This window comes from Roseibium suaedae (assembly GCF_900142725.1).
Lineage (GTDB): Bacteria > Pseudomonadota > Alphaproteobacteria > Rhizobiales > Stappiaceae > Roseibium > Roseibium suaedae.
This window is the reverse complement of the sequence record NZ_FRBW01000001.1, coordinates 1207771-1262962: the sequence shown is the minus strand read 5'-3', so window position 1 is coordinate 1262962 and position 55192 is coordinate 1207771. Positions and strand designations below refer to the sequence as shown.

Below are 55192 nucleotides of genomic sequence, written 5' to 3'. Positions count from 1 at the left end.
TTCGCCCCCCTCGACCCGGCCATGACTTTCGGCCACATGCGCCTCCACCCAGGGCAGAAGCCGCTCGACCACCACTTCCGCCAGACGCGCCAGCGCATGGCCCACCCGGTCGGCGCTCAGCGTGTCGGAGATGAGACGCAGGCCGATCAGGAACTGTTGCTCCTGGGCAAAGATCCGCGCCCGGTCCAGTGCTTCCTCATAAAAGCGCGCCTGAGCCAGGGTCCGGTCAAGACCGGTCCGGAATTCCGCCGCGCTCGGCATGGCGCCGAAGAAAGCCGGATCCAGCACGGAATCCAGAACATGGATGCGGCGGGACACGGTCTCGGCCATGCGGGGCGCAGCCCCCATCACCGTCGCCAGCAGATTGAGCAGTTCCGGATTAGAGCGCAGCAGAGAGAAGAGCTGAACCCCGGCAGGCAACTTGGCGAGGAAACTGTCGAAGCTTCGTAGCGCCGCATCCGCGTTATCGGTCGCCGCCAATGCCGACAACAGCACTGGATGCAACTCGGTCAGGCGCTCCCGCGCCTTGGTCGACCGGGTCGCAGCGTACCGGCCGAAGTGCCAGGACTTGATGATATTGGCCGCATCCGAGGGCTGCTTGTAGCCAAGTCGCGACAGGGTCTCCAGCGTATCCGGATCATGATCATCGCCGGTGAAGACCAGATTTCCCAGTTCAGACGCCAGCTCCGGCTCATCCTCGAAGAGACCGGCATAATGTTTCTGCACCCGCTTCAGGCGGCAGAGAAAGGCGTCTTCAAAGGCCTCAAGGCTGTCAAAGCCCATCAGATAGGCGACGCGGCAGAGCCCCTCCTCCTCCTTGGGCAGAAGCTGGGTCTGCTCGTCATTGAGCATCTGGATCCGGTGTTCGACCGCCCGAAGGAAGACATAGGCTTCGTTGAGCTCGTCGCGGGCATCGACCGCGATCCAGCCAGCGTCAAGCAAGCCATCCAGCATATCCAGGGTGCGCCGCCCGCGCAGGGCCGGGTTCCGCCCGCCCGCAATCAGTTGCTGGGTCTGGACGAAGAACTCGACCTCGCGAATGCCACCCCGGCCGAGTTTCACATTGTGGCCCGCAACCGCGATCTTCGCGTGGCCCTTGTGCATGTGAATCTGGCGCTTGATCGATTGCACATCGGCAATGGCCGCGAAGTCCAGATACTTGCGCCAGATGAAGGGCACGATTTCTTTCAGGAAGGCTTCGCCTGCCGGGATGTCGCCCGCGCAAGGGCGTGCCTTGATCAAGGCCGCCCGCTCCCAATTCTGGCCAAGCGCCTCGTAATAGGACAAGGCTCCGGACACGGACATGGCAAGCGGCGTTGCGCCCGGATCGGGACGCAGACGCAGATCCGTGCGGAACACATAACCGTCCGCCGTGCGGTCCTGCATGATCTTGACCATGCGGCGGGTCAGCCGGACGAACTCGACCGGCGCCTCCGCCTTCGCCGACATCGGAGCCTTCTCGCCATCGTAGAGAACGATCAGGTCGATATCGGAGGAGTAGTTCAACTCACGGGCGCCATGCTTGCCCATGGCCAGGAGAATGAGACCGGACCCCACTTCCGGCTGCTCGGGATCCTGTGGCTCGAACTTGCCCTTGGCCGCCAGATCGGCAAGGCAGAAGCGCACGGTGGCGGTCAGCGCGGCATCGGCGAAATCCGCCAGCGCGCCAGTCACCTGATCCAGCGTCAGGGCACCGGCGATGTCCCCAAGGCCGAGCGTCAGGGCAAGGTCCTGCTTCAGCACGCGCAAGTCCCGCATGATACCGGCTTCATCTGCAGCACGGGCAGTCCGGGCAGACGAAATCAGGCCGGCAATCCGCTCTTCGGGCACAGCCGCCAGAGCACCGACAAGGCGCTTCACGTCACGCACAGCCAGATCGCGCAGATAGGCGCTGTTACTCAGAAAGCCCGTCAGAAACGGTTCAAGGCGCGGCTCCTTCACCATGAGCGCCTTGAGCTCTGCGCCCTCTGCAGCCTCTGTTGCGTCCTTGAGGAAGAGCTGTCCCCGGCCCTCATCAACCGGCTTCGGGCAGACCGACAAACGGTCCAGCAGGCAACCCTTGCCGTTTTCAGCCGGGCTTGCGGTCGCTGGCTTGTCCGTCATCTGTATTCCCCCCACTCGTTTCCGCCCGCTTCAGATCAAAACAGGCCATCAGTCCGGGGGCCGCGTCCTTCAGGACCAGATTCCCCCCATGCAACCGGGCAATTGCTTTCACAAGGCTGAGACCAAGTCCATAGCCCGGTCTCGTCCGGCTTGCATCCAGACGCACGAACCGCCCGGAAACCCTGTCCCTGTCCTCTTCCGCAATCCCCAGACCATTGTCGGCGACGGAGAGGACTGCCCGGCCGTTCTCCGTCCCGGCCCTGACCGTGATCACCAGCGGACCTTCGGCCGGGCGGCCATATTTCAGGCTGTTCTCGATCAGGTTAACCAGCCCTTGCGCAACCAGATCCCGGTTGCACAGCGCCATGATCGGCTGATCGGGCAGGATCGTGACGAGTTCCCCGTCCTCGTCTTCCAGAACCGGGCCGTAAAGGTCCGCCATTTCTGCAGCCAGCCGTGCGATATCCGTCTCGGGCATGTCCGCATCCGGCGCCATGGCCTCTACTCTGGCAATCCTGAGCAGCGCGTCGAAGATCCGGATCAGCTGCTCGGATTCCTCGATGGTCGAAAGCAAGGCTTCCCGGTAGTCCTCGGTGGTTTTGGCTTCCCGCAGGGCGTTCTCCACCCGGGTGCGCAGGCGCGTCAGCGGCGTCTTGAGGTCATGGGCGATGTTGTCGGTCACATCCTTCATGCCCTGCATCAAGAGCTCGATCCGCTCCAGCATCTCGTTGAGATTGGTTGCAAGACGGTCGAATTCATCGCCATTTCCGGCGACAGGCAGACGGCCCGACAGGTTGCCATGCATGATGGTCTGGCTGGTTGCGGCAATGGCATCGATCCGCTTCATCACCCGGCGGCTGACGAAGAACCACGTTGCGGCCGCCATGATGATCACTGCGGCAAGCCAGAGCCGGAGCGCTCCGGCAAGGATGGTCGAGAAGCGGGACTGTTCACCGAGATCGCGGCCGACCAGCAGGCGGAAGCCGCCGCGCAGATCAAAGATCCGCACCAGGGCCTCCCGCTCCACCTCCCCGGTCGCATCCACGCGGGAATAGCGCATGCGCCGCAAGCCGCCATCGGTCTCATCCAGCACGACGGTCGGCAGACGCGAAATGTTGCCGACGATGGTGTTGCCGGAAAAATCCATCAGCAGATAGAGGCTGGCATCCGGCCGCCGGGACCGCCGGTCGATGCTTTCCGCAACCGCCCGGATTCCCCCGCGCACATATTCCTCGACCAGCCCGGAAATTTCCGCATCCACCGTCTGGCTCACCTGCGTGTCCATCAGCTGGCGGGTGGATTGCGAGATATAGAGCAGCAGAAAACCGGAGAGGCCGGTAAAGACCGCGATATAGAGCAGCGCCAGCTTGAAGGCCGTCGTGCGCAGGATCCTAGTCAGACGTGTCACGGACCGTGTACCCCGCGCCGCGGATGGTGTGCAGCAACGGCTTGTCGAAGTCCTTGTCGATCTTCGACCGCAGCCGGGAGATATGCACGTCGATCACATTGGTCTGCGGGTCGAAGTGATATTCCCAGACATTCTCCAGAAGCATGGTCCGGGTCACGACCTGACCGGCATGCTGCATCAGATACTCCAGAAGACGGAACTCGCGCGGCTGCAGCGGAATGTCCTGATCCCCGCGCCGGCAGGTGTGGGTCAACCGGTCCAGCTCGAGATCACCGACCCGGTAGGAAGTCACCACCTCGCCGCCCGCCTTCGGACGGCGGGCAAGCGCTTCGATACGGGCTAAAAGCTCGGTGAAGGCATAGGGCTTGGGCAGATAGTCGTCCCCGCCGGCCTTCAGCCCCATGACCCGGTCATCGACCTGGCCGAGAGCAGACAGGATCAGCACAGGGGTCTGATCCCCGGCCTTGCGCAAGGCTTCGATCACCGACAGGCCATCGCGCTTGGGCAGCATCCGGTCGACGATCAGAACATCGTAGGAAGCCGACTGGGCCATATGCAGGCCCGTGTCGCCATCGGCGGCCTGATCGGCCAGATGCCCCAGCTCCTTGAGCCCTTTTGCCAGATAGGCCGAAGCCTCGGCGTCGTCTTCGATAATGAGAATCCGCAACATGAACTCCTTTTACAGAAGAAGAAGGCCGAGAAGAAGAACCGACTTCGAGGGTTGAAAGATCGCTGGCGGCGGAACCGGGGAGGTTCCGCCGCCAGACGTCACGGCAGGCCGGGAGGGGATGGGGGGCGATGCGTCCGGCCCGCCGGATGGGGTTGGATCAGCCAGCCTTGACCGGCAGGGCGACGAAGCGGGATCCGTTTTCGCCTTCGATCCGGAACAGGACTGCCTTGCGGCCATCCTTTTCAGCGGTGGTCAGAGCCTTGGAGACATCTGCCGGTTCATGCACGGCCATACCGTTGGCTTCCACGATCCGGTCGCCCTGGCGCAGTCCCTTTTCGGCAGCCGGACCATCCGGATCGATGTCGGCAACCACGACGCCGTCGCCGTCTTCACCGGCCTGGTCGGCGGGAACAAGAGCCAGGCCCAGGTCATCAAGACTGGTCTTCTGGTCACCGGTCTCCGCAGAGGCCACCTTGTCCGGATCGTTCAGCTTGCCAAGGGTCACTTCGATGTCCTTGGTCTTGCCGTCACGCCAGACGGTCACGTCCACCTTGGTGTCCGGCGCATAATGCGCAATCAGCTTGGACAGTTCGCGCGGTCCGTCGATCTTGGTGCCATCCACGGCCAGGATCGTGTCGCCAGCCTTGAGGCCAGCCTTTGCGGCCGGACTGCCATCCTGCGCTTCCGCAACGATTGCACCCTTCGGCTCTTCAAGGCCGAGGCTTTCGGCAATGTCCTTGCCAACCGCCTGGATCTGGACGCCCAGCCAGCCGCGGACAACCGAGCCATCGTCCTTCAGATCCTTGACGACACCTTCTGCTGTCGAGGCGGGAATTGCAAAGGCGATGCCGACGTTGCCGCCGGAAGGTGAGTAGATCGCGGCATTGATGCCGATAACTTCACCCTTCATGTTGAAGGCTGGTCCACCCGAGTTGCCGTGGTTGATCGGCGCATCGATCTGGATGAAGTCATCATAAGGTCCGGCCCCGATGTCGCGGCCACGGGCGGAGACGATGCCCGCCGTCACGGAACCACCGAGACCGAAGGGGTTGCCGATCGCCAGAACCCATTCACCGACCACCGGCGCATCTTCGGCGAACTTCACATAGGTGAACTTCTTGTTTGCATCGACCTTGAGCAAGGCGAGATCCGTGCGCTTGTCTGCGCCCACCAGCTTAGCATCATACTCGGTGCCATCGTCGGTAACGACCGTGAACTGGGTGCCTTTGTCGACCACATGCTGGTTGGTGACGAGATAGCCGTCATCGGTGATGAAGAAACCTGAGCCCTGGGCCATGCCATAGCGGTGCGGCTGCGGCTTGCCCTGCCAGCCGTTGCCATTGCCTTGCCCCTGGCCATCTTCACCAAAGCGGCGGAAGAAGCGTTTCAGAGGGTGGCCATCCGGCAGATCGTTGAAGAAGTCCGGAGCGTCATTGCCGAAGGCCATCGCCTTGGGTTCCAGCTCCTGCTTGACCTTGACGCTGACTACCGCCGGCTGCACGGCCTTGACGACCGGAGAGAAATCCGCCGGGCCGGTGGTCTGAACCTGAACCGGATCAGCAAAGGCAAGCTGGTTCGGAATGATGGTCTGGACAGACAGGGCACCGGCCATGCCCAGAGCCATGACGCCAGCCAGAAGCTGGGTCTTGCGGCGGCGGAAGAAACCCTTCTTGGCGGTGGTGCTGGAAGAAACTTCAGATGCGCTCATGTTCGTCAACCTCGATGACTGTTTGTCTGGAGGCGGCTTTTTGGATCGCGGGGATGATCCCTTGCCGCTGTGTCGAGATTGAATATGGAACCGGCTGCCTTACAGCCGCCTGTCGGGAGGATTAAGCTTTTGTAATCTTCAAAGGATTTGAGAGGGTCCCGCAGAAGGTCCGCCAAAGAACACGGGCGCGTCCCCTGCCTGCCAGACCTTCAGCTTCGCCATGACCTCAGCGAATGCAGCGCTTGCCTCGAAGTCTCGCAGCCAGCGCGCAAGAGATGGCCAGTTCTCACGGTCAAACCAGTCCCGGTCGACATTGGCAAACTGCCGGACGAAGGGCAGGATCGCAAAGTCAGCAAGGCTTGCCCTCTGGCCATAAAGCCAGGGCGCCTTCGCAAGGTGGTCATTCAGCTCAAGGAGTATGCCCGCCGCAGCGGCCCTCTCCTGCCCGCAATTCGCCTCCGGATAGCGCGTGTCGTATTTGTAGCGGTCAAGATGCCGCTTGAACCGGCCATCTATCCGGGCGACCAGCCCCAGCATTTCATCCAGAGTTCCAAATTCTGGAGTGAGCCAGCCATCAGGATCACGTTCGCCGAGGGCCCAGAGCATCACGTCCAGGCTTTCATCGATAATCGAGCCTTCAGGCGTGCGCAGACAGGGCACGGTGCCGCTCGGCGAGGTTTCCAGGAACTCCGGCGCCTTGTCGCGCAATAGGATTTCCCTAATTTCCACCTGAAGCCCGGAAGCGCGGATGGCGAGCCTTGCCCGCATCGCATAGGGGCATCGACGGAACGAATAAAGGATGGGGAGCTCGGACATGTCTCCCGTTTCCGGCAAAATCCAAGCCTCGTCAAGCAGTTCGATCCGGCGAGCAACCTGTGGAAGACAATCCTGCCCGCCCGTTCCCTTCAGGACCGTCATCGGCTTCTGACGGAAAACCTTATACAATTGTGAAGAATTCCCGTGTTAGGAATTTGGTATCTAACTGGAAGTGCTTGCATGCTGGATTCATTGGTTGAGCTCGCGAGAGACAGTTCCGACGCCAAGCGGCATCAACTGGTCGATCACGTAACAGACCTCTATTCCTCCCGCGCTCACACACAGCGCGAGGAAGAGCTGACCGTCTACAACGGTCTGCTGGAAGGCGTTTACGACCGGCTCAGCGTGGAAGACCGCAAGACAATTTCCGAGCGGCTCGCCTCCATCGACAGCACCTCCCCCAGCCTTGCCATGAAGCTCGCCATGGATGATCTGGAGATCGCCCGGCCGATCCTGGAAAAGTCCTACGCCTTGAAGGAACCTCATCTCCTAGAGGTCGCCTCGACCATGGACAAGGGCCACCTTCAGTCACTTGCCAAGCGCAACTATCTCAGCAGCCGTCTGGCCAAAAAACTGGTCGAACGCGGCAGCCGCGAGGTCAAGGGCACAGTGGCCATGAACATCGGCGCCGAGATTTCCCAGGAAGATCTCGAGCGCATCATCGCCGAACTGCCCAAGCAGATGGGCGACAAGATCCGCCACCTGCGCAAGTCCACCGACGATTTGCTGAAGGAACTCTACCGGGATCCGTCAGAGGCCATGGTTGGCGACCCGCTGCCAAAGCGCCCCCGGCGCATGGAACCGGCTCAGTGGATCGCGGGCATCCGCGACGGCCATGTGTCTCTCGTCAAGGCCATCTCACAGCTCGCCTTCGAGAAGAACCTGCTCGACATCAGCCATCTGATTGCCGCAGCGCTTGGCATGACCCAGCCGCAGGTCGCCCATTACATGATGCGCTACGATGCCACCGGCACATCGGTTCTGTGCCGCGCCATCGGCATTCCGGACAGCGAATATGCAGCCATCTGCAAGGCACGCTGCGCTCATCTGAAGTTCCCGGCGTCGACCGGCAACAAGTGGCTGACAAATTATCACGTGCTGACGCCGGAAGACGCCCGGCGGATGACCAGCCTGCTGAAAGCCAAGCTGCGCTTCATGGGAACGCTTCAGGCCGCCTGACCGGCAATGCCGGGCCCCGAGGCCCGCTCATCGATCCAATTTCGACGCAGCCAGAGCCCGGAATCCGGTCTCAGGAGCCGCTCTTGTCGAGAAGCTTGATCAGCCGCTCTTCTTCTTCCTCGGTCAACGGCACTTCACGCACCCCTTCCGCGGTTTTGGCAGACCGCTTGCGGATCGCCAAAAACAGCCCAACCAGACCGCCGATCAAGGCTACCAGCGGCGCAAACCACAAGATCGCCGTATGCCAGGCAAACCGGGGCTTGAGCAGAACGAATTCGCCATAGCGCGAGACGAGATAGTCGACCACCTCCTCATCGCTGTCCCCAGCCACCAGCCGCTCACGGACAAGGATTCGCAGATCCTTGGCGAGAGGCGCATCGCTGTCGTCGATCGACTGGTTCTGGCAGACCATGCAGCGCAGATGAGCCGACAGCTCGCGGGCCCGGCCTTCCAGAACGGGATCCTTCAACACCTCATCGGGCGCAACGGCAAGCACAGGCGCAAGGCTGGCCAGAAGAAGTCCGAAAGCAGCGGTTAAGGTTCTGAGTTGTCTCATGCCCCTCACTCCGCAGGCTGGGCAGCAGGTGCTGCTGCCTTGGACTTGCGGGCAGGTTTGGGAGCCCCGACACGCAGACGCCTGTCGGCAATCGACACCAGTCCGCCGAACGCCATGATCACGCAGCCGATCCAGATCAGGGTGATCAACGGCTTGTAATAGACGCGAACATCGACCGCACCATCGCCCCGGCTCTCGCCCAGCGACAGATAAAGCTGAGACACACCCAGGGTCAGAATTGCCGCTTCCGTTGTCGGCATCTGGCGAGCGGTATAGACGCGCTTGGACGGATCCAGCCGGGCAATTTCAACGCCGCCCTGCCGAACGGTGAAATGGGCAACCTCTTCGGTGTAGTTCGGTCCCTTACGCGGAACAGCGCCCTCGAAGGTCATGTCGAAACCTTCCAGCGAGACAATATCCTGAGGCTTCATGGTCCGGATCTGTTCGACCTGGAAGGCTGAAGCCGTCACGATGCCGAGAAGGGTCACGCCAACGCCGAAATGGGCAATTGCCGTGCCCCAGACGGATCCCGGAAGACCGGTCAGGCGCGAGATGCCCCGGGCAAGCCCGACGTCCCGCAAACGGATACGGCCTAGAATTTCAGCGGCTGCCCCAACCATCACCCAGACCGCCAGGCCGACACCCAGAGGCGCCAGAACCATCTTCATGCCCCAAAGCCAGAAGCAGAAGAGACAGGCGGCAAGCGCAATGCCGAAGGCCGCGTAAAGCCGCTGGCTTGCCGCCAGCAGATCGCCGCGCTTCCAGGCCAGAACCGGACCGAAGGGAATGGCCATCAGCAGCGGCACGAGGATCGGGCCGAAGGTCAGGTTGAAGAATGGTGCCCCGACCGAGATCTTCTCGCCGGTGACAATATCAAGCGCCAGCGGATAAAGCGTGCCGACAAAAACAGCCACGGTCGCCGCCGTCAGGAACAGGTTGTTCAGCACCAGAGAACCTTCACGGCTGATCGGCGCAAACAATCCGCCCTGCTTCAGCATCGGCGCACGCCAGGCATAAAGGGTCAATGACCCGCCGATGAACAGGCACAGAAGCACGAGAATGAAGATGCCGCGTGCCGGATCCGTCGCAAAGGCATGAACCGAGGTCAGCACGCCGGAGCGCACCAGGAAGGTGCCGAGCAGCGACAGGGAGAAGGTGAAGATCGCAAGCAGGATCGTCCAGACCTTCAGCGCCTCGCGCTTTTCCATGACCAGTGCCGAATGGAGCAGCGCAGTCCCGGCCAGCCAGGGCATCAGCGATGCGTTTTCAACCGGATCCCAGAACCACCAGCCGCCCCAGCCGAGCTCGTAATAGGCCCAATAGGAGCCCATGGAGATGCCAAGGGTCAGGAACACCCAGGCCAGCAGCGTCCACGGCCGCACCCAGCGCGCCCAGGCGGCATCAATGCGCCCCAGCATCAGCGCGGCAACGGCAAAAGAGAAGGTGATCGAGAAGCCGACATAGCCGACGTAAAGCAGCGGCGGATGGATCGCCAACCCGATGTCCTGCAGGATCGGGTTAAGGTCATTGCCTTCGATCGGCGCCTGCGCGATGCGCGCAAAGGGATTGCTTGTCGCCAGAATGAACAGGAGGAACCCGGCTGTGATCCAGGCCTGAACGCTCAAGGTGGCAGAGCGCAAGGGAGCCGGAATGTTGCTGCCGAATGCGCCGACCAGCGCCCCGAAGAACACCAGGATCAGCACCCACAGCAGCACAGAGCCCTCGTGATTGCCCCAGACGCCGGAGATCTTGTAGATCAGCGGCTTGGTCGAATGGGAATTCTCCCAGACATTCACCACCGAAAAGTCCGAGGTCACATAGGCCATGGTCAGAGCGGCAAAGGACAGGCCAACCAGCAGGAACAGCATGACCGACACAGGCGGAGCGACCGCCATCAGCCGGTTGTCGCCCTTGAGCGCTCCCGTCACTGGCAGAACGGACTGGACCAGCGACAGCACCAGGGCCAGCACCAGTGCGAAATGTCCGAGTTCAACGATCATTGGCTCTCCCGCCCTCCTGCCGACCGGCTTTCGCCCGGCTTGCAGGTTTGTTGGACACCACGCTGGCGGATGGGTGGTCTCACCTCATCCCGGCCGGCATGCCGTCAGTTATCACCCTTCCAGACGCCTTGCTTCTTCAGCGCTTCGGCGACTTCCTTGGGAACATAATTCTCATCATGCTTGGCCAGCACGTTGTCGGCAACGAAAACACCATCGGGGCCAACCATGCCTTCGGTCACAACACCCTGCCCTTCCCGGAAAAGATCCGGCAGGATCCCGGTGTAGGTGACCTTCACGGTGTTGCTGGTATCGGTCACGCTGAAGGTGACATGCGCATCATCGGCCCGGACAACCGAGCCTTCCTCCACCAGACCGCCCAGCCGGATGCGCTGGCCGGGGCCAATGCCTTTCTCGACCACATCCGTGGGGCTCTGAAAGAAGACGATCTGATCATTCAGCGCATAAAGGATGAGACCGACTGCGGCCGCCAGAACAGCTCCGGCAGCGCCGATCATGGTCAAGCGCCTTTGTTTACGTGTCATGGTTTCGCGTCCATCATTTCACCTTCAAGGATCCGCCCCTCAGGAACCCTTAAAGGCCTGCTTCGCTCGCAAATGCATTGATCTGGCTCAGCGCCCCGGCATCATCCGCCAGGTTTTGCCGCGCTGAGGCCAGAGCCTCCTCCGCCTTGCCCTTGTCATCCAGAACCACATAGGCCCGGATCAGGCGCAGCCATTCATCCACCGTTCCGCCGCCATCTGCCAGACGTCCGGCCAGGTTCTCGACCATGCCCCGGATCATCGCCGTGCGATCATCGGCATTCATCGACTGGGCAGCAGTCACATCGGCCGCCGAAGGTCCCGGAAGAGCCTCGCCCTGCCCGCCAGCGGCACCTGGCGCTGCAACCGGCCCGCCCTTCAGCTCGGCCAGCTGTCTTTGAGCTGCCGGAACCCAGGGCTCGTTCGGATCAGCACCATCAAGCAGAGCATTCCAGGCAGCAACCGCGGCGTCCGTCTTGCCTTCCTGACCAAGGGCCAGCGCAAGGAAAAACCGGGCCTTGGCCATTTTCGGGTCCAACTCGACGGATTTTTCAAAGGCTGCATTGGCATCCGCGCTGACTATGCCATTGTTGGCCATGGTCAGCGCTTCACCATAGTCAGCTTGCCGCTTGGCAGTCGGCCCGAGAAGCCGGATCGTATTGAAATAGGCTTGAGCCGCCGACTGCGCATTGCCCATCCGCAGATAGACCGGAGCCAGCACGGCCCAGCCTTCGCCGTCATTGGGATTGTCAGCCAGGTGACGCTCCACCCGGGCCACGAGCATCTGAACCGACTGGGTCTCGGCCGGCGCGGAAAGACGGGCAATCAGGGGCTGGTCCGGCTGATCCGGCTCGCCGATGGCCGTGTAGATCCCGAAGGCACCGGCCGGCAGGAGCATCGCGGCCACCACGAAGACCAGCTTGCGCGGCCAGTTCGCCAGAACAGGACTTCCAGCCTCGGCGGTCTCAGCATCAGCAGCAGACAAAAGGCGCCGGGCGATCTCTGCCCGGGCCGCTCTTGCAGCTTCCGCGTCGATCACACCCCGCTCGAGATCCTTGTCAACCTCGGCAAGCTGCTGGCGGTAGACCGCCGCATCTGCGGCAGCCCCGGTCAGGGAAGCACCAGAGCGCCCGGCATTGGCACGGGCGAACGGCACGAGAACGGTGAGCGCAGCAGCAGCCGTCAAGGCCGCAATCAGGATCCAGAATATCATGGAAGCATATAGACCCAGCACCCCTGTAGAAGGCAAGTCTGGCCATCTGTGACCTGCGGTCGCGGTAGGAGTTTTCCTAAGTCTATGAGGATTTTCCGGTCACATTCCCGCGAGCAGGCCCAGCAATGGCACCACGCGCTGACGAACCCATTGGTCATCCAGCCTGTTTTCCGGACGTGAGCAGCTATTCGGCGACGGAAATCTGCAGCGTTTCCGGCTTGAACGGAAACTCGGGGCCCTTGGGAGCCGTGCGCTGCTTCTCCAGCGCCGTCTGGCGGCTACGCTTGAGCTGGGCGGAATAGTCCCCGCCGAAATAGATGTCGGACAGCATGATCGCCGTATCGACAGCGGAAAGATGCGCCGCCACATCCTGATCCGGCTGCTTGCTGAGATCGGAAATAAGCGACCGGGTCACGATTTCCAGCGTCTGCTCAATGACCTGGCGGGTGCGCTTGCCCACATCATTGACCGCGAACGTCTCCGACCCGTTGCGCACCATCACAGCGGTCCTCAGAGCGCGAACCGCCTCATCGATCGACGCACTGTCGATCTTGAGATTGCCAGCGGCATCCGTCTTCGGCACCTGCAGGGAGCGGCGCACCGCAGCCATGGCGTTCTGCAGTTCGCTGGTAACGGACGCAGAAATCTCGCGTTTGGTCTCGGAAAGCCGCTTGTGCCAGGTGCTGCTGTGGGAGAATTCCAGATCCTGCTCCAGCCCCTTCACCAGGTTATGGTAGTCAGACAGGGCCGTGGAGAAGGCAACCGGGTCCGGATTATGCTTGCGATGCTCCTGCGCCAGCATGTTGAGCCGCTCGGCCTCGCTTAGAACCACGTCGATAAACGGAGCAAAGCGGGAAGCGCTGATCAGCTTTGCGTCGGTCGTGTTTGCCAGCCGACCGGCAAAGCAGGCGAGATCCGATGGCGAATCCGCGCGCTCCATCAGCGCAACGGCCACCACCGGCACATGATCCGGAAAGCGCTCGGAACAACGCTGCACGATCCGCAGAATGCTGGTGTCTGCGCGGAACTTCTTCTCATTGAGCGTTTCAGGCACGACTTGAAGCAGGGGCATCAGCCAGTCTTCAGCCCCGAAGATCTTGTTGATGTCCTTGAGATCGGCAATGCCGCGTTCCCCGCCCACCTCGATGCTCAGCCGCCGGCGCTCCTTGTCGGAGCGGTCAATCTGATGCAGCGCATTGCTCATGGCATCAAGGGCGGTCCGGCGCAGGTTGGAAACCAGCAGATCCAGCTTGTCATCGCTGACTTTCGGCCGCAGCGCCAGATCCAGAACCTTTTTCACATCGGACGGCAAGAGGTCACGGCCAAGCCAGGTCCACACCCGGTCCAGCACATCCCGGTGAATACGCCCTTCCTGCTTGTTGGGCAGGAACTCGGTCACGAGAAATTCGTCAAGCGGTTGAAAAAACTTGCGCTGAACCTGCCCCTGACGAAGCCGCCAGGCCCGGCTTTCTGCTTCGCTCGGCTGGAACTGCCGGAGCATTTGCGCAGAGACCGTAAGAATCAGTTCGAAATGCGGATCATTCGAGCCTTCGGCCCGCGCGCGCTCGAGGCTCCGAACCAGCCCCTCGACAGCCTTGGGGCTAAGATCCTGCAAATAGCTCCTGATTTTATTCGAAACCAGTTCGGGGTTCGTCATGGCCTGTTAGCGTTCCAAAGGCATTCCAACACGGAACCTTAGGTCGAGAACGCTTAAGCAATGGTTGAGGAGAAGTATCCCACTTTCAAGACTTTCGACAGAAAGCCTTTAACGCCCAAGGCCTTAATCGTTTTGAGCAGAGCTGGACATGCACTTCAAGGTCGTTCCAACCGTGCTTCAGACTTGATCTGAAGCGAAAAAACCTCTTCCGCAACCCATTATAAGTAAAAGTACTTTCCGGATGCAGCTTAACCCAGGGTTTTCCAGGATCCATCGTCCTGACGGCAGGCTGTGCCACGCGAGACCAGATGCCGGGTCGACAGATTCATTTCGTGAACGAATTCACGGCAAGTGGTGTCATTGACCTGATAAATCGGCCCTGGGCGCACCTGTCCGCTGCGGCCAGTGGTGCTGTTCTGCCAGGCAACTGCGTTGCCTACACCCTGGGAGCGCAATGCCTGTCTCTGCGCTTCTGCGACCGCCTTGTGGTCGGAAACGTCGAGTGCCTGGCCAAACTCATTGTTCAAAAGAACCGAGATAGCAGTGCTTGCCTCTGCTTCAGCCACACCGGAAGAGCCGGCCCAGGAACTCGCCTGGCCGTTTCCAGAGACGGTCGAACAGCCGGCAAGTGCTGCCGACACGATCAAAACTGTTGCTGCCGCGGGAAGAAACCGCATCTATCGCTCCGGTCAAAGGATCCGGGCATGACCGGACCCTGTCAGAAATAGGGGTACTTTATGGCCGGAGTAGGCCAGTCGTTGCATTTTTTTTGTGATGCCGGTCACACTTGAGAGGAATGCAAACCAGCTGATCGATCTTACCCTACGTCCAGCACTTGTCAAATGGCCGGCAACACCAGACTTGCCTTCAAACCGCCCATTACCGAGCGGTCCAGATCCAGCCTGCCGCCATAGAGCGCGGCCAGATCTGCAACGATGGAAAGCCCCAGACCCGTGCCCGGAACCGTCTCGTCCAGACGGCGGCCACGCTTCACCGCTTCCCGCCGCTCCTCCTGGCTCAAGCCCGGCCCGTCATCCTCCACGACCAGTTCGAACAGCTCGCGTCCCACCCCGCTCTGGGCCAGGGGCTGAACGCTCACAGTCACCCTGCCCTTCGCCCACTTGCAGGCGTTGTCGATCAGGTTACCGGAGAGTTCTTCAAGATCCTGCTGCTCACCGCGGAATCTTAAGCCGGCCGGAACCGATTGAGACAACTGAATGCCCCTGTCCTGATAGATCTTGCCCATGGCCCGGCACAGCCTGCCAAGCACCGGATCGACATCGCAAGAGACGCCGATCACCCGCCGTTGCGCCGCCATGCGGGCCCGCTCCAGGTGATGCTGGATTTGCGTCGACATGATCGCCGCCTGCTCGCTCACCTTGTCTGCAAGCGGTCCCTGTGCAGCTCTGGCCTCGTTGGAAATCACGCTCAAGGGTGTCTTCAAGCCATGGGCCAGATTGCCCACATGGGTCCGGGCCCGCTCGACAATTTCCCGGTTGGAATGGATCAGCGCGTTGAGTTCGACGGCCAGCGGCGCAATCTCCACCGGCAGGTCCTCGTCGATCGTTTCCTCATCCCCCCGGCGCACGGCGGCCAGCGACGCTTGCAGCCGGACCAGAGGCTTCAGACCGATCCGGACCTGCAGGAACACCGCGCCGGTCAGCCCGGCTCCGATGACGGCCAGCGTCAAGGCGGCCATCTGCGTGAACTGGGCAAGATCCGCCCGGAACCCTGCAGTCCCGGCAGCAACCGCAATGATATAGGTGGCATTGCCGAACCGGACCCTCTGCTGGCGGACCCGAAGTTCTTCTCCTCCCGGGCCCGTTCCAAAGGCGCTCTGCGCCTCCTCACCCTCTAGGCTAGCAACGGTCAGCGGATCTCCGACCAATGACGGCGAAGCAAAGAGAATGCGTCCGGTCTCGCCGCTGCGCACGGTCCAGTACCAGCCGGAAAGCGGCAGGGAAAAGCGCGGTTCGATGATCCCCTTCGGTGCCTGAACCGCAAGCATCGCCTGGGTTTCCCTGGGCACATCCGCCGAGGTTGCATCCGGCACCATCTCTGAAAGGATCGTCTTGGCATAGACTTCGAGCTGGGCATCAAAGGCCCGCTCGCTGGCCGTCCGGTAAAGGCCGACCAGGATCACCCAGGCAATCGCCAATGCGAGCACCGACCATCCGGCAGCCACCAGTACGAGCCGGCGCGACAGGGACCGGCGGCGCCAGCCAGAGGCAAGCTTCAGCCGTTCTGCCAGGGGAGCGGCAGGCTTTCCTGACGGTTCGGAGGCGGTCTTATTCGTCAACCGGATCCCCCAGACGGTAGCCAAGCCCGCGCACGGTCTCGATCATGTCCGAGCCGATCTTCTTGCGCAGGCGGCCGACGAAAACCTCCACGGTGTTCGAATCCCGGTCGAAGTCCTGCTCATAAAGATGTTCGGTCAGCTCGGTGCGGGAAATCACCTTGCCCCGGTGATGCAGAAGATAGGAAAGCAGCCGGTATTCGTGGGAGGTCAGCTTGATCGGACCACCATCCACCGTCACGCGGCCTGCCCTGAGATCCAGACGGATCGGACCGCAGATGATCTCGTTGGAGGCATGACCTGCCGCCCGGCGCACCAGCGCCCGCACCCGTGCCAGCACTTCTTCCATGTGAAAGGGCTTGGCCACATAGTCGTCGGCGCCTGCGTCAATACCAGCTACCTTGTCAGACCAGCGGTCACGGGCTGTCAGGATCAGGACCGGCATGGTCTTGCCATCCCGGCGCCAGTTTTCCAGCACGGACAGGCCATCGAGCTTTGGCAGCCCCAGATCCAGGATCACCGCATCATAAGGCTCCGTATCGCCCAGGAAATGGCCTTCCTCGCCGTCAAACGCCTTGTCGACGGCATAGCCAGCCTCTCCCAAGGCGGTCACGAGCTGGCGGTTCAGATCGGCATCATCTTCAACGACGAGCAAACGCATGCGGTTCTTCCCAAAAATGATATCCGGCTCATGGGAGCCCAAAAGAAATGAAAAGGCTCAGCGGCCTGCAGGCAGCACGACCGTCTTGACCTGCCCACCAATCAGAACAGACAGCCGGTAGACATATTGCCCGCCCTCGACACACAGCTGGGCCTTGACGATCTCTCCGCCCGCAGCCCCCTTCAGCGATCCGAGAGAGGCTGCCTTGCCGCTCGCCACCGCATCACGGGCCTCTGCCTGCGAAAGGCATTGAGCCTGCGCAGCAGCCTGCATCTGGCCCAGCGCCAGAAATGTCAGCATGATCACGGCAAGAAAATGTTTCACCTGTCTGTCCCACACGCCTGCGGCAAGCGCCGCGGTTCCATTTCAGGCAGAACGGCCACACCCTTCCGCCACCGGTTTGTCCCGATTGCGTAACTTGGCAGTCCTGCCTTGCCCGTCAACCGGAATATGACCTTTGAAATACGGGATGACACCTGAATGGAACCTGAACCGGGTCTTCAGGGACAGGATTGAGGCAATAAATTCGAATGGAAAAATCGAAGCGCCGCTCCCCCCGCTCTCGGGACGCTGCACTCAACAGTCCGCGGATTTTCTCCGCGCTTCCATGCTCCGGTAAAAATCCTGCAGGGTTTTGCCGGGCTCCTTCTGAAAGGTCTCGCCCGTATCAGCGATGGACTGCATCCGGTCCAGGCGGAACATGCGAAAATCATCGCGCAGCTCGCACCAGGCCACCAGTGTCCAGACCTTGCCCCAGAACCACAACCCCAACGGCCGCAGCGTGCGGTCACTGCCCTGCCCTTCCCGGTCGGCATAGACCACATGAAGCCTGGACCGGCGGTTGCTGGCCCGCTCCAGAAGATCGATCCTGAGCCGCAGCTCCTGGGTCATCTCCGGCGCAATCGCGTGGATCTGCACTTCCGACGTGCTTTGTCGCACCGCGTCCGGCAGCACCGCATCGATCTTGACCAGGGCTTCTTCCGCCGCCCGCGCCATTTCCGTGCCGCCCCAGGCGCGGATCAGCCGGGCTCCGGCCATCAGCGCGGTGATCTCGTCGCGGGAAAACATCAGCGGCGGCAGATCGAAACCGGCCCTTAGAATATAGCCGACCCCGGCCGCACCATCGATCGGCACGCCCGAGGTCTGAAGATCCGCGATGTCGCGATAAATGGTCCGCTCCGACACTTCCAGCCATTCCGACAACTGACGGGCGCGCACAAGCCGCCCGCCACGCAGGTACTGGACAATCTGGAACAGTCGGTCGGCGCGGCGCATTCCTTTGCCTCTTAACTGGTGAACAGACCGATGGAGTTGCCATCCGGGTCCATTCCATAGGCGAATGTGCCCGCCGGGATGGTGATCGGGTCGGAGACCATTTCACCGCCAGCCTTCACGAAACGCTCCATGGTGTCGGCCAGCTTGTCCGGGCAGAGCAGATGAATGGTCGGACCTGTGCCCCGTGCCGGCGGCTTGCCGGGATAAAGATGGCCAGACCGGCCGCCCTTTTCCACCGGGAACATGGCGATCTCGTTGGGTTGCATCGCCACCCGCTCCAGCTCTGTCTGGAACACCTCATTGTAAAAGGCAATCGCCTTGTCGAGGTCCGACACGGGCAGCTCGAACCAGACCATGGTATTTGCAGGTTTGAAAGTCATCAGGATCTCCCTGTTATGCGTTGACGGGAGAACCTTAGCAAAGCCCTCCTGACAGCCTTCTGTCAGGAGCCTTGTCTTGCCATGTCAGAATCTTGCCATGCCCAAAAATTGTCAGCCCCCTGCCTTGCCGCCCTGAGCCTTCCAGCCCCGGGCCAGCCCGCGCGCGCCATCAACCAGAAACAGGCTGGTGATGATCGCCCCGCCCCAGTCCCGCAGAACCGGCACTTCCGAAATCCTCCAGCCGAAATGAAACACGCTGTCCAGGCACACTGCCGCCCACCAGAGCCCCAAGGGCAGCACGAAGGCGAGCCGCCCGAGCCGTGCGGCCGAGAAGAAATGATCCGCCTCGGCCAGGAGCACCTTGCGGGCTTCCGATCGGGCGGCAATCTCGCCCTTGATTTCCTCCGCCGCCAGCTCCGCGCCAATGCGTTCGCGTTCCGTCGCACTGTCCAGCCGCCGCTCCATATGAGACAGCAGCCTGTCCAGCAGGGCACCGGACAGGAATTTCAAGAGCAGCGCCATCATGGTTTGGCACTCTTGCGCCAGCCCGCCGGTCCAACGGTCACATGGCGCAGCACGATATTGGCAATCCCGAGGCCCAAAATGACCATCTCCGCCGTCTGGTGTGGCAGGATCGCCGACCAGTCAAACCCGGACGTATAAGTCACAAGCTCCTTCACGATCACCAGAAGCCCAATGGCTCCGTTGAAAACGAGGGTTTTCCAGCCTTCCATCTTCGAGCTCCTTTCCGCCAGCCGCATTTCCCGTTTCAGGACGAAGCCGTGCTCTCCCGTCCCACCCAGCGCTTAGCCCCGCTCTGCATCCAAAGCGACGTGACGACCGCCGCAATCCGCCCCCGGAAGCGCCAGACGACACCAATGGCCAGCACAAGAAGCAGCAGGCAGAGCCCTGCCAGAAGCGCGGACTGCCAATGGAAGCCGGCGAGACTGACCGCCCCCGATCCGGCCAGCCCCAGGCCAGCGCCCGTGCGCTCGGCACCCTTTTTGGCCATCAGCCGGGAAAGAAGGGAAAGCGTGGCCGGGCCGATCTGGCCGTCCACAAGCAAGGGCGGGTTGTCCCGCTGGAATGCCCGCACAGCCGCCTTGGTGCGCTGTCCGGAAAGGCCATCAACAGGTCCGGGCTGATAGCCAAGTTGGGTCAGAGCTGCCTGTGCCTCGTGAACCGCGGGATCGGTTGCCGCCTCATTCGGACCAAGGGGGAAGACCGCAGATCCATAGTCTCCGGTCTTCAAGAGGTCCGCTTCATCCTTGCGGCGGCGCTCCAGCCCTTTCAGCCTGCGCCCGCCCGCCGTCACCCCCGTCTGAGCGAGCAGCCGGGCAGCCCCGTCCCGGTCTCCTGAGCGCAGGGCCGCTGCCCATTTCCAGCCCAGCGCCCGTGCGCCCAGATTGTAGATCACCGACACGCAGGCATCGAATTCGGACTGGGTCAGATGCGCGAGCGCCTTTTCGACCGGCGGCGCATATTCCTCGTCCAGCATGGTCAGGAGCAGCTTGCTGGCGTCCTCCCGGCTGAGCACATTGCCCACCTTCAGGGGGCCGCCATGCCGGCTCAGCCACCAGGATGCAAAAATGCGCGAGCGCATGGTGAAACCATATCCAATGGTCACAACGCCTGCCGGATCCAGATAGGCCCGCGAGGCAAATCCTTCATGGGCCGCGATAAACGCAAGCCCCCTCTCACTGACTTTCATATGTCCCCCCGTCTTCCCATCAGCCCCAGTCTCAGCCCCTGTCAAAGGTCCGGCTTGCAGCTCACCCCTGCGGCACCACCGGCAGCATGCAATGGACGGCGACGCGGACCGTGCCGCCGGTGAAGCTGCCGCCGTTGGCGGTCACCCGGACGGGCGTGTCACTGTAAAAGGCCGTCGGCCCGATCACCCCGGCATTTGTCGCACCTGCGGAAATGCCAAGTGATCCGCCGAATTTCGAGGTCTCCCCCGCCAGTCCGCAGTCCTAGGACGCAGCACCCGTGACCGCTGTGACAGTGCGGGTTGACACCCCTAAGACCACGGCCCGGTTCGGGATCAGCGGAGCCGTCTCCGCATAGGCCCCGGACAGGCCACTCAAGGTCGCCTCAAGAACCGCGATGCGGGTCTCGGCCCCATGGGGAGACTGGGCCACGAGAGTATTTTCGAGAACCATCCCGGCCTGCTGCCGCCATTCCCCGCCGAGAAAGGTGATCACCGTCTCTTCATCCGCGGCGACAGCCGTCATTCCCTCGAAGGCGGTGAGGAAGAGCCAGGCCCCATCCAGCCACAGGGCGATCCTGCCGTCCTTGCCAAGCCAATCCCCTGCCGCGCCACCCGCCACCAGCCAAAGCGCTCCCTCCTCCGGATCGGCAGGTGGCTCGGACAGGGAGCGGCTCTTGAACAGCGGCTGCGTCAGCGCATCCAGCCGCAGCAAAGCCTCGTTGTGGGTCACGTGTTTCTGGGCCTGCGCTGCCGCAAGCAGCGGCAAGGCCAGCCGGACTGTGTCAGACATAAAGGATCGCCTTTCTCGTGGGGCCACGGCCTGCGGCTGCGGAAAACTGGCAGACGGCCAAAGTGAGAGTGGATTGCTGCGAGCCGAAATCGGCCATTTCGCTGGCTGCCGGATAAAGCACTTGCGGCGTTGCAAGACTGAAACTGCGCAGAACTGCACCGCCCGGCCCGAGGATTTCGGCCACATAGGCTTCCTGCTCTTCTGCCAGCGGCACCTCCGCCTGCTCCCAGCTGTCCCCATTGAGGCGGGTCTGGCGGATCCAGGTAAAAAGCACCCCGCCGCCGGTCCGGCGCGCCTTCAGATGCACCGGCGCCAGCGGCACCTGCCCCCGCCCGCTTGCCGCATGAGAAAACGCCAGCACCCGGCTGTCCTCCAGCGACAGGCCGCCCGGCACCAGCCGGTAGGACAGGCCAAGCCCCTTCAGTCCGGCAGCCACCGGCACCAAGGAAGCTCCACCGCCATCCAGCAAAACCACGTCACTTCCCGCAGCAGCGCCGGTCAGCATCTCCGGCTCGGTTCCCTTCTGCCCCCGCAAAAGCCGGCTCAACCGCCAGGTCCGGGATCCGGTCAGCACCGCTTCGACGAATTGCAGGATCTCGAACCCGCCGCCGCTGGTGCACACCGCCAGCGCATTGGCTCCGGCCAGCACCTGTTCCAGAGGGCGGGACTGGAGCAACCCGCCGAACATCTCCACTTCCGGCATGTTCATCCGGTCAAAGACATCCACCGGCCCGGCCAGGAGCGAAGTCTTCAAACGCCCCATTGTGGCCGGCTGGGTCACGCTCAGCACCGTTTCAAAACCGCTGTCTCCGGCCGAACGCACAAGGGTCATGCTGCCGGGCCATGGCCGCGCAAAGGCGGCAAGCCTTGGCGAGAGGCCATCTTCCGAACTTTCCAGCACCGGCAGATCCATCAGGAACCCATGGGGCACCCCCGCATCCGAACTGCGGAAGGGCACCGATCCGGACAAGGGCGTGGCGGACACAGCCGCCCGCGTCGCCCCGGTGCGCAAAGCCTCGACCTTGCGCAAGTCCGTGTCTTCGATGCTTTCGATCCGAAGCGTCAGGGGCGGCGAAAAGCTCTGCCCCGGAACACTGGCCAGGGACACCACATCCCCCGGTTCCAGATCGGGCCGCAGGGGCGACAGGGTCAGCGTCAGCCGCTCCCGCTCGCCCCAGATCCGCGCCAGCCGACGGTCGGCGGCCTGTTGCAGTACGCCCGGATCCACCACGGCTTCCAGATCCACCGTCTCCACATCGCGGCTTCCACCGGACAGCCTGCGCGATGCCGCGACCCTGCGCTGATAATCTGCGGATGGGTCTTCCGCCGACAAACGCACCTCGGAGGCAAGCTCGCTCTCCTGCGCCCGTGTCCGGCTCAGGATTGCCTCCCCGTCCGATGCCTCCGCCAGATCCTCAAGGCCAAGTTCGACTGTGGCAAAAGTTCCTGTGTCGCTGATGAGCACCTGCGTGCCCTGATCGCTCGCGCTTGCCCCAAAGGCATCCAGCAACGGCTCAAGGATCTGCCGGGCGGACACAGGGCCCGCAACCGCCAGCCCCTCCACCACGCCGCTCAGGCTGCCCACTGCCACATCCTCGGAAGCAATGCCGAAATCATCGAGCAGCCGCCGCACCAGCCCGCCCAGCGACACGCTCCCCAGCCGGCCGTTCAGCCAATGGCCAGTCTGCCAGTTTTCCCCGTCCGCCCAGACGTCCCCATAGTTCGGAAAGGCCGGATAAGGGCGCGCGTCCCAGGTCCACAGGTGAATGTTGGCCGGGTCCACCATCCGCCCGCCATAGACCGGCGAGACCGGATTTTCCCCCTGCGGGAGATCCGGATGCCGGTCATCCCAGAAGCTCAAGGAGGCTTCCAGCGCCCGCCGCTGGATCAGATCGTCCCGCGTTCCCCTGGAGAAATGAGGCAAGGCGCTCTCGGAGGACTTCGGATCGGAAAAGACATTCGGCTGGTTCGCGCCCAGATCCACCGCCGGAACGCCAAGTTCGGTGAACCAGACCGGCTTCGACATGGGCACCCAGGCGGTCGGGCTTGCCTCCTCCACGCCACTTGTGCGCTCGAAGTGGCTGTTCTCCCACCACCCCTTCACATCCTTGGACCGGTAGACCCAGGGCTTGCCATAGGCCCCATCACTGATCGGACTGCGGCTGCCTGCCTGCCGGTCCTCATCGCTCGCATAATACCAGTCGTGATATTCCCCGCCCCTGATCCCTGCCCTCAACAGGCTCAGATCATAGGGATCCCGGTTGCCATCCGGATCGCCACCCTCGCGCATGTCCGCCATCGGCAGATAATTGTCGATGCCGACAAAGTCGATGGCCGGATCCGCCCAGAGCCGGTCCAGCGGGAACCGCAGATCTCCACCGGCCATTTGCCGCCCGCCATATTCGGACCAGTCAGCCGCATAGGAGAGGCGGGTGTCAGATCCCAGCAGTGCCCGCACCTCTGCCGCCAGAGCAGCCAGTCCTTCAACGAAGGGAAAGCTGCCATCTCCGGCTCGCGCGCCCGTCAGTTCCCTCAGCTCCGATCCGATCAGAAAGGCATCGGCTCCCCCGGCCGCTTTTGCCAGCGCCGCCATATGCAGGATATGCCGGCGGTACGACCATTCCGCAGGTCCGTGATAGCTGACCGCACCACCCGCGACCGTGAAATCCGCAGCCGTCACGGTTCCAAAGAAACTGGCCGCGTCGCTGTGAACATCGCCCACCGCCCTGATCCGCCCCCGCCAAGGATAGACCGGCTGCTCCGCGCCGCCCTCCGGATCCGGCAGGCCATTGCCCTCCGGGATGTCCATCATCAGGAAGGGATAGAGCATCACCCGAAGGCCCCGTGCCTTGAGATCGGCAATTGCCGCAAGCACACTGGCATCCGCAGGCGTCCCCCCAAAGGCCGGAGCTCCAGATCGCGACGAAACGGCAAATGCCTCCTCCCGCGCCAGTCCCGCCACCGACCAAGTCATGCCCGCCGTGGTTTTTGCGGCTTCCTCTACCTTCGGCCGGAACAGGCATTGCCCGGCCCTCAGGTCATCGCCGAACCAGGTCACCACCAAGGCCACGCTTTCCAGCGCCGGGCAGACCGCCTGCAAATCGTCCAGCGAGGCGGCCCAGTCGGTTTCCGCAAGGCTCGAATGATGGTTGAGGCTTTCCGTTTCGCCCGGAAGCAAGGTCTGGCTGACCGGCACGGTGGAATAGACGAATTCCCCCGCCCCCGGGATCATGGTCACGGCCCGGATCTGGCTTTCCAGCGGCTCGATCGCCCGCAGGACCTCGAAAGCAAGCTGCGGAATGCGGTTGCCGAAATCGGCCAGCGCCAGCCGCTCGAACACCACATAGGCCGTGCCGCGATAGGCCGGAGCCTCGCCCTGAAGTGCGGCGATCAGCGGATCCGGCTCCTGATCCCGCGTGCCTCTATAGACGCGCATGGAGAGACCCGCCGTTTCCAGCTCCTTGCCATCCGCCCAGACCCTTCCGATGCGGGTGATCGGCCCCTCCGCCAGCGCCACGGCGAAATTGGCAAAATAGGAAAAGCTCCGCACGGTCGTGGACGAGCCCCCGCCCTTGCCCCCGGCGCTTTCCTCGCTCACCACTTCCTCGAAGTTGGTTGCCCAGATCACCTGTCCCGCCAGCCGCACCCTGCCGTAGACCAGCGGCAAGGGCGCGCCTTCGTTGGAGGTCTGCACCGTCAGATCCGACAGGCGCGAGCCTTCAACTGTGCGTTTGGACCCAAACAGAAGCCGGTCGATCCCGGCGCCAGCCACCGCTCCAACCGCCTTGCCGAGGATCGCTCCGGTCCCCCCAAGGCCGAACAGCCCGCCAACAGCAGACCCGGCAGCCGCAAGGATCAAGGTTGCCATGACGCTTCTCCCGGAAAACGGAATGCATTGGAAATTCTTCTGCGCCAGGCCGGCACCAGCGGGCTTTCGATCACCCCCACCCGCTCATAGGCATGGATGAGCCTCTGGCCTTCGGAGAGCAGCCCCACATGGCGGGCGGGCACACCGTCACGCCAGCGGAACAGAAGAACGTCACCAGGCAGCGCCGCCTCGATGGCGATTTCCATCAGCCAGCGCCGCCCCGCCTCCATCAGGTCCTCGCGACCGGCCGCGGACCAGTCCGGCGGATAGTCCGGCGCCTCTTCGGGCTCCCGCCCGTACAGTCCGCGCACGACCCCGCGCAGGAGACCAAGGCAGTCGCAGCCCGCCCCGAGACAACTTGCCTGATGACGGTAGGGCGTTCCGAGCCACAGCCGCGCTTCGGCCAGCGCCCTATCCCGCATGACCGCTCCATCGGCATCACCTGTTTCAGGAAACACGCGGACCTCCATCATTGGTGCCCGTGTTGCGGGTGGGATAGGAGAGTACGAAGTCCGTTCCCGGCAGATGGGGGAAACCCTGGAAATTCAGCCCATTGGCGAATTTTGCCCGGCAGGTGGCAAAACGCTTGTCGCATCCGGCCGAAATCAGAACCTCGATCCCGGCCGCAAGAGCCGTTGGCGGGGCCTGCCAGAGGGAGATCAGCGCCCCTGTCGAAGTCAGGGTATGGTTGGCAATCTCGCTGGCAAAGCCTTGCCGCTCCCCATCCAGCACCTTCAGCAGACCACCGGTAAACCAGCCTTCCTCATAGGTTCCAGCGCCCACCAGCTGCACATCGCCCGCGGCCGTCGCGGAGACGACCACTGCCACCGTGGTGTAGTCAGGGTCCTCCAGATCCACGCCGCAGCGCGCATCGCCGAGATCCGCATCGCAGCTGCGCGAATAGACCCGGCCATACCTGGCCTCCAGCACATGGGCGAGACCCCGGAGTTCCGCCTGAAAGGCTGCCCCCTTTCGGCTGACCTCACCGATCCTGGCCCGGCGCAAAGCCATCGAAACGCTGCCCCCGGCGCTCCAGTCGACCAGATGAACGCTCACCTCTGCCCCGTCCCAAAGGCCCGCCTCCAGCTCATCCTCGCTCAAGGCCGGGCCGCTGAGCGCGCCTGCCACATCCCCGGCAGCTGCCGCGAACCCCGGACCGCTGGTGCGGGCCGAGGCTTCCAGCCCATTCTCCGGCAGGCAAGTCACACCTGAAACGGACACCGGCCGGTCATGATCGGTAAACCCGCATTGAACGCCATCCGTCCGGGTCACCACCCAGCAAAGCGCAAGCGTCGTCTCCCGCCGCAACAGGCGTGCGGCAAGATCCGTTGGGATCGTTTTCATTTGGAGGCTCTACAATTTCTAGGGAGAAAAAACAAAAAACCCGGCACAAGGCCGGGTTTTTGAAAGCTGCTTCAGAAGGTGTCTTATGCCGCTTCTTTGGCTTCCTGGCGATTGTTCGACAGGAAAAGAGGCGTGCTCTTCAGACCAGAGACTCCAATCACATCAAGTGCATAATGGACAGCTTCTATGATCGCTTGCTTTTGAGCTTGAGTAGTCATCACACTTCTCCCTATGACTGGATAGTCGGAACAATATGTTGCTATTTAGTTACATATAGCCATGCGCCAGTCATTTTCACGGACTTATACACATCGGCACGATCAAGACCAGCCCCGAAAGCAGAAAAAAGAGAACGCTCAGCTGGACTGCGAAGATGAAATTTCACGTGATCTGATTGCATATCGTCGCTGTCAGATATTTCCAAAATACCCAACAGCGTCCCGATCAAAACAGACGCATATTCATCGATCTTGTGATCATCAAAATCATATGTGGGTGCCACAGTTAAATATCGCACTCTCAGAACGCGCCCCGTGTAACCCGGAAGAGACGCGCAATTCAGCTGACAAACGGCAAGATACCGCTCTCCATTATGAAGCGCATAAACACCAGCGACAGAAGAAGGATCTTCAATTAGACTTTTAAAAACAGGAAAAACGGCCGCCGCGTAGTCCTCAAGTTCCTCCTCATATTGCTCACATTGTTCCCTCCAATCTTTTTCAAAGCTTTCCCATGAATGACCATTGACACCTAGTTTCACCAAATCCATTGAACGTCACGCCCCCAAAAAAACAACCATAAGATACTTATTTTTCATCATCCACCTAAATTTGCATGTCAAGCAATCTTGATTTCCACCAGCGGAATGGTCGGGATGTCGCCCGCCTCGAAATGGGTCAGGCTCACCTCCAGCCGGTCCGTGTCGAACCGCACCGGCACGTCGAAGGTAAAGCCTGCCGTGATCGCAACGCCTTCCGCCGGCGGCACGGCAAACACCAGATCTCCCGTGCCCTCGTTCAGGGTCACGTCACTGCCGATGACCTGCATCACGCCGTCGAGCGCCACCCTCAAGGACCCGGCATCCACCAGCCGGATCTCGCGCACATAGGCCGTTTCGCCGCTGCCATAGGTCTTGCGCGGCACGAAGCGGGTCGCCGTCCCGTCCCCCGTGCCGAGCGGTTGATCGCTTGCCATCGGCAAGCCGCCATCGCTGCGGCTGGAATGGTCGAACGGATCCCGGAAGCGGAACCCGTAGAGCCGGCCCCGCGCCTTTTCAAACAGCGAAAGGACCGCCCGCAGGTCTGCGAGGGAGCGGATGCCGGTGGAGGCATCATAACGCCTGCGGCTGTCCGCCCATCTTGCGTTTCGCGCCTCGAAGCCGGAGGCGAGCAGCACCACGTCCGTCCGCCGTTCCGGCCCGCCCAGCGCCCCGAAGGCCACTGCCGATGGAAACCGCTCGTCGAGGATGGATATCATGGAAAAAACTCCTTCTCCGCCGCTCAGGATTGATCTGGCTCAAGGTGCCGCTCTTCAAGCCCGGTCATCTTTGCCCCCGTACCAAGGAGGGCACTTGATGAGTCACGTACCGCACGAGTTGCATGAAGAATTCCCGCAGGCCGTTGAAGCCTTGCGCACGTTGAAGACATCCAATGCGCATTTCGCCCGGCTGGCGGACGAGTATCACGAGGTGAACCGCGAGATTCACCGCATCGAGAGCGAAGTCGCTCCGGCTTCCGATCAGGCTCTGGAAGAGCTGAAGAAACAGCGCCTCAACCTCAAGGATCAGATTGCCGTCCTGGTGACGGCAACCGAAAACACCGGCTCCTGAGCCCCTCCTTTTTCAGGCCGGTGTCAGAGCCCGCGCCGTCCCCGTCCGACGGCGCGGGCCACCATTGCCGAGATCTGCGCTTCCGACCTGCGGAAGCTCTCGGCGTCCCGGGCGGCCACATTGATCTGCACCCGCGGCCCCTGCTGGCCGCCCTGTCCGGTCCGGATCCCCAGCCTGCCGTCGGAGCCCCGGCTCAGCGGCAGGATCGCTTCGGCACCCGCCTCCCCGGCCACTCCCAATCCGCTTTCCAGTCCGAAATAGGTTGGCGAAGCCACCACCCCGCCCTTGGCAAAGGGCATGACCGACCCGAGAAGCGAAGCCGCTCCGCTTGAGAGGGTCGAGAGCAACCCGCTGCCACCTGATCCGGCCTGACCACTGACCGCATTGACCGCAGCGCTGGTCAATGAATTCAGCGTTGAGCTCACCACCCTGGAGGACAGGGTCAGGGCCATCTGCCGCATCACCGTATCCAGCGTTTTCCCGTCCACCAGCGCCGATTTCATTCCGCTGGAAAGCACCGAGGAAAACTGCGAGGCGCTGCGGGTCACCTCCGCCATCTGCTGCGAGAACCTGCTCAAGTCTCCAAGTGGCAATTCCACCTGTCCGCCATCTTCGTCATTCGCCATTCATCAGGGTCCTTTTCACAAGCCCTCATCGGGGAACTGCTCCATCAACCGGCCGAAATCACCACGGCCAATCGCGGCGTTCCGGCGGTTCAGCCCCAGTGCCGCCGCCAGTTCCTTGGGCGTTGCCGACCAGAAATCGGCCGGGCGCCAACCGAGCCCGCCCATGGCCCGCTCCATCAAGGCCTGCCAGGGCATGGGGCTCAGACGGCCGGGCTCCCGGCAAAAGGGCTCTCCGCATCCTCTTCTTCCGGATCTTCGTTCGTGCCGAAAGTCACTTTCAGAAGATCGGCGGCAATTGCGGCAAAGCCCAATGCGCCCCCGGCAGATGTCATCGAGGCCACCTGCTCATCGGTCACCGCGTTTCCGGCCCCGCGCAATCCCGCGCCGATCACCCGGATGAGATCCCGGGCCGAGATCCTGCCGCTTGAAAACCGTTCCGTCAGACCTGCCAGGCTGTCTGCTGCAAAAGCCGCTTCCAGCTCCGCCAAGGCCCCTAGCGTCAGGACCAGTGTCCACTGGCGTCCGTCCAGACAGGCGGCAATCTCGCCGCGCAAGCGATTGGGCATGCTTCTCCTCCCAAGCAGGTTTCCAGCGATCAAAGAACCGCGAAGGTCAATTCCCCGGCCGACTCCAGCGCCAGCTCGTAGGTCACCTCCCCGTCATGACGGCCGCCATATTCCAGCGCCGTCACCTGGAACGGACCGGTCAGTGTGCCGAAATCCGGGATCACCACCTGCCAGTTCCGGATCTCACCGGCAAAGAACAGCTGGCGCACGGAGGCATCGCTTGCCTGATCCCGGAAAAGTCCGGAGCCGGACAGGCTCGCCGTGCGTGTTCCAGCCGAACTCAACAGCTCCCGCCAGCGCCCCGAACTGTCGGAATTGGTGATGTCCACCGCCGTGGCATTCAGCGCCACCCTGCGGCTTCTGAGCCCCGCCACCGTCTGAAAACTTCCATTCCCGTCCTGATCCAGCTTGAGCAGCAGATCCCGTCCAGCCTGAGCCGCCATATCATTCCCCTCCGATATTTTTGGAAATTCAGCTCGCCCCTCACCCGGGCCTTTGGCCCGACCTCTCCCCGGTAGGGCGAGGTAGAACTGCCGCGCGTCTCAAGACACCCAAGACCTGGCTCGTGCCACAGCCTCTCCATTCGGACAGCGCACTCCCTCTCCCTCAGGGAGAGGGCCGGGGTGAGGGAAAGACCCCTACACCAGCGGCTCTGTCACCGCCCGAAGCTCGATCACGCCGCGAAAGGTCCGCCCGTCCCGCATCAAGGCCGTGCTCCGGCCGGATAGCTGCAGCCCGACCAGATGATGCCCGTCAAGCGTGAGCGCCCCGTCGAGGATCTGCCCGGAGGCCTCCTCCATCAGGGTCAGAACCTCGTCCCGGCTCGGCGCACGCGAGAGAACCTGAAGCCTGAGATCATGCACCAGGCCCTCTGACGGATCGCTCAGGAGCGGCTTGCTCCCCAGCGCCTCCAGCGACAGAAACGGAAAGGCCTGACCGCGTGCCGGCACATCGCAAATGCCCTCCGGGCCCATCTGGGCACTCAGCACACCCGACCCGTTCAGCCGGGCAAGAAGCGCTTTCCTCAAGGCCAGCTCTGCAGAAGGGCCGCTCATGTCTCTTCCTCCTCGGCGAGGCACAGCACAGTCCTGCCGCGCAGATCCTCATCCGCCGCACTGAGAATGCGGAAGCGCCGCCCCTTCGCTGCCACCAGCCAGCCACCGGCGATATCCTCGCGGTATCTGAGGCAGATCTCATGGGTGGCCATACCGTCGACCCGGTCAGACAGCACAGCTTCGTCCTGCCGCAGACAGCGGATTTCGGCAAAGTCCGTTCCTGCCGGGACATGAACCAGCACCGCCGAGCCATCAGCCGACTGGGTCCGCACGGGCTCTTCCAGCTCCACCGGCGTCCGGTACCGCCCCGCGCTCACAGCAGGCGCACCCGGCTTGCGGCCAGAAGCCTGTCCAGTCCGTGCGGCACGCTCGCCATGGCAAGCTCCGTCCCCGCCTCCCGGTGCTCGAACCAGTGCGCTGCCAGCAGGCGAATGCTCTGGCGCAGGGTCTCGGGCACGTCGCTCGGCGAGGCGCCATATCCGGCGGTAAAATCGATCTCGATGGCCATGACGGCGGAAGATGGCAATCCGGCTCCCGGCTTCACCCGGACCCGCGCCGGGCTGGTGCTCTTGTCCAGCCGCCAGTCCGTTTCCGCCAGCGCGTTGGGCACGCCATCTTCGTCGAACACCAGGATCTGGCTGATCCCCTGAACCGGCGCGACCGGCAGCTGTACCACACGGCCTGCGGGCCATTGATCCAGATAGAGCCGCCAGCCCTGGCTGATCAGGGCCCGCCGGGTTTCTTGCTCCACCTGTGCGCGGGCTGCAGCGATCAACTGGCCCACAAGCTCATCTTCTGCCGTGCCGGTCAGACGCAGATGCGCCTTCATTTCAGCCTGGGACACCGGCTCGGTGGCCGGTTCGATCACACGGGTTGCAGTCATGGCAAACCTTCCACAAGCAGCCTTGAAAACAAAAAGGCCGGGTTCTTCAAAAGAACCCGGCCAGTTGGGGAGGATATACCGGAGCCGGCCGGCTGATACTGACCGGCTCCAGCAAGGAAGACGCGAGGGTCCCCGGCTTGTGACCTGAGACCTCAGGCCGAGAAGGTCATCAGCTTGATGGCGTCATAGTCCTGCACGCCCCCGCCCACACGCTTGGTGGTGTAGAAGAGGACGTAAGGCTTGGAGGAATAGGGATCGCGCAGGATGCGCACGCCCATCCGGTCCACCACCAGATAGCCCCGGCGGAAGTCGCCAAAGGCAATGGCCGGAGCATCCACCGCGATGTCCGGCATGTCCTCGGCTTCGGTCACGGGGAAGTTCAGCAGCGTTGCCTCACCGCCCGCCGTCATCGGCGGCTGCCAGAGATAGTTGCCGTCCCCGTCTTTCAGCTTGCGCAGCGCTCCTTGAGTACGCCGGTTCATCACGAAGCGCGCATTCTGCCGGTAGCCTGCCTTCAGCGTATAGATCAGGTCGAGCAGCACATCGCCCGGGCTCAGCGCCGGAAATCCGCCCGCCTCACCGCTCTTGACCGTCCCCAGCTTGCCCCAGGCCCAGCTGGCTTCCGCCACCCGGTCGACCGAGAGGAACCCCTTGGGCCGGTTGACGCCATCACCATTGATGAAGGCTGCCCCCTCCTGTTCGGCAAAGGCAGTCTCCACCTCCTCGGCGATCCAGGCATCCACGTCGATGGCCGCATCATCCAGCAGCGACGCGCTCGCCGCCGGCATGGCGTAAAGCTCCATCGCCGGGAAGCTGAGTTCCGCCAGTGTCGGTGCCGTGGTCTGCGGACGGGCATCGGTCTCGCCCACCCAGCCGGTCTGCGGACCCGTCAGGGAATAAGGCTTCTTGTAGGTCGAGGCCGACACCTGCCGATTCCCGGCAATCGCGCGGATCGGCGAGACCTGAGACAGACGGCGCAAAATGCCAGCTTCCGTTTCTTCCGGCACCAGATATCCGCCATCTGCATCAGAACCGATGGACATGGCCTTCAATTCAAGCGGCCGCAGCCGGGCTTCCTGCCCGGTCCGCACATAACTCTCGAAGGCCGCCCGGTGCTCCAGCACCTGGGAAGACGCCCCCCGCCCGTGCCGCGCCCCGGCCTCCGAGCCGATTTCAGGACGCCGGGCCTTCAGGGTCAGCTGATCGAGACGGCGCTGGGTCATGTCGAGAGCCGCATCCAGCCGGTCCAGCTTTTCCAGCGTCAGGATATCCGGATTGCCGCGTTCCTCGATCTCCGCCAGCCGGGCGTCATTGACCTCCCGGTAGCTCTCGAAGGCGCGGAAGAATTCGTCGAAGGTCCGGGCCACATCCTCCCCGCCCGAAAAGCCGCCGGGCTGCGCCGGCAGTCCTGCGGGCAGCCCGCCCGCCTTGGTTTCCAGCGGCAGCGCCACCGTGGAACCCGTCATGTCCGAATGTTGCATCAAACTCTCCCTTCACTAGAGGTACTGCGTCCCCCAAGGGACACCGACGACCTGGATCTCATCTGACTGCGCGGCAAAGGCTCGGGCCGGTTCAGCCGCACCCTTGCCCCCTCCGCCTGGGGGAAGGTCACGATGGACACTTCCCAAAGATCGATATCCGTCAGGATGCGCGGACCCCGGCCTGCGGAGCGGAACGACCGGCGCGCCTTGAAGCCAATGGAAAGCCCCGTGGCAGCCCCCGCTGCAATCAAGGCTGCGGCCTCACGGGCCTGAGCGACGTCCCTGATCAAATAGCCGCTGACCTTCAGTCCGATGCTGTCCTCCAGCATGGAGGTCCACACACCGATCGGGGTTGCCGGATCGTGCTGCCACAGCATCGCCAGCCCGTCCCTCCGCGCCTTGAGGCTTGCCTGAAACGCCCCGCGCCGGATGATGTCCCCCGCCCCGTCCATCCGTTCAAACAGGCTGGCATAGCCTGTTACCGGGATCCGTCCGCTCAAGAGATCTTCGGCCCGCCTTTCGCGCCTCGCCTGAACCAGCCCCAGCTCCTGTGACGCTCCGCCGCCTGCACTCATCTGCCGCGCTCCGGCTTGGCGGTCGAACCGGCCTGAGCCAGCGCCAGCACCGCCCCGGAAAACCCGCCAAACACCTGCCTGTGCGTCTTCGCCTGCCCGCGCGCGCCCAGACCACTTCGCCGCCGCCAGAGCGCTCCAACCCGCTTCCAGCCCTTGCCGATCATTTCAATCATCACTCCGCCTCCCGTTGTTGGGACATTGATTCAAGTGAGAGGATTTTTTCTTTTGTTTCATGAGGTTGCCGGAAGAAGCCTTCACCCGGACCTGCTGGACCGCACTTCACAAGTGCTCCTGCGGAGGAAGGCCTATCAGCGCACACAGCCTGCCCCCTCTCCCTTCAGGGAGCGGGCTTGGGTGAGGGCCACCCACCCTCAACCGCCTTTTTCTGAATCATCTGAATCACTTGGACGCGGCAGCTGATCCCGGTCCGCATGGGCTTCATGCGCTGAGTCACATCTGCCAGTTCCCCAGGTCCCGGCACGGCCGGTTTCCTGCCCGGACAACAATCTGTTCAACCGTGCAAGCTCCTGAACGAATTCAGAAAACCGCCTGTTGGAGACCGTCAGCTCCTTGAGCAGCAAGAGCCCCAGAAGACTGGCTGCCACCGCCCAGAGGAACAGCGCCAGATGGGCCAGATCCCCCCGCTCGATCACCGAGCGGACGATCTCCGCGCTCATCCCTGTCCCTCCCCAGGCATCTCTCCGTCCGGCCCGTAGCCGACAGCCATCCGCTTCTCGTCCCGGCTGATGAATGACGCACTTTCCACCCGCCGCCACAGCGCTTCGCGCTCGCTCGACAAGGCCTCGATGCCATCAGCGTCCGGTTCCAGACGCAAGGGCGGGGAACCAAAAGCCGGGCTCAGCCAGGCTGCCAGCCCGCCAGTCACCCGCCGCACCAGAGGCAGCACCGCCCCGCGCCAGAAGGCCCGGTTGGCTTCCTGATAATTGGCATAGGTGTTGTCGCCCGGAATGCCGAGCAGCATCGGCGGCACGCCAAAGGCCAGCGCGATTTCCCGTGCTGCCTGGTTCTTGGCCTCGATGAAATCCATGTCCTTGGGCGTCAGCCCCATGGGTTTCCAGTCGAGCCCTCCCTCCAGCAACAGCGGCCGGCCCGCGTTGCGTGCGCCCTGATAACCGCTCTCCAACTCCTGCTTCAGCCGCTCGAACTGATCGGCGCTGAGGTTGACCGCATCGCCTGCGCCATAGACCAGCGCGCCGGAGGGCCGCGCCGCATTGTCCAGCAGAGCTTTGTTCCAGTGAGTGGCCGCGTTGTGAATGTCGAGGCTCATCTGGGCAGCTTCCACCGGCGCGAAACCGTAGTGGTCGCTCAAGGGATGGAACAGCTTCAGATGACGCACCTGGGCGATAGCCCCCGTCTCTGGATCTGCCTCGCCCGACAGCCGCAATGTCCGCCCACTCACCGAATAATCGAAAGCCTCCGGCCACCCGGCCGCCCCCGGCACCACCTTCACCCGATCGGGGCGGAGCGCATAGAGTTCGCGCGGTATACCCTCTAGGCCCACCTGCTCGATGAAGGCATTGCCTGCCCCCAGCAGATGGCCATAGACCGCCTCCAGAAGATCCGCCCCGCCCTCATGCTCGTTGGGTCTGGCAATCAGGTCCAGCAGCGGATGCCGGTCCAGCTCCATGTCGCCTTCAAACAGGGTCAGCGGCACGCTCGCCGCCGCCTCCGCAATCATCCGCACGGCCCGGTAGACGACCGGATTGCGTGCAAACCCCTCCCGCGCCAGCCCGGCATAGTCCCGTGGGCTCCACACCGGCTGGGCTGCGGATTGCACCGCGACGAGAGGCCCCGTGCGCGAAGCCCGCGTCTCCAAGCGTGGTTCAGAACGCCGCCAAAGAGAGTCAAACGCCTGTTTCAAGCCCATGGTTTCATTGGCCTTTCAAGCTGAAGTTAAGAAGTTGAGTCAGTTGGCGGATGAACGAGCATAAGTTGCGCATTCATTGATTTATGCATTCATCCAAAAGATGCCCTCACCCCGGCCCTCTCCCTCAGGGAGAGGGTACAAACTGCGGCAAGCCGAGAGGCAGCACCCGCACAACACCGTCGCCGGACACCATCATCTCCCCCCGCGACCAGCCCTTCCGCCACCTCTCCCAAGCCTGGGAGAGGTCGACGCGAAGCGGCGGGTGAGGGTTGGATCCGTGATCCAGATCACGGCGCCCGTTTCCAGACAGCGCTAGCTTGAGATCAGACGGGGAGAAAACACCCCGGTGAGTTGCAGGAGGTCATCATGTTCCATGCCATTCTCATCGCCGCAGCCGCCGCCTTCACCGCCATGGAGGCCACTGACTTCTTTGCCGCCAAACCCGTTCGGGTGAAGGCTGTCGCACGGAAGAAGAAGCACCCCTAAAGCCGCCGCACCCTGGGTTCCGCCCTGGGCCCCAGCAACAGTTCTGTGATCGCCCAGACCAGCGCGTCCATCCGGTCGGGAGAGCGGCCGGAGGTCAGTCCGCCCGGCCCGAAATCCACCATCTCGTCTTCCAGCTCCGGAAAGACGCCCGCATGGCAGACCTTGCCCTGGTCATAGAGCATGGCCACCGGCTCGGCCCGGGAATATTTGCCCCGCGTTGCCCGCACCTGGCGGACCGGCACGGACGGATCAACGCCCGCAATCACTTCGGCCACCATTTCACCGCCCTGGTTCACCTCCGCCACCAGGCAATCCGCTGCCAGTGCATGCCAAAGGGCCGTGGCCGTGGACGCCCAGTCGGAAGGCCGCGCCCGGCTCAGGGACTTGTCGGCCAGAACATAGGCCCGCCCGTCGGACCCAAGTCCAGCCGCCACGATCCCGCAGGCATCGGACCTCTTTCCGGAACTTGCCGGCGGATCGATGGCGATCACGATCCGCTCCAGATCCTGTGGCGGGGCGGCGACCCGCTCCCGCTCCAGCCGCTCCCGCGACCAGAGCGCATCCGGCCGGTCCTCGATCAGTTCGCCTTCCAGCTCCTGCCGTCCAAGCCGCGTGCCGGCATAGCGGCCTACCACCGTCTCCAGAAAGCCCGGTGCCAGAAACGGCGCATTGGCCCGTGTCGGCGCATGGCTCACCACCGTTCCCGGCAGGCCAAGCAGTCGTTTGAGCAGCGGCACCGGACGGGGCGTCGTGGTCACCAGCTGGCGCGGCGCCTCTCCAAGGCGCAGACCGAATTGCAGCATGTCGAAAGTCTCCTCGGCGTGACGCCATTTGGCGAGTTCATCGCACCAGGCAATGTCGAATTGCGGCCCGCGCAGGGCCTCGGGGTCTTCACTTGAAAAGGCTTGCGCCACCGCGCCATTGGGCCATTCCAGCCGCCGCCGCGTCGGTATCCAGTGCGGCCGCCCGGCCTTGGGGTGGACGGCAAGAATCCCGGACACCCCTTCCACCATCACCTCGCGCACATCCGCATAGGTCTCGCCGACCAGCGCAATGCGGCCTGCCACCTGGCCACCGTTCCAGCTTTCGCCCTGTGCCATGGCGCGGATCCATTCTGCGCCTGCGCGTGTCTTGCCTGCCCCCCGCCCGCCCATCAGCAGCCACACCCGCCAGTCTCCCGGCGGCGGCATCTGATGGTCATGGGCGAAAGTCGGCCAATCACTCAGGAGAAAGCGGATCTCGTCATCACTCAGCGCGCCCAGCGCCGCTTCAATGCGCCCCGCCTTCGCACAGGCGGCCAAGACGGTCCGCAAGCTGCGCCCTGAGGGCTTCTGCATCTGATGCAAGACCATCGCCGTCCTCTTCCGCGGCCTCCTCATCGGAGGCCCGTTTCAGGTCGATCAGAACCCCCAGCGTCTTCGCAAGGCTCGCCAGGGTCTTCACCGTCTTGTCGATATCGGCCAGGCTCGCCGCACTGCCGGCTTCCGCCACCAACTCCCTCAGCCGCGCCTCCATGCTCTCCATCTGCCCCTCAAAGGCCTTGTAGAGCCGCTCGATCATGCCGGGCTGTTCGAGGTCCGGAATGATGAGATGCGTCAGATCAGACAGGCCGTCTTGTATGGCCACCGGGCCAAGCACTTCCTCAGGGAAAAGGCCAGGATCAGTGCCAACGTCAGGCTCAATCCTGAGATCAGCCCCACCTGTCCTGCAACGCCTCTTCCGTTTAGCCTGCCGCGTCGCTGCCCGGTCCTGGCGCACCGCATCGCATATCCCCTTGCCCGAAAACCGCCCCGCCATACCGCCTCCCCCACCGACCTGCAGACATGCAAAAGGCCGGTCACCCGGCCTTCGGACTGCTGACAAAGACCCAGTCACCCTTGATGGCGCCAGTTCGCGAAGAGTTGGACTTCATCCCTGCGAAGGCAGGGATCCAGTAACCAGCTGAGGTAACTGCCTTTTTCAAGACCCCACTCTACGGATACTGGATCCCGGTCTTGGTGCAGGGCACCAAACCAGGATGACCAACAAACTTGGCTTCTTTGTCACAAATTTCAGGCCGGTCACCCGGCCCTGTTTTCAAACATCCCTGTGCAACTCGCCCTCACCCCAACCCTCTCCCTGAGGGAGAGGGAGCCAGCAGAACCAACCGCCCGTCTTCCGTAAAACCTCGAAGGACACCCCAACCACTCCCCGCGACAAACCCCTCCACCACCTCTCCCAAGCCTGGGAGAGGTCGGCGCGCAGCACCGGGTGAGGGCTGGACGTATCTGTCCCTCACCGTTCAAAATTTTCTGCTTGTTTTTCAGATGCTTGCCGAAGATCTGCGGAACTTGTCCCCCACCGCAAAACCCGTGCGATACTCGGAACCAGCTCCCCTAAACGCCGCATCAGGCGCAACTCTTCGATCATGTCAAAACCTTACCCCAACAGCGTCACGCTGTCAAGGAATTTATTCCTATTTGTTTTGACCAATCCATAGGCCTCCCCGGTCCGTATCTCCTGCGGGGCACAATCCTCCCCCAAGGAGATTTGACATGTCATTGAAAATTCTCAGCTTCGCAGCCGCCGCCTTCCTGTCGCTTGCCGGTTTTGCCCTGCCCGCCTTCGCGCAAACCGGCAAACCGCTGGTTCTGGAAGAATTCTTCAAAGGACAGACTGTCGGGCGCGGGGCGTTTGACAGCGAGATCGCCGGCATCCATCGCCCGCTCACCGCCTATCTCACCGGCAGCTGGAACCCGAAGACCTTCGTCTTCACCCTGCGCGAGGACATCCGCTATGACGATGGCGTTCGGGAAAAGGCGGTCTGGGTGTTCCAGAAGACCGGAGACGGACGCTATGTCGGTCAGCGCAGCGGCGTGAAGGGTCTGGTTCAGGTCACAACCACCGGCGGCGCCATCCGCTTTTCCTACGTGATGGACGTTCCTGCGGGGGACAGCGAGATTGCACTTCGCTTTGCCGACACACTCACCCGCACCGGCTCCAACACCGTGCGCAACACCTCGGATGTGACCAAGCTGGGCTTTCCGGTCGGAACGGTGGACATCACCTTCACCCGATAACTGCCGGAGATGGGCGGCAGATCTCTACGCCCTTCTCCCCATTTCACTTTCCGCACTGGAACCGCGCTTGCGTCCGGGGCATTGTGCCACTCGAGAGAGACCTGTTTCGACAGTTGTTTGAGGAGAGCCCCTTGGCCTTGCCTGCCCGGTATAGTGTTTTCATCCTGATCATTCTTCTGGCCCTTTTCTGCTTCGCCATGACCCTTGGCGGAGCTGAGTTTTTCATATGGCCCTTCGCGGTTTTCGCCGGACTGACCGGCCTCGGCATCTGGGACCTCACCCAGAAGCGCCACGCGGTCCTGCGCAATTACCCGGTCATCGGCCACGCCCGTTACATGCTGGAATCGATCCGGCCGGAGCTGCGCCAGTATTTCTTTGAATCGAACCTCGACGGCGCGCCGTTCTCCCGCGAGAAACGCTCGCTCGTCTATGACCGGGCCAAGGACATTGAAGGCAACAAGCCATTCGGCACGGAATACAACGTCTATGCCAATGACTATGCCTGGGTGAACCATTCCATGGTGCCCAAGGGCGGCCCCGGCACGCCGCCGGTCGACCCGAAGACCGACGAGCGCCTGCGCATCTCTATCGGCGGGCCGGATTGCGCAAAGCCCTATTCCGCCTCGCTGTTCAACATCTCCGCCATGAGTTTCGGCTCCCTCTCGGCCAATGCCATCTTGGCGCTGAACACTGGCGCCAAGACCGGCGGCTTTGCCCATGACACGGGTGAAGGCAGCGTCTCGCGCTATCACCGGGCCGGTGGCGGCGATCTGATCTGGGAGCTGGGCTCCGGCTATTTCGGCTGCCGCCGTCCTGATGGCGGGTTCGATGCGGAGGCCTTTGAAAAGCAGGCCCAGAATCCGCAGATCAAGATGATCGAGATCAAGCTCAGCCAGGGCGCCAAGCCGGGCCATGGCGGCGTTCTGCCCGGCGCCAAGGTCACCCAGGAGATCGCCGAGGCCCGCGGCGTTCCCGTCGGCGTCGAGTGTATTTCCCCCTCTGCCCATTCCGCCTTCTCCACGCCGGTGGAACTGCTGGAATTCATTTCCACCCTGCGGCGCCTGTCCGGAGGCAAGCCGGTCGGCTTCAAGCTCTGCATCGGTCACCGCTGGGAATTCATGGCCGTGGTCAAGGCCATGCTGAAGACCGGCATCCTGCCCGACTTCATCGTCGTCGATGGAGCGGAAGGCGGCACGGGCGCTGCCCCGGTCGAGTTCTCCAACCGGCTCGGCACGCCCCTGCGCCTCGGCCTGTCCTTCGTTCACAACACGCTGGTCGCCACCAATCTGCGCGACAAGATCCGCATCGGCGCCAGTGGCAAGCTGATCAGCGCCTTCGACATTTCCGGCGCCCTGTGCCTCGGGGCAGACTGGGTCAATTCCGCCCGTGGCTTCATGTTCGCCATCGGCTGCATCCAGTCCCAGAGCTGCCACACCAACCGCTGCCCCACTGGCGTCGCCACCCAGGACCCCAAGCGCCAGATGGCCCTGGTCGTGCCCGACAAGGCCACCCGCGTTGCCAATTTCCATCACAACACCATGAAGGCCCTGATGGACTTTGCCGAAGCCTCCGGCCTGTCCAGCCCCAAGGAATTCGGCCCCGAGCATTTCTACCTGCGCGAAGGCCACCGCACCGTGCTTCCCGCCAGCACCGCCGTCGACTGGCTGAAACCTGGCTCACTCCTGGCAGAAGGCCATGACCATCCCGGCTACAGCACCTACTGGCTGATGGCCGATCCGGACACGTTCATGCCCATCCGTTCTGTTCAGAGCGCCAAGGACGCCCGCCAGGCCCGCTGACCTGCCTTGCCTGAATGAAAATGAGGCGCCCCGCAGACCTGCGGAGCGCCTCAATTCGTCGAAGCGGTCTTGATGAAGGAGGACCTCCCCCAAGCCCCCGCCTAGTTGATGCAGAAGCGGAAACTTGCGGCGATGACCTTGCGGTCCATCTCGGTCAGATAAATCTTGCCGCGCACCTCTCCGCCGGAAGCCATGCCGAGAAAGAGATCGAACTCGATCCGCTCACTCGCAGACAACAGGTCCACGACCTGCTGGTTCACCTCCACCTCGACACCGCTGTCACCTACCACGCGCAAGGCGCCGTCGACAGCCTTGGCCTCGATGCCGCGCCCCTTGGAGAACATGCGGATCCTTGTCGTCGGCAACTCATCCGGGTTCAACATGCCGCCTTCCGTGGTAATCAGCAGATAGGGCGTCTTCTTGCGGCAATAACTGGAGAACTGGCTCGCCAGATCATAGAGCCGCACCGGGCTCTTGCGGCGGCTGGCCGCCACTAGTCCCTTCTTGTAGGGCTCCAGAAAGAACTCGCCAAAGCCTTCCGGGGTGATCAGCGAGAATTCCTCAAGCTGGGCGGCATCCGGCACGAACATGTCATTCGGCTTCGCCCCGGTGCCCAGCACGAAGATGCGCGCATCAATGCCCATTTCCAGGAGATAGCGCACGATCAGGCTGGACAGCTCCTGCCCGCTCATCAGCGCCTTGTCCACCTCGCTGGAAGACACCTGATCCGGCTTGTCGCCCGACAGGAAGAACTGATGGAAGCCCAGACGGTTGCCATCTGGAATACGGCGCACCTTGCCGCCCAGAAAGGCATAGGAACAGGCGCTCATGCAGATGCCGCCCTCAACCGTCTCCCCGAACACGCCATCCTGCTTCCAGATGCCGATTTCGGTTTCCATCCCGGCTTCGCGGATCAGCTTGCCCAGCTCCAGCCCGCCCAGCAGACTGCCGCCGGGGCTGTTGAGCAGAACCTTGTTGCCGTCAGAATGCTCGCTCTCCAGATAACGGGCAAAAAGCTTCGGCGTATCCAGCGTGATACCGCCATCCGCCTGCACATAGCAGCTCGCCGCCGAATTGCCCTTGCAGACATTCTCGAACGACATGTCAGCCGCCTGCGCCGCCTCCGGCCCGGCCATCAGCCCGCCGGTCACCACAAGCACGCCGCCAAACAGCGCTGCCATGCTTGTCCATGCGGCTGCAAGCCGCCCCCTCGCCTTGGTCATCTCAAATTCCTGATCCGGAAAATCCTGAACAATCTTCAGGCCTTAAAATCACGGATACGATTAAAGACAACTGGCACAGTCAGACAAGTCCGCATTCCGGGTGAGGAACCATCCCCACCACCCGGAGCTTCAATCACCGCGCGAGCCCAGGGCCCGCACCTTGGCCAGATAGCCGGCCCGGCGGGCCTCGCTGGATTTGCGCACCGGCGCGAACCGGGTGAAGCGGGCGGGCTTGAAACCGCAGAATTTCAGGATCTGGCGGCTCGTCTGCTTGCCGATGCCATTGCCGTAGATCCAGTCCAGGAAGAAATTCGGCGTGTCCGACGTCATGATCACCCGGCTGCTGCGTCCGCTCATCAGGCCCAGAGGCAGAGGCTTCCCTTTCTGATACTGAAAGGTCTTGCCCGGCAGGAACACCCGGTCGATCAGCCCCTTCAGCTTGGCCGGCATGCCGCCCCACCACATGGGATGGGTGATGACGAAATGCCCGCACCACTCGAGATCGGCATAGAAGGCAGCCAGATCCGGCTCCAGCTCCGGCACGTTGCGATAGGAAGCAATTCCCAGATCCGGATTGAAGCGCATTGCCGACAGGCGATGGATCCTGACCTCGTGTCCGCTTTCCCGCGCAGCCTGCGCATAAGCATCCGCCAGCGCCGCATTCAGCGTTTCCGCCGCAGGATGCCCTTCCAGCACCAGGATCTTCCGTGACATGACCACACCTATTTAAAATTGACCGTGGTCATTTTTTGACTCACCCACCGTTTCCCGTCAAGCTAATATTGACCACGGTCAATATTTCTTTCCCCAAACACTTAGCCGCCAGATGACCCGAAAACCCCAACAGCGTACCCAGCAGACCCGCAGCCGTATCCTGGAGACCGCCCGCGATCTCCTCTCCCGCAATGGCGCGGACGCTATCACCGCAGAGGCTCTGGCCAGCGCTGCGGGGGTCGCCAAGGGCACGATCTTCGCCCATTTCACCAGCATGGACGGCCTGATGTCCTATGTGTTGCTGGATGACATCCGCAGCCTTCTGCCGGAGAATATCGCCGCTGTCCGCGCCGCCGACACGGAGCGGTTTGCCGATCCGCTCGAGCGCATCACCGCCATGATGATGAGCCTGGTTGCCATCATCACGTCCAGTCAGCTCAGCCTGCGCCTGTTCCTGGAGAACACCGGCGCGACCGACGGCAAATGCGCGCTGGAATTCATCGCCATTCTCGACCAGCTCGACGGTCTTCTCATCGCCTATCTGGAGGAATGGCAGGCATCCGCCTCTGTCCGGCCTGCCCTGCGCCATGACCGCACCAGCCGCGAAATGGTCGATGGTCTCATTGCCTTCATGATCCATGTCGCCATCCAGTTCCGCAGCTGTCAGCTGGGCAGTCTGGACATGGCAAGGGACAAGCTGAAACGGCACGCGGAAGCCTATCTTCTGGCCCGGACGGAGCCCCCCCGCAGCTAGAAATTGCAGCCACATCAGTTGCACAAACGGCGGATTCTTGCGGAAATTGAATACTCATACCGCATCGCAACATAAATGAGTGCACCGCACTATTTTTCATCGACAGCCCGCCGTTTCCATGAGACGCTGAAGGTCTGTCAGCAGATCATATTGGCCGGTTGGAGGGGACCGGCATTGCGGAGGGATCTGGCTGTCCCAAGCCCGGCGCGTGGCCGGGCCAGAAAAAGGACAAGACCATGTTGTTCACCGCCTATCTGGCCGTCTGCCTCTCCAATGTGGCGATCAAGGACTGCAACAGGGAGACCGCCCTCAACTGGATGGTTGCACCGGGCGAAAACCGGAGCCTCGCCTTTTGCATGACCCACGGTCAAAGATACGCCGCCTCCTCCGGCGTGGTGCACGAAGGCGAATATGTGAAGATCTATTGCAAGTCCCCGGACCAGTTCACCCGTCCCGGCGTTCAGCGCGGCTAAGATCCGGCGGAGCAAAGGGAAACCTGCTTTTCCTCTCGACGTCATTCCGGGCTTGACCCGGAATCCATGCCGTAACCTCGCCCTACAGAAAAGTTGTGCTTTCAGGAGGTGGAACGGCATGGATGCCATGGTCAAGCCATGGCAGGACGAAGACGGAGGGGATTTCTCATGCCGAAAGGCTGCCTTAGCCAGTTTTCACTCCCGAAACCTCTCGGGATGACGATCGAGAGCTTGATACCTTTGTCAGCAGCCTGGCGCAGGCTCCAAAGACCCCGCCAGTTGCAGCAGAACTTGCCCGGAATGGCTGCATCGACAGGCCTCGCGTTCCGTGACAGTCTGGTCCGGCTTACAAAGATCAGGACCGGATCATGCTCTTTACTGCCTATCTCGCCGTCTGCCTGTCCGATGTCGCTTTCAAGGACTGCACCCGGGACACCGCCCTCAACTGGATGGTCGCGCCTGGCAACAGCCAGACCCTCGCCTTCTGCATGTCCCACGGCGAAAAATACGCCGCCACCTCGGGCGTGGTGCATGAGGGCGAATATGTGAAGGTCTATTGCAAGGCCCCGGACCAGTTCACCCGGCCGGGCGTCCAGCGCGGCTGAGGCGCCGAAACCGGGCGCGCCCTCCCCTGACCTCGCCCCTGACCCGGCCCGTCCTGCCTTTGGGAAGGCCGGCACCCGGATCAACCCGCTGCTGTCCCGGACCAATCCGCAGTCAATGACGTGGACAGTCTTCTGAGCCATAGGGCCTGGCCTGAAAATGTGCTATGCGCCAGCCGGAAGACATTCGGCCAGACGCTGTCCGGCCAGGCATCATCAGGAGTATCCCCGTGAGCGACCTCACCGTAGCAGATGCGATCAGCCGCGTTTATGAATCCCTTCAGGCCGACAATCTGGACATCGACCAGCACATCGCAGCGCTGAAGGCAGCGCTTGCCCGCGAAGGCCAGAAGGAAGCCGTTCTGGACGCAACGAAACTGGTCCAGAACAACCGCTCCGGCCGCAAGCTGCTGCAGGCCTATTTCCGCCAGCGCGGCGTCAAGGTCTCCTTCGCCGCCGAGTGACCCAACCCCCGCGCCCTTTCCTGCCCTCACGGTGTCTCCCAAGGACTAGCCGGACAGGGCAGACAGGGCACGAAAGCCGACTTCGCGATCCTCTCCGCATTAACGCAAGCCTCTCCCCCCTTGCGGGGGAGATGTCAGCTTCAGCTGACAGAGGGGGGTGAACCCTTGAGACACAGGGAGCTTGCGATGCCGGGAAAGGTGCTGCCGCCTATTGATTATAGGCGGAGGCGCTGACTGCGATGGAAAGCGAGGCTTCGCGGATCTTGTGCGCGACATTCTCGATGCCCGAAGTCGAGCCGGAAATGTTGCCGAGGCTGCTGCTGGCAGCCATGGTTTCGCGGGCCGCTCTCTGCATATTGTCGGAAATGTCCCGTGTCACCGCCGACTGCTCGGTGATGGCGGCCGCAATGCCGGAAGAGATCTCGTTGACGTTCTGAATGATCTTCATGATCGCCTCGATCGCATCCCCTGCCCGGCCGACAGAGCCCTGAACGGACTCGATCTGGGTGCGGATATCCTCGGTTGCCTTGCCGGTCTGGGAGGCGAGGCTCTTGACCTCGGAGGCAACGACCGCAAAACCCTTGCCCGCTTCCCCGGCTCTTGCCGCCTCGATGGTGGCGTTGAGGGCCAGAAGATTGGTCTGGTTGGCGATGCTGTCGATCAGCTCGATGATTTCACCGATGCGCTGGGAATCCGAGGCCAGACCCGCCATGATTTCCGTTGATCCGCGCGCCTCGCTGACCGCCCGGTCCGAGATGGTCTGGGCATGGGTCACCTGCCGGGTGATTTCCTCGATCGAGGCCACCAGCTCTTCGGCCGCGGCAGCCACGGCCTGAACATTCTGCGAGGTCTGGTTGGAGGCGACGGAGGCATTCATGGCGTCGTGGTTCACCTTGGAGACCGAGTCCACCATGTTGTTGAGATCCGCATCGATTTCCAGCTGGATGCGTTCCTTGCGCAGCTTTTCCTGCACCTGGTCGGCAATATTCGATGCGAACTTGACGACCCGCACCGGCTTGCCCCTGGAATTCATGATCGGATTGTAGGTCGCCTGGATCCAGATCTCTTCGCCGGACTTGCTGTAGCGGCGGAAATCCCCGGACTTGTACTCGCCCTTGCGCAGATCTTCCCAGAACTTCGCATAGGCCGGGGCACTGGATTGTTCCTTGCTCAGGAAGATCCGGTGATGCTTGCCCTTGATTTCATCCAGACGGTAGCCAACCGCATCGAGGAAATTCTGGTTGGCCCAGACGATCGTTCCGTCGAGTTCGAACTCGATCACCGCCTGAGAGCGGTTGATGGCGTTCATCTGTCCCTGGATCAGGAACTGCTTTTCCTTTTCCTCGGTGATGTCGGAGGCGAACTTGACGACCTTATAGACCTTGCCGCCGGCATTCATGACCGGATTGTAGGTCGCCTGGATCCAGATGTCCTTGCCGCTCTTGGAAATGCGGCGGAATTCCTTCGCCATGAAGCCCCCGGCGGCCAGTTCCTTCCAAAACACCGCATATTCCGGGCTCTTGCGCTCCTCGGGGTCGACGAAGATGGAGTGATGCTTGCCCTTGATTTCCTCAAGGGTGTAGCCCATCGCATCCAGGAAATTCTTGTTGGCATGAATGATCGTGCCGTCCGGCTCGAATTCGATCATCGCCTGAGACCGGTTCAAGGCACCCAAAATATTTTTGGCGTCAGAGCCGAAAAACTTGCCAACCATTAGAATCCCCCAGTGGTGCAACCTTCAAGCGAGCACAATCCCGTCACTTGAAGTTAACCCTAGGGTAGAAGGAAATTCAGACCAAACAATTAATGGAAACGGTATAAGTCAGAAAGAATATTTCCCTTTATTAAAAGGATGCAGAATAAGTAAGCTTCCATTTAACTATACAGAAGAGAATTTCCCGAAATATATGCATCGTAATTTTTAACAATCGCGACAACTGTCAGGAAGCTCTTGCGGCCAGGTTACCACATGATGTTCGTAGTCTTCGATGGCCATTCCCTCTTCGCTGACCGTGCGCCCCTGCACCGAAACACCGGCCTGATGCACGGTTTCCGGGTCGCCTGACACCAGCGGATGCCACCAGTAGAGGTCCTCACCGTCGCGCACCAACCGGTAGGCACAGGTGGGCGGCAGCCAGGTCAGGGTCTTCACTTCCTCCACGGTCAGCTGGATGCAGTCCGGCACGGTCGCCTGACGGTTCGGATAGTCCCTGCAGCGGCAGCTGTCCCCGTCCAGCAGCTCGCAGGCGACATCGGTCCAGACAATGTCCCCCGTGTCCCAGTCTTCCAGCTTGTTCAGGCAGCAACGGGCGCAGCCATCGCACAGGGATTCCCACTCCTGCCCGGTCATCTGGTCCAGGGTCTTCAGCTTCCAGAACGGCAATGCCTCTGGATTTTCAGGGGAAATGATTGATTTCATCGGCAGTTTCTAGTTCCTTTGTCGCTGGGGTTCTGCCAGCAAGCCTTGGGGCGTATCATGCCCGGGCTTCTGACGCAAAGCGAAGGCCGAACGGGTGGTTGACGACGACAGGAATAAGGCTCCGGGCGAAGGGGCAGATGGCAATCTGCCGGAACCGGGAAGCGCGCCCGAGGTCCGTCCGGATCTGCGCAAAGGCCTGCGCCCCGGCGAAGCTCCGCGCAACCGGCGCAGCTTTGGCCAGTTCCTGCTCGGCATTGACGCCTTCGTCGACACGGCCCTGTGGCACACCGGCAGTTTCCTGCGCCGGGGGCTTGAGGGCTATGACGCCTTCCTGCGCCGGTTCCGCGCCCGCGGCATCTGGAAGGTGCTCGCGGAGCTTGGCTCGGAAGGTGTCACCTGGGGCGCCGTCGGCTTCGTCATCCTGCTCGCCTTCGCGCTGCCCGCCATGGAGGCCACCCGCTCTTCCGACTGGCGCACGACAGATGATTTCGCCGTCACCTTCCTTGATCGTTTCGGCAAGGAAATCGGCAAGCGCGGCATTGTGCTGAACGACACGGTGCCGCTTGAGGAGCTGCCCGACAGTCTGGTCAAGGCCACCCTTGCAACCGAGGACCGCCGCTTCTTCGTCCATTTCGGCATCGATTTCCTCGGCACCTTCCGCGCCATCGTGGAAAATGCCCGCGCCGGCGGCGTGGTTCAGGGCGGATCCTCCCTGACCCAGCAGCTGGCCAAGAACCTGTTCCTGACCAACGAGCGGACGCTGGGCCGCAAGATCAAGGAGGCCTATCTGGCCTTCTGGCTGGAAGCGAACCTGACCAAGCAGGAGATCCTGAAGCTCTATCTCGACCGCGCCTATATGGGCGGCGGCGTCTTCGGGGTCACGGCCGCATCCGAATTCTATTTCAATAAAAATGTGCGCGAGCTGACCCTGGCCGAAAGCGCCATGCTGGCCGGTCTCTACAAGGCGCCGACCAAATATGCCCCGCACATCAACCTGCCCGCCGCCCGCGCCCGCGCCAACGAGGTGCTGACCAACATGGTCCAGGCCGGGTTCCTGACCGAAGGCCAGGTGATCGGCGCGCGCAGGCACCCCGCCGTTGCCGTCGACCGGTCGCAGGACCAGCTGCCGGAATATTTCCTCGACTGGGCCCTTGAAGAGGTCAAGAAGCTCGCCCGCCGGGTGCCAGCCCTCGCCCGGGACCGGATCGTGACCGTGCGCACCACCTTCGACCCGGCCCTGCAGAAACAGGCGGATCTGGCGGTCGAAACGGTTCTGCGCGAGAACGCCGCCGAGCGGGACGTGAAGGAAGCCGCCCTCACCGCCATGACGCCGAACGGCGCCGTCGTGGCCATGGTCGGTGGCCGGTCCTATGGGGAAAGCCAGTTCAACCGGGCGGTCAACGCCCTGCGCCAGCCTGGCTCCTCCTTCAAGCCCTTCGTCTACATGACCGCCTTCATGAACGGCTATTCGCCCACGAGCATCGTGCCGGACGCGCCGATTTCCATCGGCGGCTGGAGCCCGCGGAATTACTCCGGCGGCTTTTCCGGTCCGGTCACGCTCAAGAATGCGCTGACCCGCTCGATCAACACCGTTCCCGTGCGCCTTGCCCAGGCGGTCGGCCGGGACAAGATCGTCGAGACGGCCTATGCCATGGGCATCACCAACGAATTGAAGATCTCGAAATCCTTGCCTCTGGGCGCGTCGGATGTGTCGATCATCGACATGACCGCCTCCTATGCCGCCTTCGCCAATGGCGGCTACAAGGCAACGCCCTATGGCATCCTGGAAGTGACCAATGGCGCCGGTCAGGTAATCTATGACCATGACCGGGCAGAACCGGCAGCCAAGCGCATCCTGCCGGCGGACAAGGTCGCGGAGATGAACGACATTCTCGTCAACGTGGTCCAGAACGGCACCGCCCGCCGCGCCCAGATCGAGGGTGTGGTCGCCGCCGGCAAGACCGGAACCACCTCGGCCTACCGGGACGCCTGGTTCGTAGGCTACACGGGCAATTTCGTTGCCGCCGTCTGGATGGGCAATGATGACTTCACCTCCACCCGGCGGGTCACCGGCGGCACGCTGCCGGCCACCATCTGGCAGATCCTGATGAACTATGCCCATCAGGACATCGACCTGACCCTCGTGCCCGGTGTCGATCCGGAGGCCTATCACATCACCACCAAGGCCGTTGCCCGCACGGAGGAAGAGAACCGTCCCGCGCCCCGCCTCCTGAAACGGCAGACCCAGTCGGTGCTGGACGAGATCGGCGAAGCGCTCAAGGCCATCGCGCCCCGGACGTCTGCCGCCGTCCAGACCGGACAGGACGCATCGCGCGGGGTCAGCGCCCAATGACCGCCCTGCCGAAACTTCCAAGGCCCCATCAGGTCCTGTTCGATCCAAAGACCGGCAAGCCCGTCAATGTGGAAGCCAACTGGTACGACCCGGCCCTGCCGCGCATCCTGCGCCCGCGCCGGGGCACGCCGCTGCAGACCCTGGTCCTGCTCTGCCTCATCCTTCTGGCCGGAACCCTGGTCGGCATTGCCACGGCCTTCCTGATGATCGAGCGCGAGCGCCCATTGCTGGCGGTCAACATCGGCCCCTGGTCGGCGCACCCGAAGGCCGGCACGCCGGAGGCAGATCCCTATTCGGTCGCCATCTACACCCGGGGCGCAAGGGTGCCGCTTACCACCGGCGAAGGCCTGTCCCTGACCGCCCGCACGGACACCACCGGCGCCAGCCTCGATGCGCGCTGTTCCTACCGCATCTCCGGCCAGACACCGGCCGCCCGCCTGTGGACCATGACCGCCTCCGATGCCTATGGTCGGCTGAGCCCGACGCTTGCCGGGCGGGAAAGCATCGACAGCCGCCAGATCCTGCGCCATGCGGATGGCAGCTTCGACATCACCGCCGCCATCCGCCCGCGCTCGGGCAACTGGCTGCCGCTTCCGGCGGCCCCGGGGGAGAACTCGGGCCTCATGTTCACGCTCAGGATCTATGACGCTCCCATCACCACGGGCGCGGCCCTCGACGGGGTCTCCATGCCGGATATCGTGAAGGTGAGCTGCCCATGACCCTGTCCAGCCGCATGACCTGGGCCATCAGCCTGCTGGCCACTTTCTGCGTGGCCGTGATCGTCCATATCCTGGTGGTGCTGACCATCCCGCTCAATGTGGTCCACAGCGCCTATACGGATGTGGGCTCCTTCGGCCCGGACCGCAGCTTCAACCTCCTGCCGGACGTGAAGCCGGGCGACGAGCCCCTGCCCGCCCTGGACCCGGCCATGAAACATGCCTCCTGCCGCTTCAGCCTGGCGGACGGGCCGGTGCTTTTCACCGCCGCAGTTCCATCGCCCTTCTGGTCCATCGGCGTCTTCAACGAGGCGGGAGAAGCGGTCTACAGCCTGAACAACCGCACGGCAGGCTCGGATATCCTGTCCATGCTGGTCATCACCAGCGAGCAGCTGTCGATCCTGCGCGAGAACCCGCCGGAAGACCTGGACGAACTGATCGTCATCGAAACCGCCCCCATGAACGGCTTCGCCCTCCTGCGCGCCTTCGTGCCGGGCAAATTCCAGTCCGGCGAGATCGAAACCGCGCTGAAGACGTCTTATTGCGGAGGGCTGTAAGGGAGATTTCACGGACCTGAAGCCTACGGCCTCCAATCCTATTTTAGGGGAAAGGCTGCGTTTCGTCTGATGCAAGGCATTCGGCACTAGCCCCAAACAAGAGGCTGCGTCCATCAGCTCCGCCACGTTGCCGACGGAGAGAACGCAGCAGAGGCTGACCGTTTTTTTTTCCCAGGAGATATAGAATGAATTTAATTGGACGAAATATGGCATCTCGCTTTCTTATCAAGAAAGTAATTCTTGATTTCACGAACAACGTCTCAATTTTATTCGTTTTCGTTATTTATCTACTTCTATCAAACCTCAATGCGCTGGCGGGTGAGAGTTTCCTTTTCTGCTCAGAGGCGGGAGACTCTTATGGGAATAAATTCAAGTCAAATCTGAATCTAAACTCTGATGCGGAATTGGTTTTTGAAAACTTCGAGGCAGAAATAAAATTTCCCCTCGTGTACCTCGCGGTTGGACAAGAAGAAAAGCAAAAAAACGATTGTTTCTCGGCCCTCCCAGAAGAACTACAATTAACAATAACAGAAACACGTAGAGGCCTCAGCGAAGACATGAGCATTTACAACACATTTAAAGGAAAATTAACACCTTATTTCTCTGACATTATTGCCCACAGATATTTGGATGGATTTAAGTACGCATATGTTTTTGTCGTAAAATCTGAAGATTATTCTCCAGATAGACTTTATGGCATCAAGAGTTTCATTGATACGATGGACTAAGAAGAAATAGCCTCAGAGAATGAATACAACCCAATCCTTTATGGCGGAGAAGATTACAAAGTAAATCAGACAAGATCGATAGGCAGACCTGGACGAGTTGATCGTCATCGAAACCGCCCCATGAACGGCTTCGCCCTCCTGCGCGCCTTCGTGCCCTGCAAATCCCAGTCCGGCGAGATCAAAACCACGCTGAGGGCATCTTATTGCGAGGGATTGTGACCTCAGGCATTTTTTTTGGATCCGAACCCCAAGAGGACGCGAAATGGGCAAATTAATAATTTTTCTATTATTAATAATATCCATAGCCATGAATTTAGTACAATTCAGATCAGAAAATCATGAAGATAATTACCCTGATATAATTTACGCTCTTAAAAGAAGTTTATCTACCATGAATACTGAATATCAGCGTTCAAATAAAAAAATACAAGAAAATGTTGGATACCTTTGTTCAAAAAAAGAAGAAAATATATATTGCTTCATCCCTATGAAATGCAAAGGTGAAAATATTTACATAAGAGACGTCTATAGATCCGAAAGTACAGGACTTGTAAAGTACGGGAGAGAACTCGTGAGGACCCCAACAACAATTGAGGTTCCAGAAAAAATTGAAGAGGAAATGGATTACGGATGTGAGTTTAGGAGCATTATTTGAAATTTCAGACGATATAATTAGAAGACAAATGACAGATACTCGGGTCAAAATCCATTGACGGAATTAAGCGACACGAAGGAAGTAGGAATAAATCCGACAAGGGCTCGTGATCGTCCAATCCTTAAATCAGGAAAAACGCTACCCAGCCCGTCTTCATGCCGGGCAAGTTCCAGTTCGGCGAGATCGAAACAGCGCTGAAGACGTCTTATTGCGGAGGCTGTGACCTCAGGCATTTCACGGGTCTGAAGCCTAGCCGCTCAACCCGCAAAATTGGTGCATCTTATATTTCCGCAACCTTCAGATGGTGATGATTGCACACTCACCATCTTCTTCAAAAGAAGCCGCACCCAGCCTGTTCTTTTTGCTTATCCAGATCGCCAATTATCCCCATCGACATACGCTCCCTTCATAGATGTCATTCAGACATGACTCCCCCGAAGACGGAGAAATCAGAGTGGACATATATGGTTTCCATGAAGCAAGTGTTCTTGAACTTAGACGCGACGGCAGTGATGTCCTCATTCGATTGGACGTCGATTTCTGCGACCTCCCCAAACGCCGTAAAGTAATTGTCATCCACGGAGTAGATAGGATCGAAATTGATTCACAACCTGCTGAGGATCTGACCTGTGAAGAAGAAAGTTCCGAACTGCTGGAATTTGAGATCAATGAAGACCACGTCTTCCTTTTGATCGAGTGGACAAATTTTTCAAGCAGAACTAACATCACAAGAGCTTATCGGATATATGCAAAAAGCGCTGTTTTTTGATTCCCATTCATAAAAATATTCACGCGGAGCACGTCTCTCAACGGCATTTCACAGAGGCATGAAAAGTGAAAATACTGGTCAAATGGTCGCCGGAGCCGGTGAGAGTTTATTCAATCGCATGATTCCGCGGGCCTCCTGTGCCAGGAAGGGATGACCTTCCTGTGCTTTTTTCCGCTTTGGGCAAGGATGAAATAATTCGGGAAACCTATGAAAGCGAGTGTCAGATTCTAGATGGGCAGATCGATGACTTTATCCTGTTTTCTCCTGATTATGCCTCGGCACCATTGGTCCTCATGTGGCGGCCGCTGGCAGAAGCCAAGATATGGGACGACTTGAGGGAATTCGATCCCGACGCAGTCGAACATTTCCGCCAACTTCGTATTCAACATGGACATTTGCCTTCCGGGAGGAATTAAGCATCCCCAGTGGATGATGCGACCGTCAGCCCAAGTGCTTTTCGAGTTCCACACCTTCATCAAGCAAAATCAAAAAGCTAATATTTGCAAATGCGTCTTTGAATATCAGTGCGACATCAAACTTGTTGCCCGTGAAGAAGGCAGCAGGATGTTTCTGTGCGGAGAAGTCCTCGATGATGATCCAGGCAGCTTAAAGGTGGTCGGGTTCGGATACTTGACCGCGAGGGACGATTCCCTTCATGAGATTCTGGATCTTGAGGACAATTGGCAGGCAGAAAGACCTGAACGAGGCGCTCCCTGGCTCAAGACAAGGCTGACTGACATCAACGAGCATTCGAGCTGACAACAGACCCAACATGCATTCACCGGACAAGGCAGGGTTATGCTGATCGACGAACCATTGCTGAAACTTCTCAAGCGTTGCCAGATCCTGCTAGATTCAGCCGGCGAGACATTCTGGTCTCACAAACTTCAGAGCGCTCAGGAACTGCTTGCCCGCAACACGGCTGCAGGCAAACGGGAAATCCTGCAGTGGTACGGAGGCATGGGCTCGTTCTCCGACTTAACCCTGTCTCAATTGAACGGGCACAAGGTGGCTCCTGAAGACGAAGGCGCGCGCAACGGCGATTTGCTTACACTGAGAAGCGCCATTTACCTGGCTGCTCGCTCCAACACTGTCACAGAACAATAAGAGCTGTCACTTCACCGGTGCTGGCCGTTCCAGGCCCCAGCCGGTGTAGATGCGGGACTTGCGGGCGGCGGCGGGGCCGGTGGCGGCGTCTGATGGCAGGGCACAGCCCTCGGGCAGGATCTGGGCTTCGGCTTCCAGTGTCCGCACAGCCTGACTGGTCTGGAACATGCGGTCGCCGGTCGGCGTCTCGATCTCCAGCCCGTCCAGGGCCCGTTGATAGGCCTTGATACGGTAGCCGATGGCCTGGGCGACCCAGGCGGTCATCACCCGGTTTTCATAGACGCGGGCCTTCGCCCCGTCATAGGTCTCCTTGGTGACGACCTGACGGCTGCCCAGCGCGCGCAGGCGCTCGTCATCGGCCGCCCTCACCCGCACCGCCACTTCGCAGAATGGCCGGACCAGCTCCGCATCGCCCTTTGCATCCGCGGCCAGCCGGTCATAGCGGGCGTTGGACGAGCGGAACTTGTCCGAGCGCAGGAAGATGTAATAGAGGTCCGGCGGAACACGCCCTTCCGCCTCCGGAATGTTCCGGGTGCGGGCCATTTCGGCGACGGTTCCACCGATCCAGTCTTTGGTCCAGGGCGGACGGATGAAGCCCCAGCCGCGATCGCGCAGCAGGTTCTCGTCGTCGGTGTAGTTGAACTTGGAGACCGGATCGCCCCGGTAGCGGGCGGCCAGTTCGCCGGTCTGCATCATGACCTTGTCATGCAGCACGCTCGGCCGGGCCCGGTCGAAATCACCGGTCGGACGGCTGCAGGCGGCCAACGCCATGGGAAGGACCGTGAGCGCGGCAAGTGGCAGGGCCATCAACAGCCGTGCGCGCAAAGGCGCACCGGCCTTCATCCTGCCACGGGCGCGGTCACCCTGGCCGCGCAATTCTGTCTGTCTGCCGAGCCCCATGGGGCATCTCCGATGCAAGAACGTTTCTTCACCGGAGCGGGCGGATCAGAAGGGATCCTGATGCTCTCCCGCGCGCGTGCCGGCCATCTGACCGATGGTCGCGATTCGTGCGGCAAGATCAAGACTCTGGTGCTCGTAACGGACACCGGGGAAGAGGACAACCTCTCCTTTGGCCCGGTCCTTGTCCGATCCGGCAGTGTTCAGGCGCGATTTCACACGAGCAAGGGGCCGTGGCGCGGATGCGAAGTCCAGCAAGGTGCCCATCGTCTCCTCCTTCCAGAATTCACCGCCAGAGGCGGTTTCAGTCCAACGGGTGACGCAATACTTCCTGAAATCGA

At 61.6% G+C, this 55192-nt stretch carries 63 protein-coding genes (1 of these 63 cut by a window edge); 16 read left to right on the top strand and 47 right to left on the bottom strand.

Features of this window, described 5'->3' with window-relative positions; genetic code table 11:
- The 5 genes from BUA94_RS05720 to BUA94_RS05700 all read right to left on the bottom strand — a co-directional run.
- Nucleotides 1-2103, bottom strand: the 5' portion of a protein-coding gene (locus tag BUA94_RS05720; RefSeq protein WP_073009920.1) for a bifunctional [glutamine synthetase] adenylyltransferase/[glutamine synthetase]-adenylyl-L-tyrosine phosphorylase. The gene continues 879 nt to the left of window position 1, outside the view; only the first 2103 of its 2982 coding nucleotides appear in the window; its start codon is at nt 2101-2103; its stop codon lies off the left edge, out of view.
- Complete coding sequence (locus BUA94_RS05715) at nt 2069-3511, bottom strand: sensor histidine kinase (protein WP_073009918.1); 1443 nt, start codon at nt 3509-3511, stop codon at nt 2069-2071. The genes BUA94_RS05720 and BUA94_RS05715 overlap by 35 nt, the downstream gene beginning before the upstream one ends.
- Nucleotides 3495-4181, bottom strand: a complete 687-nt coding sequence (locus BUA94_RS05710) for a response regulator transcription factor (RefSeq protein ID WP_073009916.1) — start codon at nt 4179-4181, stop codon at nt 3495-3497. The genes BUA94_RS05715 and BUA94_RS05710 overlap by 17 nt, the downstream gene beginning before the upstream one ends.
- A 157-nt stretch (nt 4182-4338) precedes the next feature.
- Nucleotides 4339-5889, bottom strand: a complete 1551-nt coding sequence (locus BUA94_RS05705; protein WP_073009913.1) for a Do family serine endopeptidase — start codon at nt 5887-5889, stop codon at nt 4339-4341.
- 138 nt (nt 5890-6027) lie between these two features.
- A complete protein-coding gene (locus BUA94_RS05700) occupies nt 6028-6705 on the bottom strand; it encodes a glutathione S-transferase (RefSeq protein ID WP_073011031.1) in 678 nt (225 codons plus the stop codon).
- A gap of 180 nt (nt 6706-6885) precedes the next feature.
- Here BUA94_RS05700 and BUA94_RS05695 point away from each other — a divergent pair, with 180 nt between their 5' ends.
- A complete protein-coding gene (locus tag BUA94_RS05695; protein WP_073009911.1) occupies nt 6886-7884 on the top strand; it encodes a DUF2336 domain-containing protein in 999 nt (332 codons plus the stop codon).
- Between the two features lie 70 nt (nt 7885-7954).
- Here BUA94_RS05695 and BUA94_RS05690 read toward each other — a convergent pair whose 3' ends face one another.
- From BUA94_RS05690 to BUA94_RS05600, 22 genes are all read right to left on the bottom strand, one after another.
- Nucleotides 7955-8440, bottom strand: coding sequence for a cytochrome c-type biogenesis protein (locus BUA94_RS05690; protein ID WP_073009909.1), 486 nt, complete (start codon nt 8438-8440; stop codon nt 7955-7957).
- Between the two features lie 5 nt (nt 8441-8445).
- The gene (locus tag BUA94_RS05685; RefSeq protein WP_073009906.1) at nt 8446-10440 is read right to left on the bottom strand and encodes a heme lyase CcmF/NrfE family subunit; all 1995 of its coding nucleotides are present in this window, start codon (nt 10438-10440) and stop codon (nt 8446-8448) included.
- Between the two features lie 104 nt (nt 10441-10544).
- Entirely contained in the window at nt 10545-10982 is a 438-nt protein-coding gene (ccmE, locus tag BUA94_RS05680; RefSeq protein ID WP_073009903.1) for a cytochrome c maturation protein CcmE, read from the bottom strand.
- Between the two features lie 49 nt (nt 10983-11031).
- Nucleotides 11032-12192, bottom strand: coding sequence for a c-type cytochrome biogenesis protein CcmI (ccmI, locus tag BUA94_RS05675; RefSeq protein ID WP_073009898.1), 1161 nt, complete (start codon nt 12190-12192; stop codon nt 11032-11034).
- Nucleotides 12193-12376: 184 nt separating this feature from the next.
- Entirely contained in the window at nt 12377-13807 is a 1431-nt protein-coding gene (locus BUA94_RS05670; RefSeq protein ID WP_073009891.1) for a hypothetical protein, read from the bottom strand.
- A gap of 290 nt (nt 13808-14097) precedes the next feature.
- The gene (locus BUA94_RS05665; RefSeq protein WP_073009884.1) at nt 14098-14526 is read right to left on the bottom strand and encodes an RT0821/Lpp0805 family surface protein; all 429 of its coding nucleotides are present in this window, start codon (nt 14524-14526) and stop codon (nt 14098-14100) included.
- A 161-nt stretch (nt 14527-14687) separates the two neighbouring features.
- On the bottom strand, nt 14688-16148 hold the full coding sequence (locus BUA94_RS05660; protein ID WP_084081718.1) for an ATP-binding protein: 1461 nt from the start codon (nt 16146-16148) through the stop codon (nt 14688-14690).
- Nucleotides 16138-16806 carry a winged helix-turn-helix domain-containing protein gene (locus BUA94_RS05655; RefSeq protein ID WP_073011025.1) on the bottom strand — a complete coding sequence of 223 codons (669 nt, stop codon included), beginning with the start codon at nt 16804-16806 and terminating at the stop codon, nt 16138-16140. The genes BUA94_RS05660 and BUA94_RS05655 overlap by 11 nt, the downstream gene beginning before the upstream one ends.
- Before the next feature lie 57 nt (nt 16807-16863).
- Complete coding sequence (locus BUA94_RS05650) at nt 16864-17130, bottom strand: hypothetical protein (RefSeq protein ID WP_208979974.1); 267 nt, start codon at nt 17128-17130, stop codon at nt 16864-16866.
- A gap of 252 nt (nt 17131-17382) precedes the next feature.
- Entirely contained in the window at nt 17383-18081 is a 699-nt protein-coding gene (locus tag BUA94_RS05645; protein WP_073009881.1) for a helix-turn-helix transcriptional regulator, read from the bottom strand.
- A gap of 11 nt (nt 18082-18092) precedes the next feature.
- A complete protein-coding gene (locus BUA94_RS05640; protein ID WP_073009878.1) occupies nt 18093-18461 on the bottom strand; it encodes a VOC family protein in 369 nt (122 codons plus the stop codon).
- 111 nt (nt 18462-18572) lie between these two features.
- On the bottom strand, nt 18573-18986 hold the full coding sequence (locus tag BUA94_RS05635; RefSeq protein WP_073009876.1) for a hypothetical protein: 414 nt from the start codon (nt 18984-18986) through the stop codon (nt 18573-18575).
- A complete protein-coding gene (locus tag BUA94_RS05630) occupies nt 18983-19195 on the bottom strand; it encodes a hypothetical protein (RefSeq protein WP_073011018.1) in 213 nt (70 codons plus the stop codon). Before BUA94_RS05630 ends, BUA94_RS05635 begins: the two co-directional genes overlap by 4 nt.
- 35 nt (nt 19196-19230) lie before the next feature.
- Nucleotides 19231-20172 (bottom strand): glycoside hydrolase family protein, encoded by a 942-nt coding sequence (locus tag BUA94_RS05625; protein WP_073009873.1) that lies wholly within the window; start codon nt 20170-20172, stop codon nt 19231-19233.
- 61 nt (nt 20173-20233) lie between these two features.
- A complete protein-coding gene (locus BUA94_RS23920; RefSeq protein WP_328586278.1) occupies nt 20234-20359 on the bottom strand; it encodes a hypothetical protein in 126 nt (41 codons plus the stop codon).
- 75 nt (nt 20360-20434) lie between these two features.
- Nucleotides 20435-20962: a DUF2793 domain-containing protein gene (locus tag BUA94_RS05620; RefSeq protein WP_328586277.1), complete on the bottom strand. Its 528-nt coding sequence runs from the start codon at nt 20960-20962 to the stop codon at nt 20435-20437.
- Complete coding sequence (locus BUA94_RS05615) at nt 20955-24830, bottom strand: baseplate multidomain protein megatron (protein ID WP_073009868.1); 3876 nt, start codon at nt 24828-24830, stop codon at nt 20955-20957. The genes BUA94_RS05620 and BUA94_RS05615 overlap by 8 nt, the downstream gene beginning before the upstream one ends.
- Nucleotides 24818-25252: an NlpC/P60 family protein gene (locus BUA94_RS05610; RefSeq protein WP_073011015.1), complete on the bottom strand. Its 435-nt coding sequence runs from the start codon at nt 25250-25252 to the stop codon at nt 24818-24820. The genes BUA94_RS05615 and BUA94_RS05610 overlap by 13 nt, the downstream gene beginning before the upstream one ends.
- A 25-nt stretch (nt 25253-25277) precedes the next feature.
- The gene (locus tag BUA94_RS05605; RefSeq protein ID WP_073009863.1) at nt 25278-26174 is read right to left on the bottom strand and encodes a DUF2163 domain-containing protein; all 897 of its coding nucleotides are present in this window, start codon (nt 26172-26174) and stop codon (nt 25278-25280) included.
- An 83-nt stretch (nt 26175-26257) separates the two neighbouring features.
- Nucleotides 26258-26392 carry a hypothetical protein gene (locus tag BUA94_RS23875; RefSeq protein WP_268877508.1) on the bottom strand — a complete coding sequence of 45 codons (135 nt, stop codon included), beginning with the start codon at nt 26390-26392 and terminating at the stop codon, nt 26258-26260.
- A 41-nt stretch (nt 26393-26433) separates the two neighbouring features.
- Nucleotides 26434-26943: a hypothetical protein gene (locus BUA94_RS23265; RefSeq protein ID WP_139251018.1), complete on the bottom strand. Its 510-nt coding sequence runs from the start codon at nt 26941-26943 to the stop codon at nt 26434-26436.
- A gap of 68 nt (nt 26944-27011) precedes the next feature.
- Nucleotides 27012-27650 (bottom strand): DUF2460 domain-containing protein, encoded by a 639-nt coding sequence (locus BUA94_RS05600; protein WP_073009857.1) that lies wholly within the window; start codon nt 27648-27650, stop codon nt 27012-27014.
- Nucleotides 27651-27747: 97 nt separating this feature from the next.
- On the opposite strand from BUA94_RS05600, the gene BUA94_RS05595 reads away from it, so the two are divergent.
- Nucleotides 27748-28002 (top strand): HP1242/YdcH family protein, encoded by a 255-nt coding sequence (locus BUA94_RS05595; RefSeq protein ID WP_073009851.1) that lies wholly within the window; start codon nt 27748-27750, stop codon nt 28000-28002.
- Between the two features lie 23 nt (nt 28003-28025).
- Here the strand turns inward: BUA94_RS05595 and BUA94_RS05590 are convergent, their stop codons facing one another.
- From BUA94_RS05590 to BUA94_RS05530, 14 genes are all read right to left on the bottom strand, one after another.
- Nucleotides 28026-28628 (bottom strand): phage tail tape measure protein, encoded by a 603-nt coding sequence (locus BUA94_RS05590; RefSeq protein WP_073009844.1) that lies wholly within the window; start codon nt 28626-28628, stop codon nt 28026-28028.
- Between the two features lie 15 nt (nt 28629-28643).
- Nucleotides 28644-28823 (bottom strand): phage tail assembly chaperone, encoded by a 180-nt coding sequence (locus BUA94_RS05585; RefSeq protein WP_073009841.1) that lies wholly within the window; start codon nt 28821-28823, stop codon nt 28644-28646.
- Nucleotides 28824-28828: 5 nt separating this feature from the next.
- Nucleotides 28829-29194: a gene transfer agent family protein gene (locus BUA94_RS05580; protein ID WP_073009838.1), complete on the bottom strand. Its 366-nt coding sequence runs from the start codon at nt 29192-29194 to the stop codon at nt 28829-28831.
- A gap of 29 nt (nt 29195-29223) precedes the next feature.
- Entirely contained in the window at nt 29224-29637 is a 414-nt protein-coding gene (locus tag BUA94_RS05575; protein WP_073009836.1) for a phage major tail protein, TP901-1 family, read from the bottom strand.
- Between the two features lie 195 nt (nt 29638-29832).
- Nucleotides 29833-30249 (bottom strand): DUF3168 domain-containing protein, encoded by a 417-nt coding sequence (locus BUA94_RS05570; protein WP_073009833.1) that lies wholly within the window; start codon nt 30247-30249, stop codon nt 29833-29835.
- Nucleotides 30246-30566, bottom strand: coding sequence for a phage head closure protein (locus BUA94_RS23540; RefSeq protein WP_175558002.1), 321 nt, complete (start codon nt 30564-30566; stop codon nt 30246-30248). Before BUA94_RS23540 ends, BUA94_RS05570 begins: the two co-directional genes overlap by 4 nt.
- Entirely contained in the window at nt 30563-31132 is a 570-nt protein-coding gene (locus tag BUA94_RS05560) for a head-tail connector protein (protein ID WP_073009827.1), read from the bottom strand. Before BUA94_RS05560 ends, BUA94_RS23540 begins: the two co-directional genes overlap by 4 nt.
- Before the next feature lie 152 nt (nt 31133-31284).
- Nucleotides 31285-32613, bottom strand: coding sequence for a phage major capsid protein (locus BUA94_RS05555; protein WP_084081717.1), 1329 nt, complete (start codon nt 32611-32613; stop codon nt 31285-31287).
- Nucleotides 32613-33188 (bottom strand): HK97 family phage prohead protease, encoded by a 576-nt coding sequence (locus BUA94_RS05550; RefSeq protein WP_208979973.1) that lies wholly within the window; start codon nt 33186-33188, stop codon nt 32613-32615. The genes BUA94_RS05555 and BUA94_RS05550 overlap by 1 nt, the downstream gene beginning before the upstream one ends.
- A complete protein-coding gene (locus BUA94_RS23535; protein WP_175558001.1) occupies nt 33185-33361 on the bottom strand; it encodes a hypothetical protein in 177 nt (58 codons plus the stop codon). Before BUA94_RS23535 ends, BUA94_RS05550 begins: the two co-directional genes overlap by 4 nt.
- Before the next feature lie 198 nt (nt 33362-33559).
- Nucleotides 33560-33865: a hypothetical protein gene (locus BUA94_RS05545; RefSeq protein ID WP_073009824.1), complete on the bottom strand. Its 306-nt coding sequence runs from the start codon at nt 33863-33865 to the stop codon at nt 33560-33562.
- A complete protein-coding gene (locus BUA94_RS05540) occupies nt 33862-35076 on the bottom strand; it encodes a phage portal protein (RefSeq protein WP_073009822.1) in 1215 nt (404 codons plus the stop codon). Before BUA94_RS05540 ends, BUA94_RS05545 begins: the two co-directional genes overlap by 4 nt.
- 482 nt (nt 35077-35558) lie before the next feature.
- Nucleotides 35559-36899: a DNA-packaging protein gene (locus tag BUA94_RS05535; RefSeq protein WP_084081716.1), complete on the bottom strand. Its 1341-nt coding sequence runs from the start codon at nt 36897-36899 to the stop codon at nt 35559-35561.
- Nucleotides 36832-37188, bottom strand: coding sequence for a hypothetical protein (locus BUA94_RS05530; RefSeq protein WP_139251016.1), 357 nt, complete (start codon nt 37186-37188; stop codon nt 36832-36834). The genes BUA94_RS05535 and BUA94_RS05530 overlap by 68 nt, the downstream gene beginning before the upstream one ends.
- 908 nt (nt 37189-38096) lie before the next feature.
- Here BUA94_RS05530 and BUA94_RS05525 point away from each other — a divergent pair.
- Both BUA94_RS05525 and BUA94_RS05520 read left to right on the top strand, forming a co-directional pair.
- Nucleotides 38097-38621, top strand: a complete 525-nt coding sequence (locus BUA94_RS05525; protein WP_084081715.1) for a DUF3833 family protein — start codon at nt 38097-38099, stop codon at nt 38619-38621.
- A 197-nt stretch (nt 38622-38818) separates the two neighbouring features.
- Nucleotides 38819-40420: an FMN-binding glutamate synthase family protein gene (locus BUA94_RS05520; protein WP_084081814.1), complete on the top strand. Its 1602-nt coding sequence runs from the start codon at nt 38819-38821 to the stop codon at nt 40418-40420.
- 101 nt (nt 40421-40521) lie between these two features.
- On the opposite strand, the gene BUA94_RS05515 is transcribed toward BUA94_RS05520, so the two are convergent.
- Both BUA94_RS05515 and BUA94_RS05510 read right to left on the bottom strand, forming a co-directional pair.
- The gene (locus tag BUA94_RS05515; RefSeq protein WP_073009809.1) at nt 40522-41643 is read right to left on the bottom strand and encodes a COG3904 family protein; all 1122 of its coding nucleotides are present in this window, start codon (nt 41641-41643) and stop codon (nt 40522-40524) included.
- 129 nt (nt 41644-41772) lie between these two features.
- Complete coding sequence (locus BUA94_RS05510; protein ID WP_073009806.1) at nt 41773-42357, bottom strand: NAD(P)H-dependent oxidoreductase; 585 nt, start codon at nt 42355-42357, stop codon at nt 41773-41775.
- Nucleotides 42358-42469: 112 nt separating this feature from the next.
- Here BUA94_RS05510 and BUA94_RS05505 point away from each other — a divergent pair, with 112 nt between their 5' ends.
- The 4 genes from BUA94_RS05505 to BUA94_RS05490 all read left to right on the top strand — a co-directional run bounded on the left by BUA94_RS05505 (nt 42470) and on the right by BUA94_RS05490 (nt 44650).
- Nucleotides 42470-43111 carry a TetR/AcrR family transcriptional regulator gene (locus tag BUA94_RS05505; protein WP_073009803.1) on the top strand — a complete coding sequence of 214 codons (642 nt, stop codon included), beginning with the start codon at nt 42470-42472 and terminating at the stop codon, nt 43109-43111.
- Between the two features lie 236 nt (nt 43112-43347).
- Nucleotides 43348-43584 carry a hypothetical protein gene (locus tag BUA94_RS05500; protein ID WP_073011003.1) on the top strand — a complete coding sequence of 79 codons (237 nt, stop codon included), beginning with the start codon at nt 43348-43350 and terminating at the stop codon, nt 43582-43584.
- A 368-nt stretch (nt 43585-43952) separates the two neighbouring features.
- Nucleotides 43953-44189 (top strand): hypothetical protein, encoded by a 237-nt coding sequence (locus BUA94_RS05495; protein WP_073009800.1) that lies wholly within the window; start codon nt 43953-43955, stop codon nt 44187-44189.
- Nucleotides 44190-44416: 227 nt separating this feature from the next.
- Nucleotides 44417-44650 carry a hypothetical protein gene (locus tag BUA94_RS05490; protein ID WP_073011000.1) on the top strand — a complete coding sequence of 78 codons (234 nt, stop codon included), beginning with the start codon at nt 44417-44419 and terminating at the stop codon, nt 44648-44650.
- A gap of 208 nt (nt 44651-44858) precedes the next feature.
- Here BUA94_RS05490 and BUA94_RS05485 read toward each other — a convergent pair whose 3' ends face one another.
- The gene (locus BUA94_RS05485; RefSeq protein ID WP_073009798.1) at nt 44859-46364 is read right to left on the bottom strand and encodes a methyl-accepting chemotaxis protein; all 1506 of its coding nucleotides are present in this window, start codon (nt 46362-46364) and stop codon (nt 44859-44861) included.
- A gap of 207 nt (nt 46365-46571) precedes the next feature.
- Nucleotides 46572-47069 carry a YcgN family cysteine cluster protein gene (locus tag BUA94_RS05480; RefSeq protein ID WP_073009795.1) on the bottom strand — a complete coding sequence of 166 codons (498 nt, stop codon included), beginning with the start codon at nt 47067-47069 and terminating at the stop codon, nt 46572-46574.
- Nucleotides 47070-47163: 94 nt separating this feature from the next.
- Here BUA94_RS05480 and BUA94_RS05475 point away from each other — a divergent pair, with 94 nt between their 5' ends.
- The 8 genes from BUA94_RS05475 (at nt 47164) to BUA94_RS05450 (ending at nt 53954) form a co-directional block, all read left to right on the top strand.
- The gene (locus BUA94_RS05475) at nt 47164-49422 is read left to right on the top strand and encodes a transglycosylase domain-containing protein (RefSeq protein ID WP_084081714.1); all 2259 of its coding nucleotides are present in this window, start codon (nt 47164-47166) and stop codon (nt 49420-49422) included.
- Entirely contained in the window at nt 49419-50141 is a 723-nt protein-coding gene (locus BUA94_RS05470; protein WP_084081713.1) for a DUF1214 domain-containing protein, read from the top strand. Before BUA94_RS05475 ends, BUA94_RS05470 begins: the two co-directional genes overlap by 4 nt.
- Entirely contained in the window at nt 50138-50695 is a 558-nt protein-coding gene (locus tag BUA94_RS05465; protein ID WP_073009792.1) for a DUF1254 domain-containing protein, read from the top strand. The genes BUA94_RS05470 and BUA94_RS05465 overlap by 4 nt, the downstream gene beginning before the upstream one ends.
- 185 nt (nt 50696-50880) lie before the next feature.
- Nucleotides 50881-51423, top strand: coding sequence for a hypothetical protein (locus BUA94_RS05460; RefSeq protein ID WP_139251015.1), 543 nt, complete (start codon nt 50881-50883; stop codon nt 51421-51423).
- Nucleotides 51424-51685: 262 nt separating this feature from the next.
- On the top strand, nt 51686-52078 hold the full coding sequence (locus BUA94_RS23255; protein ID WP_139251014.1) for a hypothetical protein: 393 nt from the start codon (nt 51686-51688) through the stop codon (nt 52076-52078).
- Between the two features lie 454 nt (nt 52079-52532).
- On the top strand, nt 52533-52847 hold the full coding sequence (locus tag BUA94_RS23250) for a hypothetical protein (protein WP_139251013.1): 315 nt from the start codon (nt 52533-52535) through the stop codon (nt 52845-52847).
- 429 nt (nt 52848-53276) lie between these two features.
- Nucleotides 53277-53606 carry a hypothetical protein gene (locus BUA94_RS05455; RefSeq protein ID WP_073009786.1) on the top strand — a complete coding sequence of 110 codons (330 nt, stop codon included), beginning with the start codon at nt 53277-53279 and terminating at the stop codon, nt 53604-53606.
- Nucleotides 53607-53645: 39 nt separating this feature from the next.
- Nucleotides 53646-53954: a DUF6966 domain-containing protein gene (locus BUA94_RS05450; RefSeq protein ID WP_073009783.1), complete on the top strand. Its 309-nt coding sequence runs from the start codon at nt 53646-53648 to the stop codon at nt 53952-53954.
- Between the two features lie 6 nt (nt 53955-53960).
- Here the strand turns inward: BUA94_RS05450 and BUA94_RS05445 are convergent, their stop codons facing one another.
- Both BUA94_RS05445 and BUA94_RS05440 read right to left on the bottom strand, forming a co-directional pair.
- Nucleotides 53961-54854 (bottom strand): hypothetical protein, encoded by an 894-nt coding sequence (locus tag BUA94_RS05445; protein ID WP_073009780.1) that lies wholly within the window; start codon nt 54852-54854, stop codon nt 53961-53963.
- Nucleotides 54855-54899: 45 nt separating this feature from the next.
- On the bottom strand, nt 54900-55118 hold the full coding sequence (locus tag BUA94_RS05440; protein ID WP_073009777.1) for a hypothetical protein: 219 nt from the start codon (nt 55116-55118) through the stop codon (nt 54900-54902).
- Nucleotides 55119-55192 lie beyond the last annotated feature (74 nt).

Excerpts from the sequence above, each read along its gene's own strand:
- BUA94_RS05710 (WP_073009916.1), bottom strand. The coding sequence starts at position 4,181 with ATGTTGCGGATTCTCATTATCGAAGACGACGCCGAGGCTTCGGCCTAT.
- BUA94_RS05705 (WP_073009913.1), bottom strand. The coding sequence starts at position 5,889 with ATGAGCGCATCTGAAGTTTCTTCCAGCACCACCGCCAAGAAGGGTTTC.
- BUA94_RS05700 (WP_073011031.1), bottom strand. The coding sequence starts at position 6,705 with ATGTCCGAGCTCCCCATCCTTTATTCGTTCCGTCGATGCCCCTATGCG.
- BUA94_RS05695 (WP_073009911.1), top strand. The coding sequence starts at position 6,886 with ATGCTGGATTCATTGGTTGAGCTCGCGAGAGACAGTTCCGACGCCAAG.
- BUA94_RS05690 (WP_073009909.1), bottom strand. The coding sequence starts at position 8,440 with ATGAGACAACTCAGAACCTTAACCGCTGCTTTCGGACTTCTTCTGGCC.
- BUA94_RS05685 (WP_073009906.1), bottom strand. The coding sequence starts at position 10,440 with ATGATCGTTGAACTCGGACATTTCGCACTGGTGCTGGCCCTGGTGCTG.
- ccmE (WP_073009903.1), bottom strand. The coding sequence starts at position 10,982 with ATGACACGTAAACAAAGGCGCTTGACCATGATCGGCGCTGCCGGAGCT.
- ccmI (WP_073009898.1), bottom strand. The coding sequence starts at position 12,192 with ATGATATTCTGGATCCTGATTGCGGCCTTGACGGCTGCTGCTGCGCTC.
- BUA94_RS05665 (WP_073009884.1), bottom strand. The coding sequence starts at position 14,526 with ATGCGGTTTCTTCCCGCGGCAGCAACAGTTTTGATCGTGTCGGCAGCA.
- BUA94_RS05655 (WP_073011025.1), bottom strand. The coding sequence starts at position 16,806 with ATGCGTTTGCTCGTCGTTGAAGATGATGCCGATCTGAACCGCCAGCTC.
- BUA94_RS05645 (WP_073009881.1), bottom strand. The coding sequence starts at position 18,081 with ATGCGCCGCGCCGACCGACTGTTCCAGATTGTCCAGTACCTGCGTGGC.
- BUA94_RS05640 (WP_073009878.1), bottom strand. The coding sequence starts at position 18,461 with ATGACTTTCAAACCTGCAAATACCATGGTCTGGTTCGAGCTGCCCGTG.
- BUA94_RS05635 (WP_073009876.1), bottom strand. The coding sequence starts at position 18,986 with ATGATGGCGCTGCTCTTGAAATTCCTGTCCGGTGCCCTGCTGGACAGG.
- BUA94_RS05630 (WP_073011018.1), bottom strand. The coding sequence starts at position 19,195 with ATGGAAGGCTGGAAAACCCTCGTTTTCAACGGAGCCATTGGGCTTCTG.
- BUA94_RS05625 (WP_073009873.1), bottom strand. The coding sequence starts at position 20,172 with ATGAAAGTCAGTGAGAGGGGGCTTGCGTTTATCGCGGCCCATGAAGGA.
- BUA94_RS05620 (WP_328586277.1), bottom strand. The coding sequence starts at position 20,962 with ATGTCTGACACAGTCCGGCTGGCCTTGCCGCTGCTTGCGGCAGCGCAG.
- BUA94_RS05615 (WP_073009868.1), bottom strand. The coding sequence starts at position 24,830 with ATGGCAACCTTGATCCTTGCGGCTGCCGGGTCTGCTGTTGGCGGGCTG.
- BUA94_RS05610 (WP_073011015.1), bottom strand. The coding sequence starts at position 25,252 with ATGCGGGATAGGGCGCTGGCCGAAGCGCGGCTGTGGCTCGGAACGCCC.
- BUA94_RS05605 (WP_073009863.1), bottom strand. The coding sequence starts at position 26,174 with ATGAAAACGATCCCAACGGATCTTGCCGCACGCCTGTTGCGGCGGGAG.
- BUA94_RS23875 (WP_268877508.1), bottom strand. The coding sequence starts at position 26,392 with ATGACTACTCAAGCTCAAAAGCAAGCGATCATAGAAGCTGTCCATTAT.
- BUA94_RS23265 (WP_139251018.1), bottom strand. The coding sequence starts at position 26,943 with ATGGATTTGGTGAAACTAGGTGTCAATGGTCATTCATGGGAAAGCTTT.
- BUA94_RS05600 (WP_073009857.1), bottom strand. The coding sequence starts at position 27,650 with ATGATATCCATCCTCGACGAGCGGTTTCCATCGGCAGTGGCCTTCGGG.
- BUA94_RS05595 (WP_073009851.1), top strand. The coding sequence starts at position 27,748 with ATGAGTCACGTACCGCACGAGTTGCATGAAGAATTCCCGCAGGCCGTT.
- BUA94_RS05590 (WP_073009844.1), bottom strand. The coding sequence starts at position 28,628 with ATGGCGAATGACGAAGATGGCGGACAGGTGGAATTGCCACTTGGAGAC.
- BUA94_RS05585 (WP_073009841.1), bottom strand. The coding sequence starts at position 28,823 with ATGCCCTGGCAGGCCTTGATGGAGCGGGCCATGGGCGGGCTCGGTTGG.
- BUA94_RS05580 (WP_073009838.1), bottom strand. The coding sequence starts at position 29,194 with ATGCCCAATCGCTTGCGCGGCGAGATTGCCGCCTGTCTGGACGGACGC.
- BUA94_RS05575 (WP_073009836.1), bottom strand. The coding sequence starts at position 29,637 with ATGGCGGCTCAGGCTGGACGGGATCTGCTGCTCAAGCTGGATCAGGAC.
- BUA94_RS05570 (WP_073009833.1), bottom strand. The coding sequence starts at position 30,249 with ATGAGCGGCCCTTCTGCAGAGCTGGCCTTGAGGAAAGCGCTTCTTGCC.
- BUA94_RS05560 (WP_073009827.1), bottom strand. The coding sequence starts at position 31,132 with ATGACTGCAACCCGTGTGATCGAACCGGCCACCGAGCCGGTGTCCCAG.
- BUA94_RS05555 (WP_084081717.1), bottom strand. The coding sequence starts at position 32,613 with ATGCAACATTCGGACATGACGGGTTCCACGGTGGCGCTGCCGCTGGAA.
- BUA94_RS05550 (WP_208979973.1), bottom strand. The coding sequence starts at position 33,188 with ATGAGTGCAGGCGGCGGAGCGTCACAGGAGCTGGGGCTGGTTCAGGCG.
- BUA94_RS23535 (WP_175558001.1), bottom strand. The coding sequence starts at position 33,361 with ATGATTGAAATGATCGGCAAGGGCTGGAAGCGGGTTGGAGCGCTCTGG.
- BUA94_RS05545 (WP_073009824.1), bottom strand. The coding sequence starts at position 33,865 with ATGAGCGCGGAGATCGTCCGCTCGGTGATCGAGCGGGGGGATCTGGCC.
- BUA94_RS05540 (WP_073009822.1), bottom strand. The coding sequence starts at position 35,076 with ATGGGCTTGAAACAGGCGTTTGACTCTCTTTGGCGGCGTTCTGAACCA.
- BUA94_RS05535 (WP_084081716.1), bottom strand. The coding sequence starts at position 36,899 with ATGCAGAAGCCCTCAGGGCGCAGCTTGCGGACCGTCTTGGCCGCCTGT.
- BUA94_RS05525 (WP_084081715.1), top strand. The coding sequence starts at position 38,097 with ATGTCATTGAAAATTCTCAGCTTCGCAGCCGCCGCCTTCCTGTCGCTT.
- BUA94_RS05520 (WP_084081814.1), top strand. The coding sequence starts at position 38,819 with ATGACCCTTGGCGGAGCTGAGTTTTTCATATGGCCCTTCGCGGTTTTC.
- BUA94_RS05515 (WP_073009809.1), bottom strand. The coding sequence starts at position 41,643 with ATGACCAAGGCGAGGGGGCGGCTTGCAGCCGCATGGACAAGCATGGCA.
- BUA94_RS05510 (WP_073009806.1), bottom strand. The coding sequence starts at position 42,357 with ATGTCACGGAAGATCCTGGTGCTGGAAGGGCATCCTGCGGCGGAAACG.
- BUA94_RS05505 (WP_073009803.1), top strand. The coding sequence starts at position 42,470 with ATGACCCGAAAACCCCAACAGCGTACCCAGCAGACCCGCAGCCGTATC.
- BUA94_RS05500 (WP_073011003.1), top strand. The coding sequence starts at position 43,348 with ATGTTGTTCACCGCCTATCTGGCCGTCTGCCTCTCCAATGTGGCGATC.
- BUA94_RS05495 (WP_073009800.1), top strand. The coding sequence starts at position 43,953 with ATGCTCTTTACTGCCTATCTCGCCGTCTGCCTGTCCGATGTCGCTTTC.
- BUA94_RS05485 (WP_073009798.1), bottom strand. The coding sequence starts at position 46,364 with ATGGTTGGCAAGTTTTTCGGCTCTGACGCCAAAAATATTTTGGGTGCC.
- BUA94_RS05480 (WP_073009795.1), bottom strand. The coding sequence starts at position 47,069 with ATGAAATCAATCATTTCCCCTGAAAATCCAGAGGCATTGCCGTTCTGG.
- BUA94_RS05470 (WP_084081713.1), top strand. The coding sequence starts at position 49,419 with ATGACCGCCCTGCCGAAACTTCCAAGGCCCCATCAGGTCCTGTTCGAT.
- BUA94_RS05465 (WP_073009792.1), top strand. The coding sequence starts at position 50,138 with ATGACCCTGTCCAGCCGCATGACCTGGGCCATCAGCCTGCTGGCCACT.
- BUA94_RS05460 (WP_139251015.1), top strand. The coding sequence starts at position 50,881 with ATGAATTTAATTGGACGAAATATGGCATCTCGCTTTCTTATCAAGAAA.
- BUA94_RS23255 (WP_139251014.1), top strand. The coding sequence starts at position 51,686 with ATGGGCAAATTAATAATTTTTCTATTATTAATAATATCCATAGCCATG.
- BUA94_RS05455 (WP_073009786.1), top strand. The coding sequence starts at position 53,277 with ATGATGCGACCGTCAGCCCAAGTGCTTTTCGAGTTCCACACCTTCATC.
- BUA94_RS05450 (WP_073009783.1), top strand. The coding sequence starts at position 53,646 with ATGCTGATCGACGAACCATTGCTGAAACTTCTCAAGCGTTGCCAGATC.
- BUA94_RS05445 (WP_073009780.1), bottom strand. The coding sequence starts at position 54,854 with ATGGGGCTCGGCAGACAGACAGAATTGCGCGGCCAGGGTGACCGCGCC.
- BUA94_RS05440 (WP_073009777.1), bottom strand. The coding sequence starts at position 55,118 with ATGGGCACCTTGCTGGACTTCGCATCCGCGCCACGGCCCCTTGCTCGT.